The sequence below is a fragment of the Nocardia sp. CNS-044 genome, assembly GCF_059570515.1.
Genome location: NZ_JCANSX010000013.1, coordinates 113265 through 169804 on the forward strand (window position 1 = coordinate 113265; position 56540 = coordinate 169804).

Here is a 56540-nt window from a genome sequence, read left to right on the forward strand (position 1 = left end):
AGTCCGGCGCGCCACAGCTTCGCGGCCATGCGAAAACGCTCCACCGTGGCCGCGACCTACTGGGTACCGGCGACCGCCAGCTGAGCTCGTTCCACGACAATGGCCCAGCCGCTCGGCTGGGCCATTCGCGTGCACCGAGCCGGGCTCAGAGCTCGGCGCCCTCCACGACGGCGGTGAACTCGCGCACCTCGGCGCGGAAGCGGGCGAGGCCCTCCCGGTCGAGGCCGGTGGCGCCGGCGATCTTCCGCGGAACCTCCCTGGCCCGTTCGCGCAGCGCCACCCCGGCCTCGGTCGGCCGCACCAGCACCGAGCGCTCGTCCTCCGCCGAACGCACCCTGCTGATCAGCCCGGTGGTCTCCAGCCGCTTCAACAACGGCGACAGGGTCCCCGAGTCGAGGTCGAGCGCCTCGCCCAGTTCTTTCACCGTCACGGTTTCGCGCTCCCACAGCACCAACATCACCAGGTACTGCGGATAGGTCAGCCCGAGGTCGTCCAACATCGGCCGGTAGAGCCGCGTGAGCGCCCGCGAGGCGGCGTACAGCGCGAAGCACACCTGGTTGTCGAGCTGGAGCTCGCTCGTCTGTGTCATGGTCACCACCTCTTTCTCGAAGGTAGTAGCCGATTGAGTGGCCCGCAATTCACCCGGCGCGATCCGGCGTTGGCGAAAGTGCGATCTTCGCATTGCGACCTGGGCGTTCGCTGGCTGCCGCCGCCTCGGCCGCGTGATCGAGCGGGTGCACCGCCGCGATGGTCAGCCGCAGTTCGCCGCCGGCGGCGAGCTCGACCAGTTCGCGCAGCACCCTGGTGCGCTCGGCGGCGCCGATCTCCTGGGCCCGCTGGGCGCCCCAGAAGCCTTTCACCACAGCCTGTTTGAAGATGAGGGTGCCGGGCGAGATGGTCCACGGCTGACCGGACAGCGCGCCGAAAGAGATCAGCTCACCGTTCGGCGCGAGCAACTCGAGCAGGTCGGCACCCGCCGGACCACCTACCTGATCCACGGCGCGCACGATCGGCGCACCGCCGGTGGCCGCGGCGGCCTGGGCGAGCCAGCCGTCGGTCTCGGTGTCGACGACCGGTTCGTAGCCGAGTTCGCGCAGCGCGCGCACCGACGCCTGGCCGCGCACCAGATTCAGCACGCGTACGCCGCGGCGACGCGCCAGCAGATTCAGCAGTCGCCCCACCGCGCCGTTCGCGGCGTTGATCACCACCCAGTCGCCCTCTCGGACGCGCAGGTCGTTCAGCAGCACCGCGGCGCTGAAGGGCATCGCGAGCAACTGGGCGGCCGTCTCGTCGTCGATCGAGTCGGGCACCGGCAGTGCCTGCGCCGCCTTGGCGACGAAGTACTCGGCCCACACCGCCGTGGCGCCGGAGACCGCCACCCGCTGACCCACGGACCGGTCGGTCACGCCCTCGCCCACCGCGTCGATCCGCCCGACGCCTTCGGTGCCGGGGATCGCGGGCAACGGCGGCCGGTAGCCGTAGACGCCGCGGATGATCGCGAGGTCGTGGTTGTGGATCGGCGCGAGATCCAGCGCGATCCGCACCTCGCCGGGACCCGGCTCGGGCAGCGGCCGATCCGCCGTGGCCAGCACATCCTTCGGCTCCCCGAATTCTTCGATGACAACGGCTCGCACGTCCGCCTCCTTCGCTAGTGGTTCGCGATACCGGATCCAGGGTAGACCACAATTAAATTGCGCCCAATGCAATAGCCGAGTGGATCGTGTCACCCTGAGGGCCGCGGTACCCGGTCGGAGTCGGTCCACACCCTCGTCACTCGAAGCGACCAGGTGACGAGGCGGGCACAGAGTCAGTCCACCGGCGAATCTCCCGACGCCCGGCGCGCCGACCACGCGTCGATCACACCGTTCAGCTGGGCGACCACCGTCGCCAGCCCCGACAGATCGCCGCCGATCTGATACGAGCGCAGCTCGGCGGGCGCGGGCAGTTTCGCGACGATTTCGGGCAGGTTGGCGACCAGGGTGGCCTGGATGTTGGCGTCGTTCTGCGCGTTGGCGGTGGCGACGCGTTCCCGCTCGCGCTGCACGACCAGCAGCTCGCCCTCGTGTTCGGCGCGCTGCCGCGCCGTCGTCAGCGCCAGCTCGCCGTCCACTTCCATGCGGCGTAGCTCTTGGCGCAGGCGCAGGTTCTCGAGCTGCTCGGCGTGCTGTTCGCGTTCCAGCCGCACGGCGTGCAGCGCGGTCTGCTGCGCGAGTTCGGCGACCGCGCGCTGGTCGTCGTGTTCGCGGGTGGTGCGCCGCATCCGTTCCGCGGTCTCGCGGTCGAAGCGCGCCGCCTCGTTGCGGTCGCGCAGCTGCGCGAGTTCGCGCTCGTTCTCGATGCGCCGTTCCTCGCCCGCCCGCTGCGCGGCCGCCTCCCTGGCCGAAATCGCCTCCTGCGCGGCGAGTTCCGCCAGGCGAGCGACCTGATTCTGTTCGGTGCGGTAGGGCTTCTGCAGGTTCTCCCACAGCGTCGAGGAACTGACCACCGCCTCCTTGATCTGCACGGTGACGATCCGCAGTCCGAGTCCGCGATCACCGCCGCCGGTCTGCGCGTCCCCGCTGCCTTCGGCGACCGCGCGCAACCGGGCGGTGAGCTCTTCGATGATGGGCTGCTTGTCGCTGAGGACGTCGCGCACGCCCATAGTGGACACCTTGTCCTTGATGGCGGCCTCGGCTTGCTCGCGCAACTGAATGTTGACCAGCCGCATGGGATCCTCGGCGTCGGAGAAGTCGAGCTTGCGGTACGCGGTGCCGAAATCCTCGATGATCCACTGCACGTAGCCCTGCACCAGCACGCCCTGTAGTTCCCGGCAGATGCAGTAGGCGTTGATCAGGATGGTCTGCATCGCGCCCGGCACCACGAGATAGGAGTCGGTGGCCGGGTTGTAGCGGAACGACACACCCAGCCCGATGTGCAGCGGTTCGGCGCGCCCGCGCCTGGTGTGCACGACGAACGCGTTGGGCGGCACCAGCACCGTGCGCCACCGCCAGACGCCGGTGACCCGGACCTCGACCGGTCCCGCGCCCTGCCCCTGGGCGCCGTGTCCCTGAGCGCCCAGGCCGACTCGGTCGGCCCGTTTCGCCAGCGCGCCGCGCGGCAGCATCGGAGCGCCAGGCGCTTGCGGCGCGGGCGCTCCCACGGCAGCGGGCTTGCGCGTGCGCAGATCGGTTTCCAGCGCCGCCTGCTGCGCGACGACCTGATCGAGATAGGTGTTCTTGCCCGGATTGCTCCCCATGGCCCGGCACACTACCGGCGAATCCGCCTGCTCCCAACAGTTTTCGTGCGGCGCACGACGCGGAACTCACCTTGCCGCGGACAGCTTGCTCACCGCGAACATGACGTCCGTCACAGCTGGTAGTCACTTGCAGAAAACGGGAACCCCAACCTAGGCTGACCGAGAAACCTGATAGTGACTATCAGGTACCTGACAGGAGGGGCCATGTCGCTACCGACCCTGACCAAGGAGCCCGGCCAACGACCCGTCCCGCCGCCGCGGCTGCGCGCGCTCGGACGCTGGGGCGCAGCCATGGCCCGGCACCGCCGAATCGTCCTCGCCGTCTGGCTGCTGCTCGTGGTGCTCGGCGGCGCCGCCTATCCGCTGCTGCACGATCGGCTCGGCGCGCCCGACTACACGGTGCCGGGTTCGGCGTCCAGCGAAGTGGATCGCCTTGCGGCACAACACTTCGCGCAGTTCGGCGCGGAACAGGACCTGCTCGTCTTCCACTCGGAGCGGTTCACCGCCGACGCTCCCGAATTCCGTGCCGCGGTCGACCGCGCGCTCGTCGCCGCGCGCGAGACCGCGGGCGTCACCGGCGCGCTCGGACCGTTCCAGGGCAACGCCGCCGCGCAGATCTCCGCCGACCGGCACACCGCCCTCGGCATCGTCGGCCTGCAGGGCGACATGTCCGAGCGGGTCGCGGTCGCCAGCCGGTTGCAGTCGGCCGTCACCGCGATCTCCGACGCCGACATCCGCGTGGCGATCACCGGTTACGGCCCGGCCCAAGCCGATCTGATGGAGATCGAGACCGCCGACATGCAGCGCGCCGAGACCATCGGACTGCCCGTCGCGGCCGCCGTGCTCGTCCTCGCGCTCGGCGCGCTGGCCGCCGCGACGCTGCCGATCACGGTGACCGCCGCGGGCATCGCCGCGGCGGTGGGCGCGCTGTTCGGCCTGACCACCTTCCTGACCTTCGACTCGCTGGTGCTCTCGGTCGCGACCATGATCGCCACCGGCACCGCGATCGACTACGCCATGTTCATCGTCAGCCGGTTCAACGAGGAACTGACCAGGCGCGGGGTCCGCGACCGCTCGGCGCGCGCGGAGATCGACCGCGCGGTCGCCGTCGCGCTCGACACCACCGGACGGACGGTGCTCGCCTCCGGTCTCATCGTGCTGATCTCGCTCTGTTCGCTGGCCGTGGTCGGCCTGCCGATGCTCGACGGCGTCGCGATCGGCGTGGTGACGGCCGTGCTGGCCACGTTGTCGGCGGCCGTCACGCTGCTGCCCGCGCTGCTGGCGACGCTCGGACCCGCCGTGAACCGGGGAGCGCTACCCGCGCGGTTGCGTCCCGCGGAGACCCGCTCGACGACGGCGTCGACTGCCTGGGCGCGCTGGGCGCACACCGTCATGCGCAGACCGGTGGTGTTCGGCCTGCTCGGCGTAGCCGTCTTGGCGGTGGCGGCCGCGCCGATCACCGGCATTCGCTACGGCATCGACATGGGTCTCGATTCGCTCGGCGACCGCCCGAGCAGCCAGGCGACCCGGCTGGTGCGAGACAACTTCGGCCCCGGACTGCTCGCCCCGGTCTCGGTGCTCGCGACCGGACCCGACGACGGGCCGCTGCTGAGTGCGGCGCAATCGCAAGTGCACGAGTTCGCCGACGAACTGTCCCGCGATCCGCGCGTGGCCACGGTGCTGCCCCAGCAATCGGAGGGACGGATCATGGTCACGGTGGTGCCGCGGGAGTCCTTCGACTCCACCGCCGTCGCCGAACTCACCGACGACATCCGTTCCCGCGCCGTGGAAGTCGAGGGCGCGCAGTTGCGCGTCGGCGGCACGCCCGCGACCTTCGCCGAAGTGTCCGAACGGATCACCGCCCGCTTCCCGTGGGTGATCGCCCTGGTGCTGACGGTCTCGCTGGCCTTCCTGATCTTGGCGTTCCGCAGTATCGTGCTCGCGGTCAAGGCCATTCTGCTGAACCTGCTGGCCACCGGCGCGGCGCTCGGCATCACGGTGGCCGTATTCCAGTACGGCGTCGGTGAATCCGTGCTCGGCTTCCAGGGCACCGGGTTTCTCCAGGTGTATCTGCCGATGCTGGTGTTCGCGGTGCTCTTCGGTCTCTCGATGGACTACGAGGTCTTCCTGATCCGGCGGATGAAGGAGGCGTGGGACCGCGGCAACGACAACGCCGCCGCGGTCGCCGAGGGATTGCAGCGCACCGCACGTCCGATCACCGCCGCCGCGGCCATCATGGTCGCCGTGTTCGCCAGCTTCGTGACCGCGGACGTGCTGGAGATCAAGCAGATCGGATTCGCGCTCGCGGTCGCCATCACCATCGACGCGCTCGTCGTGCGCCTGATCCTGGTGCCCGCGTTCATGCGGCTGTTCGGCCGCTGGAACTGGTGGCTGCCGCGGTGGCCGAGCAAGGTGGAAGCCGCCACCGTCAGCGAACGATCAGTTCCAGCGCATCGATGATGGATTCCACCGCCGCGGTGTAGACCACGCTCAGCGGCTCGGCGAAATCCTGTCCGGCCCAGTGATCCAGCGCCGCCACGCCGCCCCAGATGGCGGTGGAGGCGGCCATCCGGACCTTCAGGTCGTTGGGGTCGCGCCCGCAGCGTTCGGCGAACAGCTGACGGAACTGTTCCTCCAGTTCACGCATCTGCCTGGTCTGGCCGTCCCTGACCTCGGGGAAGGCGCGCACGTAGCGCAGCCTGCGCGCGATGCGGTGTTCGGAGTCCGCGGTGATCAGGGTCGCGATCATCACCGGCACCAGCGGACGCGCCACCGCGAGAAGCGCTGCGGGATCGAGGGTTTCGCCGTCGCCTGCGGTGCGCAGCACCTCCAGCAGCTGCGGATCCGCCTCGTCGTAGAGGACCAGCATCTCCTTGGTGCCGAAGTAGCGGTAGATCGAACTGGGTGAGACGCCCGCTTCGGCCGCCACCCGCTCGACGGTCACCTCGCGATATCCGTACGCGTCGAACAGATCCAGCGCGACCCGCTGAATCCGGCTCATCGACTCGACCTTCCTGCGCTCCCAGAGGGTGGCGGGAAACCTGCGGTGCGTCGCCGTCACAGCCCCACCGCCCGCACCAGATCGAGCATCTCGATGTGGAAAAGCTTTGCGGGATCCTGCGATTGGGGGCGCAGGTGACCGTACACCTCGAGCGCGATCGGGCCGTGCATGCGGCCCCACATGCGCAGCGCCAGCGCCAGCGCGGCCGGGGGCAGATCGGGAAAGTCGGCGCGCACGTGCTCGACAAGTGCCGGGTCGAAATCCGACCACGTCGAGTCGCCGAGAGATTGGGTCGCGGCGGCGCGCGGCCAGGCGGCCGCGGCCAGTCCGACGAGCCCGTCGCAGGCACGCAGCTCCGCCGCGCGCGCCGGGCCCTCCGGCGGCGGCTGATATCCGGACACCGGGTCGCCGTAGATCAACCGGAACCCTTCCGGATTCGAGACGGCCCAGTCCCGCACGGCCTCGCCCCAGGCGATGATGCGGCCGCCGGGGTCGTCCTCGGGAACGGCGTCCCTCGCGGCCTCCAGCCGGTCCACGAGTCCGGTGTAGACGTCGGAGATGAGGGTGGTGATCAGCTCGTCGCGGGTGGCGAAGTAGCCGTACAGCGCGCCCGCGGTCATGCCCATCTCACGCGCGATGGCGCGCAGCGAGATCGCGTCCGGACCGCCCTCGGCGAGGAGGCGCCGGGCGATGGCCTTGATCTCCTCCGTCGCTTCCGCGCGCAAACGTTCCCTGCGACTCTGCACCTCGACCACGGTTGACACTCTACAGCGTGCGACTACTATCACCCGTGTCGTTACTGAACGGCGTGTAGTAAACGAACAGTGTTTAGAGGATGGGCATCGTGAAGATCGGAATTTTTGGCGCGAGCGGCGTCATCGGCGGGCGAGTGGTCGAGGAGGCGCGCATGCGCGGACACGACGTGACTGCCTTCGCGCGCGACTCGGCGCGCTTCCCCGCCGACCCGGGCGAGGTGCGCTGGCGAGTGGCGGACTGGCTGGACACCGACAGCATCGGCGCGGCCATCGCGGGCCTGGACGTGGTGATCAGCGCGGTGAATGCCGGGCACGGCATCGCCGAAACCATCGCCAACGCGAGCGCCTTCGTCACCGGCGCGCACGCCATGGTGGGCGCGCTGGAGCGGCACCCGGACATCCGGCTCATCGCCGTCGGCGGCGCGGGCAGCCTGGAGGTCGCGCCGGGACGCCAACTCGTCGACACCGGAACGGAATTCACGCGCATCCTCACCGAGGACCTCGGCGTGCCCGCCGAATACCGCGACGTCGTGCTGGCGCTGCGGGACGCGCTGAACGTCTACCGTCTCTCCAACCGCAACTGGACCTACCTGTCCCCGTCGTCGGGCTTGGTCGAGTCCGGCGCCCGCACCGGCCGCTACCGCGTCGGCGGCGACCAGCTCCTGATCGCCGACACCGACATCTCCGCCGAGGACGTGGCGGTCGCCCTCCTCGACGAAGCCGAGAACCCCCGCTTCCCCCAGCGCCGCTTCACCGTCGCCGCCGCCTGACCCACCCCACTTCAATCCCCGAGCGATGCGCTCGGGGAACCACTCCCGCAGCAGATCGGCCGCGGTCTTCCCGCCGCGGCCGAACCCCTCCCCCTCGTAATCGGCCTCGACCGCGCTTACCCCGAACAGGGCGAAGGCCCCGGTCCGTGCGGACCGGGGCCTTCGCGTGTGCTCTACCCGAATCAGGCGTTGCCGGAGAGCTTCTCCCGCAGAGCCGCCAGCTGGGCGTCGCTGGCCAGCGAACCGCCGGCGGGCTCGGCCTGGCTGGAGGAGGACTGCGCACCGCTCTCGGAGGAGTAGTTCGACGCGCCGCCGCCGTTCGCGGCCTCGGCCGCGGCGTCGGCCGCCATCTTCTCCATCTGCGCGGTGTGCATCTTGTGGCGACGCTCCGCCTCGGCGTAGCGGCCTTCCCACTCCTCGCGCTGCTTGTCGAAGCCCTCGAGCCATTCGTTGGTCTCGGGGTCGAAGCCCTCGGGGAAGATGTAGTTGCCCTGCTCGTCGTAGCTGTCGGCCATGCCGTACTTCGACGGGTCGAACTCGGCGTGGTAGTCCTCGTTCGCCTGCTTCAGCGACAGCGAGATCCGGCGACGCTCCAGGTCGATGTCGATGACCTTGACCATCGCGTCGTCGCCGACCGCCACGACCTGGTCCGGCACCTCGACGTGGCGCTCGGCCAGCTCGGAGATGTGCACCAGGCCCTCGATGCCCTCTTCGACGCGCACGAACGCACCGAACGGAACCAGCTTGGTGACCTTGCCCGGCACGATCTGGCCGATCGCGTGGGTGCGGGCGAACTGACGCCACGGGTCTTCCTGGGTCGCTTTGAGCGACAGCGAGACGCGCTCGCGGTCCAGGTCGACGTCGAGAACCTCGACGGTGACCTCGTTGCCGACCTCGACGACCTCGGACGGGTGGTCGATGTGCTTCCAGGACAGCTCGGAGACGTGCACCAGACCGTCCACGCCGCCAAGGTCGACGAAGGCGCCGAAGTTGACGATCGAGGAGACCACACCCTTGCGGACCTGGCCCTTCTGCAGCTGGTGCAGGAACTCGGAGCGCACCTCGGACTGTGTCTGCTCCAGCCAAGCGCGGCGGGACAGGACCACGTTGTTGCGGTTCTTGTCCAGCTCGATGATCTTGGCCTCGATCTCCTTGCCGACGTACGGCTGGAGGTCGCGGACGCGACGCATCTCGACGAGCGAGGCGGGCAGGAAGCCGCGCAGGCCGATGTCGAGGATCAGGCCGCCCTTGACGACCTCGATGACGGTGCCCTTGACGGCCTCGTCCTTCTCCTTGAGCTCCTCGATGGTGCCCCACGCACGCTCGTACTGCGCCCGCTTCTTCGACAGGATCAGGCGGCCTTCCTTGTCCTCCTTGGTGAGAACGAGGGCCTCGACCTCATCGCCCACGGAAACGACCTCGTTCGGGTCGACATCGTGCTTGATGGAGAGTTCGCGGGAGGGGATGACGCCTTCGGTCTTGTAACCGATGTCGAGCAGAACCTCGTCGCGGTCGACCTTGACGATGGTTCCTTCGACGATGTCGCCGTCGTTGAAGTACTTGATCGTGGCGTCGATGGCGGCGAGGAAGTCCTCGGCGGAGCCGATGTCGTTGACGGCTACCTGCGGCGAGGTGACGGTGGTGGGCATGTGTCGGTTTGCTCCGGACGGATTGTGGTCGGTTGCGGACATTGGAACTTTCGGTACGCTGCGAAATCACCGCGACGATGCGACGACGGACACAGAGGAACGTACCGCACTCATCCACTTGTGAAACTCAGCACGGGCGCTCTGTTATTTCAGTGCGCTGATACGTCGGTAGATCGTTACTTCGGTACAGTCACACGTCTGTACAACAGACACTCGCGCGGTTCAGCGTACGCGACCTTGGTCCGCACGGGCAAACCGGTCTGCACGCCACGCCGGAGCGCTTCCGGCGCGCCGCGATCGTTAAGCTCACGCGCGTGTCGGAAGATCGCCATGCCCAAGCGAACGCGCTGCTCGGAACCACCGGAACCGCACGAACCAAACTGAGTTCGGCCGACAGCGAACGCGCGAGCAGGCGCTGGTGGGACGCCGACGCCGACCAGTATCACCAGACGCACGCCGATTTCCTCGGCGTCGACTCCCCCGGCGGCGAGTTCGTGTGGTGCCCCGAGGGGCTGCACGAGGGCGATATGCACTTCCTCGGCGAGGATCTGGCGGGCAAGCGCGTCCTGGAGATCGGCTGCGGCTCGGCGCCGTGCGCGCGCTGGCTGGCCGGACAGGGCGCGCTGCCGGTCGGTCTCGATCTGTCGATGGGCATGCTGGAGCGCGGGCTGGCCGCGATGGCGCGCGGCGGTCCGCGGGTTCCGCTGGTGCAGGCGGGGGCCGAGGCGCTGCCGTTCGCGGACGAGTCCTTCGACCTGGCCTGCTCGGCGTTCGGCGCGGTGCCGTTCGTCGCCGATTCCGCGCTGCTGATGCGCGAGGTGGCCAGGGTGCTGCGGCCCGGCGGGCGCTGGGTGTTCTCGGTGAACCACCCGATGCGCTGGATCTTCCCCGACGATCCCGGCCCGGCCGGTCTCACCGCGTCCATTCCCTATTTCGATCGCACCCCTTATGTAGAGGTCGACGCCGACGGCGCGGCGACCTACGTCGAGCACCACCGCACCATCGGTGATCGGGTCCGCGAGATCGTCGCCGCGGGATTGGCGCTGCGCGACATCGTCGAACCGGACTGGCCGGAATGGCTGGACCGGGAATGGGGTCAGTGGAGCCCGCTGCGCGGCGAGCTCTTCCCCGGCACGGCCATCTTCGTCACGGAGAAACCCGGACCCTGACGGCGCGGATCCCCGGTCGACACGCCGCCTCGACGGAACCATCCTCTTTCCCGCGGCTCGCCTTCCTATCCTCGCAGCCATGTCCAAGAGCCTTCGCGACCACACCTACGACGCCGCCGTGCGGCTTCTGTCCCCGCTCGAACAGCTGGTGGCTCGTACGTCCCTAGTCAGCACGGAGCCGTTCCTGGACCCCCGTGAGTTCTCCTGGACGGGCCCGATGGAGGAGAACTGGCAGACCATCCGACCCGAGATGGACAGTGTGCTGGTCCACTGCGACGACCTGCCCGCTTTTCACGAGAGCTCCTTCGATGTGGCCGCGACCTCCGACGAGCGCAGACGCACCTTCTTCTTCTGCGGCTACGGCGTCCGATCGGAGGCCAACCGGGCCCGCTGCCCCGAGACCGCGGCGCTGCTCGATCAGGTGCCGGGGCTCGTCACCGCGATGTTCTCCATCCTGCGGCCAGGCGAGCGCGTCCTGCCGCGCCGCGGGCTGTGGAACGGGGTGCTTCGCTACCACTTGGGCTTGCGCATCGCCGATCCGCGGCGGTGCGGCATCCAAGTCGGCGGGCTGACGCGGCATTGGCACGAGGGCGAGAGCCTGCTGTTCGACGACTCCTACCGGCACCGCGCATGGAACGACTCCGCGAGCGCCCGCGTGGTGCTGTCCCTCGACGTGCTGCGTCCCTGCCGCTTCCCAGGCTCGTGGGTCAACCACGCGTTCGTAGGCGCGGCGTCGCGGTCACCGTTCCCGGACTCCGGGCGCAAGCACCGCGCATGGGAACGCGGCTTGTCCGCCGAGGTCGGCAACCCGAACTGAGGTTCCGGCTCGCCGACACGCCCCGGAGCCAGGGGATTTCGCCCTAGACTTGGCCGGTGCCCAGTGCGCGGGATCTCCTCGATCGCGTCGAGCGCCACAGCCGGGCCGAGCAGACGGCGAAGCGGCTGCGCGAAGTGGTGCTCGCCGATCTCCGCGCGGCCGTCTCCTTCGACGGGCACGTCTTCATGCTCACCGATCCGGCCACCAGGGTGGGGACGTCGCCGCTGGCCGACCTGCTCGGTCTGCCCTGGGCACGGCTGCCGGAGTTGATCCGGCTGCGGTACCTGACCGAGTTCACCCGCTGGAGCGATCTACTCGATCGGAGCACGGCGGCGACGTCCTTGCGCACCGCCACCGGCGGCGATCCCGCGCGCTCGCGGGTCTGGCGCGAGGTGCTGCGCGATCTCGGGGTTTTCGACACCGCCACAGTGGTCTTCGGCGACCGCTACGGATGCTGGGGCTTCCTCGAACTGCTGCGCAAGACCCCACGCGCCTTCGACCCCAGCCAGCTCACCACCTTGGCCGCGCTGGCGGCACCGATCACCCGAGGGCTGCGCGCCGCGCTCGGCCGCACCTTTGTCGCGGAGGCGGGCGGACTCGTCCCTGCCGAACCCGCGGCCGTCGCGCTCGGGCCCGACCTGCGGATGCGTGGCCAGACTCCGGCCGCCGCGGCAGCGCTGCTGCGGCTCAATCCACCGCAGGAGGCCATGCCGCCGATCCCGAACGCGGTCTACAACGCGGGCGCCGCGCTGCTGGCCGCCGAGCACGGCACACCCGTCGGCCCGTCGCGGTCGCGCGTCCATCTGGGCGGTGCCCGCTGGCTGACGGTGCGGGCGGACCGGCTCGGCGCCGAGGACATCACGGTCTCGATGGCGCCGAGCACCCCCGCCGAGCGCCTGGATCTGTTCGGGCGGGCGCACGCGCTCACTCCCCGCGAGAACGAGGTGCTCGCCCTGCTCGCCACCGACCGCGAATCCCCCCGTCCCGCAAGCGTTTCGGGACTGCCCGAGCACGCGATCAACGATCACGTGAAGGCGATACTGGCCAAGTGCGGTGTGCACACGCGGCAGGGGCTGTTGTCGCGGGCGCTCGGCATCTCCTAGGAAGCGAGCATGCGTGGCGGGCAGTCTCGGTCCACCGTGCCGGGGGGCGATGAGGCTTCGGCGCGGCTGCTCGCGCTACCGTACGACGAACGAACCAGGCTGCTGGAAACCCTCGAAACCTGGTTCGGCGCGGGCGGTTCCGCCGCGGCTACTTGCGAGCGGCGGAACCGCCCGCGAACTTGGTCCGGTATCGCTTGCGGCGGATCGAAGAACTCACCGGCCGGCCTCTCGCGGATCCGGCGGCCGTTCGCGACCTCGGCGCAGCGCTCGAAGCGCTGCCGATGCTCACCTCCCGCACGCGCGCCCGAGACGCCGCCGAGTAACGCGCCGCGAGCCGAAACGCGAACGGCCGGTCGGGCAGTCGCGGCCATCGGATCAGCCTCGAGCGGCGCCGAGTTCGGCGACCAGCGCGGTGCGCGCCGCCGTGACGTGGTCGGCGAGCTCGCCTCCGCTGCGCAGCCAGATCTCGAAGCCCGCGAAGAAGCAGGACATGCCGACCTTGGCCCACAGCAGCGGGCGCACGTCGGCGGCCGAGTCGACGCCCATCTGATGGGCGAGGTGGGCGGTGAGCAGGGCTTCGATGGCGCTGCGCTTGGCTAGGTCGCGGGCTTGCAGCGCGGGATTGGCGGCGATCAGCGCGTCGCGGGTGCGCAACTCGTCGAGCCGGTCCGCGAAGTGCGCCACCATCGGTCCGATGACGGCGGCCAACGTCGTCTCCGGATCCTCGCCCACGGGGCGCTCGGCGAGCAGCCGGGCTAGTTCGGCGCGGTACTCGTCGTCCTCGGCGAAGAGCAGCTCGTCCTTGCCGCTGTAGTACCGGTGCAGAGTCCGGGTGCCCACCTCGGCCGCGGCGGCGATGTCGGCGATGGTCACCGCGTCGAACCCACGCTCGGCGAACAGCCGCAGCGCCGCGTCGGCGATCGCGCGCCGGGTGCGTTCCTTCTTCCGATCACGCAACGACATGGAAGCATTGTCACGCATGGCGGAAAGTGGCACACTGTGCCATATGACAACGAGCGACAGAACCGTGGTGATCACCGGCGGCACCAGCGGACTCGGCCGCGAATGCGCCAGGGCGCTGGCCGCCGACCCGCACTGGACCGTGGTGGTGACCGGCCGAGACCCGGCGCGCGCCGCGCGGGAGGCGGCCGAGCTCGGAGCCCGCGGCATGGCCTTGGATCTGGGCTCGCTGGCGTCGGTGCGCGAGTTCGCGGACGAACTGCGCGCGGCCGAACTTCCTCCGCTGCGCGGATTGGTCTGCAACGCCGGGCTGCAATTCACCCGCCGCACCTACACCGCCGACGGCGTGGAGGCCACCTTCGGCGTCAATCACCTCGGCCACCTCGCGCTGGTGCACGCGCTGCGCGACGATCTGGTCGCGCCCGCGCGGATCGTCTTGGTGACCTCGGGAACACACGACCCGCGCCGGTTCACCGGCATGCCGCATCCGCTGACCGCCTCGGCGCGCGAACTCGCCCACCCGCCCGCCGCGACCGAAGCCGCGCATCGCGACGGCCGCCGCCGCTACAGCACCTCGAAGCTGGCCAACTTGCAGACCGCCTACGAGCTGGCGCGCAGGCTCGGCAATCAGGGCGTCACGGTGAACGCCTTCGACCCCGGATTGATGCCGGGCACCGGATTGGCCAGGGACGCAAGCCGGTTCGCGCGAACGCTGTGGGACACAGTGGCCAAGGCCCTCGTGCTGTTGCCCGGCGTCCACACACCCACCCGCTCCGGCGCCGATCTCGCCCGGTTGATGACCGACCCGGCGCTGGCCGCCACCACCGGCCGCCATTTCGTCGGGCGCGCCGAGCGTCCGTCCTCCGCGGCCTCCTACGATCGCGAAGCGCAGCGGGCGCTCTACGACGACAGCGTGACTCTGATCGCGGAGCTCGCTCGCTGACCGACCCGCGAAACGCCGGAGCAGCGCCTCCCGACGGGGAAGGCGCTACGTCCGTTCGGTTTTCGGCGTCCAACTAGTCGTCCGTGGCGTTTCCGGTTCCCTTGGACTTCGGTTTGCGGCCCGCCTGTTCGAGCGCAAGGCGCAGGGCGTATTCGATCTGTGCGTTGATGCTGCGCAGGTCGTCGGCCGCCCATTTGGCCAAGGCTTCATGGACGGCCGGGTCGAGGCGCAGCAACAGTTTCTTGCGTTCGACCATGGGCCCGGCTCAGCTGTAGAGCGATCCGGCGTTGACCACGGGCTGGGTCGCGCGATCGCCGCACAGCACCACGAGCAGGTTGGACACCATCGCGGCCCGGCGTTCCTCGTCGAGCTCGACGACGCCCTGCGCGGTGAGGCGATCCAGTGCCAGACTCACCATCCCGACCGCTCCCTCCACGATGTGCGTGCGCGCGGCCACCACCTGCGCGGCCTGCTGGCGAACCAGCATGGCCTGAGCGATCTCCGGCGCGTAGGCGAGGTGGGTGATCCTGGCCTCGAGCACCTCGATGCCCGCCATCTCGGTGCGGTCCCGCAGTTCGACGGTCAGTTCCTCGGCCACCTCGGCGCCGTCGCGCAGGCTGGTGCGTTCGGCGTCGTGCGCGTCGTAGGGGTGCGTGGTGGCCAGGTGCCGGACCGCGGCCTCGGACTGGGTCTCCACGTACTCCTCGTAGTCGTCGACGGCGAACGCGGCCTTGAAGCTGTCCACCACGCGGTAGACGACCACCGCCGCGATCTCCACCGGATTGCCGTCGGCGTCGTTGACCTTCAGCTTCTGCGTCTCGAAGTTGCGCACCCGCAGCGAGATGATCTTGTGGTCGGTCAGCGGCACCACCGAGAAGAAGCCGGGCTCGCTCACCGAGCCGATGTAGCGGCCGAAGAACTGCACCACTTTCGCCTCGTTCGGGTTGACGATCACCAACCCGGTGGCGAGCAGTGCGAGCACCACCACGACCACGGTGGCCGCGATCGCCGCGATCAGCGCCGGTGTGTTCCCGTCCTTGACCGCCGCGACGTACCCCAAAGCGGCCGCGCCGCCGAAGAGAAGGGTCAGCACCAACCAGGCCGACAGCACCAGAAAGCCGTTGACGTGGAATGCGGGCCTGAGCTTCATGACATCCTCCCGGTATCAAAGTGATATCACCAAGATAGCACGCGGCCGCCGAGCGGCCAATGGGCGATCAGCCGCCGAGCGGCCAATCGCCGCCGGGCGCACCGGTTGCTCAGAGCGCGGGCCGGATGTTGCGGTTGAACCGGAACATGTTGCGCGGGTCGTACTTCGCCTTCAGCGCCGCGAGCCGCGCGTAGGTGTCCGGCGCGTAGCCCGCCCGGGTCTGCGCGTCGTCGGCGCCGTCGCCCGCGCCGTAGAGGAAGGCCAGGCTGTGGCCGATCGTCCACGGCGCGAGCACCTTTCGGATCGCACCGTGCTCGTCGGGCACGGCGGCGCCCGCGTCGGGCGCGGGCATGGTGATCACCCGGACCACGTACGCGGCCTCGCGCCGGTCGACGGCGACACTCGCGGAGCCCGGCTCGGCCAGCGCGCCGCCGAGGTGACGGATGTCGACCACCGCATCGATCGCACCGCCGGGACCGGTCGCGGCGGTCAGCGCGGCCAGCGCTTCCTCGGGGAGTTCGCCGAGCACGGCGTTGGTCGCGGCGTAGGCGTGCGGATGATCCGGATCGCTGTGGATGGTGTGCGATTCGGTGTAGGGCAGCTCGCGCAGATCGTCGCGCAGTCGCGCCCCGACCGCCCGCAGCGGCGCGACCAGGCGCTCTCCCTCGGCGGCCGGTCCGTCGAACGCGATCCGGATCGAGGCGACGTAGCGGCCGCGCAGCGACTCGGGCACCTGCGGGATATCGGGGTAGGTCAGCGTGGCGACGGTCGAGGTCAGCTGGTCGGGCACCGTCGCGGTCCACTGCCGCCAGGTTTCCAGTGCGGCCGCGGCCAGGGGCGTGTCGAACACCAGCTGCCCGCCGTAGACCGTCCGCACCGGAACCAGGTCGATCTCCAGCGCCGTGACCACGCCGAAATTGCCGCCGCTGCCCAGCACCGCGCCGAACAGTTCGTCACCGGGGCGCAGCGTGCGCATCCGGCCGTCCGCGGTGACCAGTTCGATCATTCGCACGTGGTCGGCGGCGTAGCCGAATTCCCTGGCCAGCAAGCCGACTCCGCCGCCGAGCGTGTAGCCGACCACGCCGACCGACGGCGAGGAACCGTTCAGCGGGGCGAGCCCGAACTCCGCCGCCGCCTCGACCAGCGCGCCGGCCCGCACGCCCGCGGCGACCCGCGCGGTCTTCGCCTCGGGATCGATGCGGAGACCGGTCATCCGCGCGGTAGTGATCAGCACCCCGCCCTCGGCGGCCACCGACAGCCCGTGCCCGGTCGCCTGCACGGCGACCGGAAGCTGCTGGCGCGCCGCGTATTCCACCGCGGCCCGGACGTCCTCGGCATGCGCCGCTGCCACCACGAGCGCGGGCCGGTGGGTGTAGGCGGTCTGGAATCCGGCGACCTCCGCCTGGTAACCGGGCTCGCCCGGCCGGAACACCTGGCCGGTGAAGAGGGGGAAATCGGTGGTCTGCGTCGCGTTGTCTGTCATGGCTTCGACGATGCTCGTCCGCGAACGAGAAGTACAACAGATGGTTTCTATCGTTTCTAGAATCGACAGTTATGGAACTGCGCCACCTGCGCTACTTCGTCGCCGTCGCCGAGGAAGCCAACTTCACCCGCGCCGCCGCGCGCCTGCACCTGGCTCAGCCCGGCCTGAGCGCCCAGATCCGGCAATTCGAGCGGGAACTCGGGCAGCCGCTGCTGGACCGCGGCGGGCGCACGGTGACGCTCACCGAAGTCGGCGCGGCCGTATTGCCGCACGCCAAGGCGGCTTTGGCCGCGGCGCAGCGCATCGCCGACACGGTGGACGAGTTCACCGGCCTGTTGCGCGGTCATGTGCGGGTCGGACTCATCTCCGGCGCCGCCCCCGAGGAATTCGATGTCGCGGCGGTGCTCGCCGATTTCCATCACGACCACCCTCGGGTCGCCATCAGCCTCACCGAGGACACCTCCGAGCGCATGCTCGCCGCGCTCGGCCGCGGTGAACTGGACATCGCCCTGGTCGGCCTGAGCGGCGCGGATCTCGGCCCCGGGCTCGGCAAGCAGGTCGTGCTGGACACCGCGGTGGTCGCCGCCGTCGCCGCCGACGACCGCGACCACGGCGCGACCATCCCGCTCGCCGCGCTGCGCGACCAGCCGGTGATCTGCCTGCCCGCGGGCACCGGCGTGCGCGGCGTGTTCGAACGTGCCTGCGCCGCGGCCGGATTCGAGCCGCACGTGGCGTTCGAAGCGGCCGCGCCGCCCCTGCTGCTACGACTGGCCGCGCGCGGACTCGGCGTGGCGGTGGTGCCCGCGCTCACCGCGGCGGAGGCCGCCGCGCACGGGGTGCGGACGCTGCCGATCGTCGAGCCGGAGCTGCGCGGACGACTCGCCCTCGTCTGGCGCACCGACCATCCCGCCGCGCCCGCCACCAAAGTTCTCCTTGGTCAACTTCGCATCGCGCTCGGCGATAGTCCCGGCACCCGCCGACAACCGCGTCCGGAAAATTCGGAGAATACTGGCGAGTAATTTCCACTGAGCCGATCGCCACCTACCCGAGTGGCGAACTCGCCGATCATCCGGCACCATCGACGGCACTGCCCGCTCCAGTCGACGCTTCCATTGACACTGGTCAACGCACTTGTCAGGGCAAGTTGAATCTCTAATTGCACGAATTACCCGTCAGCGGAAAACGAACCCGAAATTCGCGTCGAATGCGCTGATAGCCCCCTGGACACAAAGTGATTCAAAGGGGCATCATATTCCTTATCCGGTGCCGTTCGTCGGGGGAACGTCAAAGGAAATCGGCAAGGATGATTGGAGTCCAATGTTTATCAAGAAATTGGTGGCAACCGCGTTCATGGCCATCGCGGCTACCGGTATAGCCACCGCTACCGGACACGGGGAGGCAGGTCTGGCGGACGTCAGCTTCAGCGGCACGGACGGCGCTGTCGGCTACACGACGACACTGGCGGCCGATCACTCGAGCGCCTCGGTGAATCTCGCTTCCGGCAAGTTCGCCATCACGCCCGACGCGGTCACAGTTCTAGCCGATGACGGCGCGGTCGTCGGCTCCATCCCGACGACGTTCGGGCAGTTCGCCGTCTCACCCGTGGTCAACGCCGCAGGCACCCAGCTGTCGCTGACACCGATCGGCGGACCGACGACCGAGGCGGTCAACTCGCAAGACCTGCCCGGCGTGCAGCAGGCCTGGGGACCGATCTCGATCGCAGTCGGCGCAGCCATCGGCTGCGCGGTCGGCGTCGCGATCGGCATCTGGTTCTTCCTGGTCGGAGCCATCCCCGGATGCGCCATCGGCGCAGCGGTCGGCGCCACCCTCGGCTTCTTCTCACCGTTCCCGTGACAGGTAGCCGAGCGGAATAACCGATGACAACGACAAGCGGGCCGGGCGTGACGCCCGGCCCACTGCTGTCGGCACCCGATGGAACCGCGAATGAACACCCCGCGGTGGAACCGCGAAAAAGGACTCAGAGCAACCGCGACAGGAACGCCTTGGTCCGTTCGTGTTTCGGATCGCTGAGCACCTCGCGCGGCGCTCCCGCTTCCACCACCACGCCGCCGTCCATGAACACCAGCTGGTCGGCAACCTCCCGGGCGAAGCCCATCTCGTGCGTCACCACCACCATGGTCATGCCGCTCTCGGCCAGTTCGCGCATCACCTGCAGCACCTCGCCGACCAGCTCCGGATCCAGCGCCGAGGTCGGCTCGTCGAACAGCATCAGCTTCGGATCCATGGCCAGCGCCCTGGCGATCGCCACCCGCTGCTGCTGACCGCCGGACAGCTGGGCCGGATAGGCATTGGCCTTGTCGCCCATGCCCACCCGATCGAGCAGCTCGTGGGCGCGGGCCACGGCGTCGGCCTTGCGCACCTTCTTCACCTGCGTCGGCGCCTCGATGATGTTTTCCAGCGCCGTCCGGTGCGGGAACAGGTTGAAGTGCTGGAACACCATGCCGATGTCGCGGCGCTGTTTGGCCGCCTCGCGCGGGTGCAGTTCGTAGAGCTTGTCGCCCTTCTGCCGGTAGCCGACGAGCTCGCCGTCCACGTACAGCCTGCCCGCGTTCACCTGCTCGAGGTGGTTGATGCAGCGCAGGAAGGTGGACTTACCGGAACCGGACGGTCCGATCAGACACAGCACCTCACCGCGCGCCACCTCCAACGAGATGCCCTTGAGCACCTGCAGCGCGCCGAAGTTCTTGCAGACCCGGTCGGCGACGATCATCCGCGGGGCCGAGTCCTTGTCCATGGAGACCGTCATTTCGCCTTCACCACACTCTGCGCGTCGGCCAGTTCCTGCAACTGCTTGGCGGTCAGCTGCCGGGACGCGCCGCGCGAGTAGTACCGCTCCAGATAGAACTGGCCGACCATCAGCACGCTGGTGATGGCCAGATACCAGGTCGCGGTGACCAGCAGCAGCGGAATCGGCTGGAAGTTCACGCCGTAGATGTCGCGGGCCCGCCCGAACAGGTCGGTGCTGAGCGGGATCGCGGTCACCAGCGAGGTGGTCTTCAGCATGCCGATGAGCTCGTTGCCGGTCGGGGGGATGATCACCCGCATGGCCTGCGGCAGCACGGTGCGCCGCATGGTCTGGGTCCAGGACATGCCCAGCGCGACCGACGCCTCACGCTGACCCTCGCCAACGGAATTGATGCCCGCGCGGACGATCTCGGCCATGTAGGCGGCCTCGTTGAGACCGAGTCCGATCACCGCGAAGGTGAACGCGGCCTGCAACTCCTGCACGTCGAGTTCGAAGAACTGCGGCCCGAACGGCACGCCGAGATGGATCTGCTGATACAGCGAGGGCACCAGGCCCCAGAACACCAGCTGCACGAAGATCGGTGTGCCGCGGAAGATCCAGAGATACACCCAGGCCGTGGAGCGCAGCACCGGATTCGGCGACAGGCGCATCACCGCGAGCACCGTGCCGAGGACGATCGCGATGGCCATCGCCAGCACGGTCAGCTCGAGGGTGACGACCGCGCCCGCGACGATGCGACTGTCGAACAGGTACTTCCAGTAGGTGCCCCACTGGTAGGCGTCATTGGTGGCGGCGCCGTAGACGAACAGTCCGAGCAGCACCAGGATGACGGCGGCGGCGATCCAGCGCCCCGGCCTGCGCAGCGGAACCGCTTTGATCGGTTCGGGTTCGGACGGCGCCGGGACGCCGCCGGGCCCGGGATCACCGGGCACGACGGTGGTGTCGGTGTCGGACATCCGTCAGCTCACGGCCCCGTTGATCACCGACTCGGTGATCGCGCCGTCCTGCACGCCCCAGTTCTCGGTGATCTGCTTGTACTGGCCGCTCTTGATCAGGTGGTTGACCGCGGCCTGCAGGACCTTGGCCAGCGGCGAGCCCTTCGGCACCGCCCAGCCGTAGGGGGCGGAGTCGAACACCGGGCCGGCGGTCTCGATCTTGCCGTTGCTCTGCTTGATGGCGTACGCGGTCACCGGGGAGTCGGCCGACATCGCGTCGACCTGGCCGAGCACCAGCGCGTTGGTCGCGGCGCTCTGCTCGTCGAACGGCTTGATATCGATGGCGGGCTTGCCCTCGGCGACGCACTTGGCGCTCTTGGCGGGCACCTCGTCGGTGTGCTCGACGGTGGTGGCCTGCACCGCGACCTTCTTGCCGCAGGCGTTGTTCGGGTCGATCGGCTTACCGGTCTGCTGGGCCCACTGGATGCCCGCGCTGAAGTAGGTGGTGAAGTCGACCTGCTGCTCGCGTTCCTTCGAGTCGGTGATCGAGGACATGCCGACGTCGTAGGTACCGGCCTGGATCGCCGGAATGATCTTCTCGAAGGCCGACTCCACGTACTCCGCCTCGATACCCAGCACCGAGGTGACGGCGTCCATCAGGTCGACGTCGAAGCCGACGATCTTGCCGCTGGCGTCCTTGTACTCGTTGGGCTGGTAGGGCACGTTCACGCCGATGACCAGCTTGCCGGACTGCTTGATCTTGTCGGGCAGTTGATCGGCGATTTCGGTGACCTTGTCCACCTGCACCTTGGAGACCGCCGGTCCGGTGTCTTCGGTGTTGGTGGTACAGCCCGCGAGCACGAGTGCGGCGCCGGTGAGCGCGCACATCGCCCGCAGGGCCCGCCTGCCAGGCTTGGATCGATCAGACACAGCAGCCCTCCACATTTCGGTTACGAGAAACCCGGGTGTTACCACCCGTTTGGCAATCTAAGCGACCGAGACGTTTCGTGCTGGACAGTAATGGAATTCCACATCGGGTCGTTGCGGACTCCACCCGGTACCGGCTGCCGGTGCGCCGACCGGACACCATACTCCGGAGCCTCACAAACGGCCCGTGTGGGTAGCCACATAATTGCCCGTCCGGCGAAAGACTTATGTGCTGGTGGCTTCCGCGCGTCACATCGGCACGCGGCCGGGTATCGAAACCTTGGTTCAGGAATCGAGTTCGACCGCGAAGGCCGCGGGGCCGCCCGTGGTGGCGGGAACGGAGGCGTCGACCGGGGCGGACCCGGTCGTCGTCGGCGCGGTGGACGGATCGGCGCCCGGAGCCACCCGCACCAGGTTCGCCGCCGCGGTCTTGAACAGGGGCTGTTTGGACGAGGGGTCCCAGTCGGTGGGGGTGAGTTCGTTCGCGGCCCGGTCGTGGGCGCCGTCCCCGTGATCCCAGTAGCCGTAGTGGAACGGCAGGAACAACACGCCGGGGCGGATGCGGCCGATGCGGGCGCGGGCCCGCACCGATCCACGTCGCGTCGTCACCGCCACCAGGTCGCCCTCGCCGATCCCCGCGCGTTCGGCGTCGGTGCGCGAGATCTCGACCCAGACCTCCGGCGCTGCCGCCTCCAGCTGCGGTGCGCGGGCGGTCTTCGTCCTGGTGTGGAAGTGGTACAACGTTCGTCCGGTGACCAGCGCGAACGGATGGTCCTCGGTGGGCGTCTCGCGCGCGTGCACGTAGTCGGCCGATTTGATGATCGCCTTGCCGTCCGGGTTCAGCGCCCGGTACTCGGCGGGCTCCACGGGCTTCCCGGAGAGCAGGTCCTTGCCATAGGACTCGCACTCGTCGGGCGCGCTCCAGAACCGCCCGTCGGTATAGAGCCGCTCGGTGCCGTCCGGATGCGTGCTGTCGCAGGGCCATTGGATGCCCGAGCCCGCCCGCAACCTCGCGTACGTCAGGCCGCTGTAGTCGCACGGACGTCCGGCCGTGCACGCCTTCCACGCCTCGAACGCCGACTCCGGATCGTGCCAGTGGATCAGCGGGCCGCCGTCCCGGTCGCGAAAGTCCATGCGGCGGGCGTAGTCCAGGAAGATGTCGAGATCGGACTTCGCCTCTCCCGGCGGGTCGACGGCCCGCTCCGAGAGGTGCACGGTGCGGTCGGCGTTGGTGAACGCGCCGGTCTTCTCGCCCCACGCCGCGGCGGGCAGCACCACATCGGCCATCGCCGCGGTCTCGGTCGGGAAGATGTCCTGCACCACGAGAAACAGGTCCTCGCGCGCGAGGACCGACCGGACGCGCGCCAGCTCCGGCAGGGACACCGCCGGGTTGGTGGCGCTCACCCACAGCATCCGGATATCGCCCTGCTCGGCGTACCGGATCATCCGCATGACGTGGGTCGGCGGTCCGGAGTGCGGGATCCGATCCGGATCGACCCGCCACCGCTCGGCCAGCTCGGCGACGTGCGCGTCGTTGGCCCAGTTGCGAAAGCCCGCCATGTCACCGTCGGCGCCGCATTCGCGGGTGTTCTGCGCCGTCGGCTGACCGTTCATCTGCAATACGCCGCAGCCGGGCCGCCCGAGCATCCCCCGGATCAGGTGGATGTTGTTGACCTGCACCGCCGCCGCGGTCGCCTGATGGGATTGGTAGAAACCCTGGAGCACCGTGGACAGCAGCCGCGGCGCGGTACCGAGCAGGCGGGCCGTTTCGCGGATGTGCCCGGCCGGAACACCACAGGTCCGTGCCGCCCGCTCCGGGAAGCATTCGCTCACCCGGGTGCGCAATTCGTCGAAGCCGACGGTGTGCTCGCGGATGTACTCGTGATCCACCCACCCGTTGGCGATGATCTCGTGTAGCAGGGCGTTCATCAGCGCGACGTTGGTGCCGGGCAGGGGCGCGAGGTGGACTGCGGCGTGCTCAGCGACCGGGGTGTAGCGCGGGTCGACGCACACGATCGCGGGCGGGTTCGGTCCGGCGAGCCGGTCGAGGATCCGCGCCCACAGCACCGTCTGCGTCTCGGCGACGTTGTGCCCGAACAGCGCGATGACGTCGGCGTGGTCGACGTCGGTGTACGAGCCGGGCTGGCCGTCGCAGCCGAAGGACTGCTTCAGCGCCTCCGCGGCCGTCGCCGTGCAGAGCCGGGTGTTCCCGTCGACGTGGTTGGTGCCGATGCCCGCGTGGGCGAGCACGCTCAGCGTGTAGTACTCCTCCAGGAACAGCTGGCCGGAGGTGTAGAAGCCGATCGCCGAGGGCCCGTGCCGCTCGAGCAGGCTCTCGCTGTGCCGCACGATGCGGTCCATGGCCGTGTCCCAATCGGTCTCGACCAGTTCGCCGTCGCGGCGGACGAGCGGGCGGGTCAGGCGATCGGGCGACGCATTGGCCTGCCAGGCGAACAGATCCTTCGGTCCGAGCCTGCCGCGGTTGACCCGGTCGACCGCACGGCCGCGCACCCCGACCATCCGGCCGTCCAAGACCGCGATGTCGAGCGCGTCGCCGTTGGAGCTCATGACCGAGGCGGACGGCACCCACCGCTGCACGGCCTCGGGTTCCACGCCGTCGGCCAGATACATGTCGACCCGTTCGGGCCACTGCTGTCCGGCGGCGTAGGCGAACCTTCGCCCCCAGGGGTCGGCGATTCGATCTCGGGTCTCCATACCGCGCGCGTACCCGCCGAGGGACGCGGCACGCCTGAACTGCGGCGACATCTCGCACGGTGGTTTGAACCGACCGCCGCGTGGTACTGCGGCCCACGTCCGACATCTCCGGTGGTGAGGAGTGGCCATGCGCGTCGTCGTGGTGGGTGCTACGGGCAATATCGGCACCTCGGTGGTCTCGGCGTTGGCGGCCGAACCGGTGGTGACCTCGATCGTGGGGGTGGCGCGTCGCGCGCCGTCGACCCTGCCGTCCGGGATGGAATTCGCCGGCGCCGATGTGCGCATGGACGATCTCGGCCGGGTCTTCCGCAACGCCGACGCCGTCGTGCAGCTGGCGTGGCTGTTCCAGCCGACGCACCGGCCGGAGGTCACCTGGCGCGCCAACGTCATCGGGACCCAGCGGGTGCTCGCCGCCGCGGTGGCCGAAGGCGTACCCGCCGTGGTCTGCGCCTCATCGATCGGCGCGTACTCCCCCGCGCGCGACGACGATCCGGTCGACGAGTCGTGGCCCACCGACGGCTGGCCACTCGCGGCGTACACGAGGGAGAAGGCCTACGTCGAGCGCGTGCTCGACGCGTTCGAAACCGAGCATCCCGAGACACGGGTGGTGCGCATGCGGCCGTCGTTCGTCTTCCAGCGCGCCTCGGCCAGCGAGCAGCGCCGCCTGTTCGCCGGGCCACTGCTGCCGCACCCGCTGGTCCGCCCGGGAACTCTTCCGATCCTTCCGGTGCCGCGCGGCTTGCGCATGCAGGCGCTGCACAGCCACGACGCGGGCCGCGCCTTCGCCCGCGCCGCCGTCACCGACGCCCGCGGCGCGTTCAACATCGCCGCGGACCCGGTGCTCGACCGTGCGCGCCTCGGCGAACTCTTCGACGCAAGGACCGTGGAAGTGCCGGCGAGCACGGTCCGCGCGGCCCTCTCGACAGCATGGCGGCTGCGCCTCGCGCCCACACCGCCCGGCCTCTTCGACGCGCTGCTGCGACTGCCGATCATGGACACCGGCCGCGCGCGGACCGAACTGGACTGGACACCGCGCCACACCGCCGTCGAAACGCTGCGCGAGGTGCTGGACGGGTTCCGCGCCAACGCGGGCGGCGACACTCCCCCGCTCGCGTCGGACGCGGGCGGACGGTTCCGCATCAAGGAATTCGCGTCGGGAGTGGGCGGTCGCGATCCGGTCGACGTGTGGGGCGTGCCCGCGCACTAGGATCAACGCCGTCTCGCGATCGCGCGACGTGGCAGGCGACCAGCGAGCCTCGATCTCGCAGGTTCATGCAATCAGGAACGTAGCGTCGTCACGAAAGCAGCGCACGCGATCCCCCGCCAGCAAATCGTCGTCAGCGATGCCCGGCCAACGTGGTGATCACCGGATCGGGCTCGGGCTCCTGGGCCAGGGCGAACGGCGTGAGCGGCAGGATGTCGTCGGTGTCGACCAGCGTCGCGATATGTTGCAGCACAACGCCTTCGCGCAGCGCCCACGGGCTCACCTCGAGGCGTTCGATGTTCAGCGCCGCCATCGTGGCTTCGGCGACCATGGCCCCCGCGAGGATCTGGCGGGCCCGCGGCTGGGAGACGCCGCGCAGCTGGGCGCGTTGGCGCGCGGAGAGCTTCGCGAGGCGGCGCGTGATCCGGCGGGCTTGGGCCTGGCGCAGCTCGCGGGTGGCGAACGGCGACACTCCTCTATGTGTTCGCGCAACAGGCCGACCTCGTGTAGATCGGGCGGATCGCCGCGCAGGTACGCGCGGGTCAGTCGTCCGGCGCCGAGCGGTAGCGAGAGCGCGAGCTCCGGTTCGTCGTCGCGGCCTAGGGCCAGTTCCATCGAGCCGCCGCCGATGTCGAGCACCAGCAGCGGCCCGGCCCGCCACCCGTACCACCGGCGCACTGCCAGATAGGTCAGTCGCGCTTCCTGGGCGCCGGTGAGAAACTGCGGGCGGATACCCGCGGCCCGCTCGACGCCGTCGAGCACCGACTCCCGGTTCGGCGCGTCCCGGATCGCGGCGGTGACGAACGCGTAGAAACTCTCGATCTCGTAGCGCCGCGCCGCCTGCAGGATGCGGGACACCGCGGTCGCGGTCCGCTCGATCCCGGCGTCGCCGATCTCCCCGTCCGCGTCGATGTCCTCCGCCAGCACCACCGGTTCCTTCAGCGCCCGGATGGGCAGCGGCGGCGCGCCGGGCGACGCGTCCACGACCAGAAATTGCGCCGAGTTCGACCCCAGATCCAGAACACCGAGCCTCACCCGGAGGCACTACCCGGTCCCCGCTCGTTTACACCGCTCCGACCGGCGCGCATGCGCCGACACAGGGCGCAGCCACCGCTCCCCACGGCGCGCGACACCCTCGACGACCAGCTCTCCCTCGGCCCGCTGTGGCGCGGCGGCAGCGAAACAACGCGGGCACGCCGGTGGGCGCCACGCACGAGCGCGGGTTGCCCGCGGTGGCGTCGCATGCGACGCGCCGGAGATGTCCGGTTTTCCCTCTACACTGGGCGCGTGCGTGTTCGACGGCTGATCGCCCTGTCCTTCGTGGCCCTGCTCGCCCCACTCGGCGCTGCCGCCTGCACCGTGGAGGGGCCCGGCACCAAGTCCGAGTGCAATGTCGGCGGGTGCACCGTGACCTTCACCCGCGGCGTGGACGCCAAAGCCAATATCCTCGGCATCGACGCGGAACTCGTCGCGGTGAACGGCAACACGGTCACCCTGAAGATCGGCGGCCAGCAGGTCGACGTCCCGGTCGGTGAGACCCAGCCCGCCGAAGGCATGAACGTCACGGTCCAAGAGGTGACCGACGAGAAGGTGGTCGTCAAGATCGCCTCGGGGCTGAACAGCGGCAACTGAGGCCGCCCGCCGGGTTCAGCGGCGGTGCACCCGCGCGCACACCTGCTCGGTGAACTCCGCCGTCGAGGCCTGACCACCCAGATCCGCGGTCGCGATGCCCGCCGCGAAGGTGGCGGCGACCGCCCGTTCGATGCGGTCGGCGGCGTCGCTCGCCGCGGCGTCCGCGTCGCGAGTTCCCAACCAGCGCAGCAACATCGCCGCGGACAGCTGTAGCGCCACCGGGTTGGCGCGGTTGTGTCCGGCCAGCGTCGGCGCGGCGCCGTGCACCGCCTGCGCCATCGCGCGGGTGGCCGAACAATTCAGCGAGGCGGCCATGCCGAGCGAACCGCTCAGCTCGCCCGCCAGATCGGACAGGATGTCGCCGAACAGATTCTCGGTGACCAGCACGTCGAAATCGCCCGCGGCGCGGACCAGATGCGCGGCCGTGGCGTCCACGTGCTCGTCGTCCACCTCGACGCCGGGGTAGGCGCGCGCCACCTCGTAGCAGACGTCGCGGAACAGTCCCATGGTCATCGGCAGCACGTTCGCCTTGTGCACGATGGTCACCCGCTTGCGGCGGGCCGAGGCCAGGCGGAAGGCCTCGTGCGCGATCAGCTCGCAGGCCCGCCGGGTCACCACGCCGACGGCCATGGCCATGTCGCGGGTCGGCTGGAACTCGCCCGACCCGGCGAACATATTGCGGTCGGCGTAGAACCCCTCGCTGTTCTCGCGCACGATCACCAGGTCGATATCCGGCGCCGCCGACCGCACACCGGGAAAGGCGCGGGCCGGGCGGATGTTGGCGAACAGGCCGAACTGCTTGCGGATCGCGCCGCCCGGCGCCACCGCGCCGCGATGCTCGGCCGGATAGGACGCGTTGTCGTGCGGTCCGAGGACCCACGCGTCGAGTTCCTCGAGCCCGCGCAGCGTGTGTTCCGGCAGCGCGGCGCCGAACTCCTCGATGGCGCGGTGACCCATCGGCAACTCCACCCACTCCACCGCGGGCGCGCCGGCCGCCGCCAGCGCCTCGTCCACGACCACCCTGGTCGCGCGCACCACCTCGGGACCGATCCCGTCGCCCTCGATCAATCCCAGTCGCACCGCTGTCCTCGCTAGCTTCACCGGGCAATCCTCTCGCCGACGCCTCGCCGCACCGGAACCGGCCCGCGGCACCGGCCGCGCGGCTACGTTGGAAAGATCATGGTGCAGTCGGTCGAATTGCTGGTGGACGACGCGGCCGAGGCGGAGATTCGGCGGCAGTGGGCGCTGCTCGCGGAGGCCGGACTGCCGAGTGTCACGGCGAAGGCGATCGAGACCCATCGCCCGCACATCACGATCGCCGTGGCCAGACAGATCTGGCCGCGCATCGACCACGCACTCGACCAGCTGATCTTCCGGCCATTCCCGGTACGGCTCGGCGGGGTGCTGGTGTTCGGGGCGCGGCACCCGATTCTCGTTCGGCTGGTGGTTCCCTCCGAGCAACTGCTCACGCTGCAAAGGCGGGTCTACGACGTCGTGTCGCCGTGTCCCGGCGCGCCCGCGAACCTGCGACCGGACGCGTGGACGCCGCATATCACGCTGGCCAGGCGGGTATCGGTCCGGCAGCTCGGCACTGCGGTACACGCCGTAGCCGCCGACCGTGATTTCCCCGCGACCATCGTGGGTATCCGGCGATGGGACGGCGACCAACGGCGGGAGTGGCCGGTGGCCCGTGGAAGATAAGAGACGAGCCCGGCGTTACAGCTGGCAACATTCGAACGAGAGGACGTCATGGCCACCCAGACGCTGACCCAGCAGAACTTCGATGAGGTAGTCACCGGAAACGACGTGGTACTCGTCGATTTCTGGGCCGAGTGGTGCGGTCCGTGCAAGAGCTTCGCGCCGACTTTCGAGGCCTCCTCGACCAAGCACCCGGACGTCGTCCACGGCAAGGTCGACACCGAATCCGAGCAGGGCCTCGCGGCCGCCGCGAACATCCGCTCCATTCCGACCATCATGGCGTTCCGCGAGGGTGTGCTGGTGTTCGCACAGCCGGGCGCGCTGCCCCCGGCCGCGCTCGAGGATCTGGTCACCCAGGTGAAGGCCCTCGACATGGACGAGGTCCGCAAGCAGCTCGCCGAGCAGCAGTCCGCTTCCGAATAGGCCGAGCCGACGGATCGGGCCGGGCACCCCCAGCGGGGCGCCCGGCCCGTCGTGCTTTCAGGAACCGAGTCGGTTGATACCGGAAATCATCGCGCGGACAATGGATTCGGCGCCGTCGTCGGCGACCGCCGCGCCCCACCCGCGCTTGCCGTCGAGTTCGCACCGGACGAAGGTCGCGGTGCCGCCCGCGGTGCGGCGCTGGTGGAACTGCAAGATCTCCACGGGGTAGCCCTCCTCGTAGAGAGCCGAGGTGAGGGCGGCGACCGGGCTGCCGGTGGTGGCCACCGTGCGCAGGTGGTCGGCGAACTCGAGCGTCGCGGTGCACTCCGCGTTGCGGTGACCGCCGGCGAATTCACTGAGCCGGACCGGACCGGTGTGCCCGCAGTAGCGGTCGTAGAACTCCGTCGGCGTCATCCCGGCGGCTTCCGCCCGCAGCCCCTTGGGCGCGGCGGCGATGAAAGTCTGCGTATCAAGAGTGAGCATGGTCATTGTGAGGTAGGTCTTCCCGAAGAATGTCGGCGGAGGGGACCAGCGTCAACACATCAATAGCCCGCAGCGAGGGGGCCGGTCCGAATCAGACCCCGCTACGGCGGGTTACTACGAGAAGTCGCGCGTGCGCCACCACCGCGGTAAGCGGAATTAGCGCAACGCGGTCGCGGTCTGCGACTCGGAGCGCTGCGCTGTGGCGGTCGGCGGGATTCGGCACGGCATCGAGGATAGGCACTGCGAAGCCCGATAGCAACCTTTTCGTACCCCCGTTTCCTCTACTCACGAGTATCATCACCGCAGCTCACACGGCACGCGGCGCGGGTACCTTTGTGGCATGGGTCTCGTCGCCATGACCATCCCCGGTCTCGCCATCCTGCTCGTCGCGCTCGCCTGCACCGAGGTCCTCTGGAATCGCCTCACCGGCAGCCGTCTGCTTCCCTGGACCAAACGCCGCACCGGCCACCCGCTTTCCGCCACCGGCTTCGAAGAGGTGACCGCGGTCTTCCAAGGCTCCAAGCACTACGAGTTCGAACAGCGCCAGACCACCCTCATGCACCGCGAGACCATGTCCGATGGCGCGCCGCCTCGCGACGAGGTGGATCTGAGCACCGGCGCGGCGCGATTGGTCCGCCGGTAGTCGTAGCGCGTCCTCGGCACGCCGGTCGCGCCCCGTGGGAACGTCCTTCAGCCACGCCTACAAGGGACGCTGGCACGCACCAAGTACGCACCGGCACAGCGTGATTCGTCGTGGAGAGCGGCCGCGGACAGTTCGAGATCCGCGGCCGCTCTCGCCCGGTAGGACTCACACCGCCGTGACGGGGATCGCGACCGGCGCCGGATCCGATGCGGCGGCGCGGTCCAGGCCGCGGCGATCGTAGAGGTGGGTGGCGAGGACGCCGAGGACGAGGCCGATGGCCAATCCGAGCACGGTCATCCAAAGGCCTTGGCCGAGACCGGCTTCGGCATGCGCATCGAAGAAGAGGATCGCGCGCACGGCCAGGTAGATCTGGTGCATGGGTTCGAAGGCGGCCAGATTCGAGATGTAGGACGGCGTGGCCTCCAGCGGGACGGTGGCGGCCGAGGAGGGCAGTCCGAGCACCACGAACAGGACCAGGTTCACCAGCAGGCCCGCGGTACCGAAGGCCGCGAGCACCGCGAGCGCGGTGACGCCGACGGCGATGATGGCCAGGGTGCCGTACAGCCACAGCAGCGGCCCGTTGCCGAGTGGGACGCCCACTACCGTTGCGACGCCGAGGAATACCGCCGACAGAATGGGCGCCGCGGTGGCGATGACGCCCCACTTGACCAGCAGGGTGCGCAGCCGTGAGACGCCGGTGGCGGGCGGATGCACGAACCAGGGGCCGAACTCGGTCGGCGTGAAGCCGAGCACCGAATCGACGAGCGTGTGAATGATCATGGCGCCGGTGAATCCGGCGAGCAGCAGGATCAGTGTGTAGAAGAACGCGACCAGACCCTGCCCGGCGCCGTCGTCCATTGGCCGGTAGGGAGCCGTGATCACCTGCACCGGATCGGAGAGCGAAAGCCTTGCCGCGCCGCTCATCTCGACGGGGGTTCCGTTCGCGAGCGCGGCGTTCACCTGGTCGGTGAGGTTCTTGCCGACGGCCTCGTTCACCCTGACCAGCGCGCGGTCGGCGATCCGCTGCATGATGCCGGTCGTGTAGGGCCCGACGCGGGGATTGGTCTGCACGGTGATGACCGGTCGCTCGATCTCGCCAGGTACCACCGCGCCAGCGCCGAGAATGGCGAGTCGCTTGGTGAAGTCCGAGGGGATGACGATGGCGCCGTACACCTCGGCGTTCTGCAACTGGTTGCGCGCCTCGGCGATGCCGACGACGCGCAGATCGACCGTCTCCGAGGGGATCTCGGCAACCAGTCCGTCGGTGACCTGGGCGCCGAAGTTCGCGGGCTTGCCGTCGATCGTGTCTCCGACGTCCTGGTTCACCAGCGCGACGGGAAAGTCGTGCAGGTTCGTCTCGGTATTGCTGGCGTAGCCGAGGTACATGGTGGCGAGCAACGCCGCGAACACCATCAACACGGCGATCGGGGCGGTGAAGGTCCGAACCGTCATACCGGAAAATGTAGGCAGTGCCTACAAAGTAGTCAACGACTACATGTTGTTATCCTGCATACACCATGTCGATCACCCGAGGCCGCGCCTATCACCACGGCGACCTGCGCGCCGAGCTGCTCCAGCGCGCCGAGGCCACGCTGCGGGAATCCGGTGTCGACGGCTTGTCCCTGCGACAGCTTGCCCGCGACGTCGGGGTCAGCCACGCGGCACCGACCCGGCATTTCAAGGACAAGCAGGCATTGCTCGACGCCCTCGCGGTGTCCGGATTCCAGCAGCTGGGCGCCGCGCTCGAGCGGACCGCGCCGAGCGACTCGTTCGGCGGACGCATCCGCGAGATGGCGCGAACCTACCTGCGCTTCGCGACGGAGAACTCGGCGCTGCTCGCGCTGATGTTCGCGCGCAGGCACAGCCCGGCCGCGGGCGACACGATGTCAGAGGCCGTCGACCGCGCCTTCGCGGCGCCGGTCGCACTGATCGCGGACGCGCAGGCGCGCGGGGAGGTCACCGCGGGCGAACCACGGCGCATCGCCCTTTCGGCTGTCGCCGCACTCCAGGGCCTGGCCACCTTCGTCAGTTCCGGCGTGATCGCCGGCGAAGCCGCCGAAGAGCTCCTGGACGAGATGACCACCCACATGATGGACGGCCTGCGCCCACGCCGGCAAACCTAGACCCGACCCTGGCATACCCCTCGCCCCGAGCCCCCGCGCGGGGCCCGTACGCGAATCCCGCCTTCCCACACATCCCGCACACGCCGCACAGAGGCAGCGCTGTTGTGAGGCGTACGCCAGATGTGTGGGGCCGGAAGCTCAGTGCGCGGCGGAATCCCAGCTTCGCCCCGTGCCGACCGACACGTCCAGCGGCACGGACAGGTCGATCGCGGCCGACATCTGTTCGCACGCGAGCTGTTCCAGTGTTTCCCGCTCGCCCTCGGCGACCTCGAAGACGAGTTCGTCGTGGATCTGCAGCAGCATCCGCGAGCGCAAGTCCGCCTCGCGAATCGCCTTGTGCACGTTGATCATCGCGACCTTGATGATGTCGGCGGCGGTGCCCTGGATGGGCGCGTTGAGCGCCATCCGCTCGGCGGCCTCGCGGCGCTGCCGGTTGCTGGAATCCAGGTCGGGCAGGTAGCGGCGGCGGCCGAACAGCGTCTCGGTGTAGCCGACCTTGCGCGCCTGCTCGACCACCTCGTACAGGTAGTCGCGGATGCGGCCGAAGCGGGAGAAGTAGATGTCCATCTGCTCCTTGGCCTCGGTGGTGCTGATCTTCAGCTGCGCCGAGAGGCCGTAGGAGCTCAGGCCGTAAGCCAGGCCGTACGACATCGCCTTGATCCGCCTGCGCAGTTCCGGGCTCACCTCGGAGATCGGGATGTCGAAGGCCTTGGACGCGACGAAGCTGTGCAGGTCCTCGCCGGAATTGAACGCCTCGATCAGGCCTTCGTCGCCGGACAGGTGCGCCATGATCCGCATCTCGATCTGGCTGTAGTCGGCGGTCATCAGTTCCGTGTACCCGGCGCCGACCACGAAGGTATCGCGGATCATGCGTCCGGTATCGGTACGGATGGGAATGTTCTGCAGGTTCGGCTCGGTCGAGGAGAGCCGTCCGGTGGCCGCGATCGTCTGGTTGAACGTGGTGTGGATGCGGCCGTCCTCGGCGACGGACTTCAGCAGGCCGTCCACCGTCACCTTGAGCCGGGTCGCGTCGCGGTGCGCGAGCAGGTGCTCGAGGAACGGGTGCTGGGTCTTCTCGAACAGCGATTCCAGCGCGTCGGCGTCGGTGGTGTAGCCGGTCTTGGTGCGCTTGGTCTTCGGCATGTCGAGCTCGTCGAACAGCACCACCTGCAGCTGCTTGGGCGAGCCGAGGTTGATCTGCTTGCCGATCACGCCGTAGGCCGCCTCGGCCGCCTCGCTCACTTTGTCGGCGAACTGGCGTTGCAGCGACTCCAACTGCGGGACGTCGACCGCGATGCCCGCGTCCTCCAGGGTGGACAGCACGCCGAGCAGCGGCAGTTCCATGTCGGTGAGCAGCGCGGTGGACTCGATCTGCTCGAGTTCCTCGTCCAGCGCGGCGGCCAGGTCGAGCACCGCGCGGGCGCGCAGCATCTCGGCCTGGGCCAGCTCCGCGTCGACGGTGTCCTCGTCGTCGAGCAGCGAGAGCTGGGGCGCCACGTCGGTCTCGGCGCGCAGCTCGCGGCGCAGGTAGCGCAGCGAGAGGTCGTCGAGATTGAAACTGCGCTGGCCGGGCCGGACCAGATAGGCCGCGAGCGCGGTGTCGCTGGTCAGCCCCGCGATGCGCCAGCCGCGGCCGCGCAGCGCGTGCCCAGCCGACTTGGCCTCGTGCAGCGCCTTGAACACCGCGGCGTCGGCGAGCCAGGCGCCGAGCGCCGCCTCGTCCTCCGGGGCGAGCACGGTGACGTCGATGTAGCCGCTCTCACCGTCGGCGGCCGCGATCGCGATCGCCTTCACGTCCCCGTTGCCCGGCGAGCCCGTGCCGACCACCGAGACACCATGGCGGACACCGGCTTTCGCGTGCGCGGCGAGCCACTCGGCGACCGCGCCGACGGCGAGCGCGCCCCCGGAGATCTCGAAACCGGACTCGGCCTCCGGCTCCGGCGGCGCCAGGGTCTCGAACAGCCGGTCGCGCAGCACGCGGAATTCGAGATCGTCGAAGAGCTGGTGGATCTGCTCGCGGTTCCACGGCGCCTGCGCCAACTGATCAGGGGTGTAGGGCAGCGGCACGTCCTTGACCATCTCGGTGAGCTGCCGGTTGAGCACCACGCTGCTGAGGTTGGCCCGCAGCGCGTCGCCGACCTTGCCCTTCACCTGGTCCACCTTCTCCACCAGGGTGGCCAGATCGCCGTACTCGCGGATCCACTTGGCGGCGGTCTTCTCCCCTACGCCGGGGATGCCGGGCAGGTTGTCGCTCGGGTCGCCGCGCAGCGCCGCGTAGTCCGGGTACTGGTTCGGGGTGAGGCCGTACTTGGCCATCACCTCGTCGGGCGTGAACCTGGTCAGGTCGCTGACGCCCTTACGCGGGTACAGCACCGTGACCTCGTCGTTGACCAGCTGGATCGAGTCGCGGTCGCCGGTGACGATCAGGATGCGGAAGCCCTCGGCCTGCGCCTGGGTGGTGATGGTCGCGATCACGTCGTCGGCCTCGAAACCGTCGATCGCCATCACCGGGATGCCGAGCGCGCCTAGCACGTCCTTGGTGAGCTCCACCTGGCCGCGGAACTCGTCCGGCGTCTGGCTGCGGTTGGCCTTGTACTCCGGGTACGCCTCGGTGCGGAAGGTCTTGCGCGACACGTCGAAGGCCGCCGCGACGTGGGTCGGCTTCTCGTCGCGCAGCAGGTTGATGAGCATCGCCGTGAACCCGTACACCGCGTTCGTGGTCTGTCCGGTGACCGTCTTGAAGTTCTCCGCGGGTAGCGCGAAGAAAGCGCGGTAGGCGAGCGAATGCCCGTCCAGCAACAGCAGTGTCGGCCGGTCGCCGGAAGCGGTGGCGGTCGCGGAAGCGGGACGCGAGGCAGTCGAAGGTGAGCTCACGCCCCAGAGTCTAGGGACCGGCACCGACAAGCCGATACGCCGATACCGGGACTCGCGCCGAACCGGCTCGGGCGGCGGCTCTACTCGACGTTCTCCTGGTCGGCGTACCAGGTGTTGCACTCCCAGGTGTCGCCCTTGTCGGAGCCCCACTTCCACCAGCCCCACACGTTGTGGTCCGCGCCGTGCAGGCGGGGTGCGCCGGGCCGGTCGGCCACGGCGCGCGCCCGGTCGGCGGCCTCGTCCCAGGTCCGCTGGTCGATGTCGCCGCGACTGTGGTTGATGCCGAAGAACATGCCCGCGAAACAACCGGCCTGCAGCTCGAGCCGTCTGCTCTGTTCCTGGCCCGCCGCGGTCTGCCAGCCCACTTGGGTGCGGCGCTCGGTGTAGGCGCGCAGCACTCCGACCACGTGCTGGATGTGGTGACCGTATTCCTGGGCGAGCAGCGCCAGTTGCGCGCCGCGGCGCGAATCGGCGGTGACGTCGCGCGCGGCGGCGTACGGGATGACGATCGTCTCGTCCGACTCGCAGTACGACGCGGGTCGTCCGTCCTGCGGGCAGGCGCTGCGCACCGCGTCGGCCGCGGCGGGCGCGTCCAGTCGAGGTGGCCGGAACGGCAGGCCGGCGCCGCGCAACGTCGGCTCCCACGCCGCGTTGAGACAGCCGAGCGCGGCGCGATAGAACACCCGCGCGGCCTCGGGTTCGTCGCGCCATTCGGGCAACTCGCAGTCGACCCGGCCCAACCCGATGTGCTGGGCGAACAGCGGATGGTCCCGCAGCGCGTACACCGGGCGGGCCGACGAGGCGTGCGGCGATCCGGCCAGCGGGAGCCCGGCCAGCGGCGCGGGCGCGATCGGCGGGGCGGCGTCGCGCGCGGGATCGGTCGCGTTGCCGACCGATCCGGCGAAGCCGGGTCCGGTCGCGGCCGTGAGTCCTCCGGTCCGGAGGGCGCCCGCGTCCGCGGGCGGCCCGCTCAGCGCGGCGATGCTCGCCGCCGCGCCCAGCGCCACCGCACCGCAGAGCAGCGCGATGAGGATTCGTCTTCGGACGTGGGTTGCCAACAGCCGGTTCATCGTCCCCCCTGACCGTGCTTCGTCAACGCACCTTCATGGAACCCGACGCGGCGTCCGCCCGCAACTCGGCCGTTCGAAGCGCGGACCTCACAGGGTGGCGACCAACTCCCTGAGCACCGGCAGGCTCACCGTGCCCGAGCCGAGCACGACATCGTGGAAAGCCTTGATGTCGAAGCGCTCCCCAAGCCGCTCGGTGGCCAGCGCTCGCTGCTTCCGAATCTCCAGCTGCCCCACCTTGTAGGACACCGCCTGGCCGGGAATCGCGATGTAGCGGTCGATCTCGACGGTGATCTCGGTCAGCCCGACCGGCGCATTGGCCACCATGAAGTCGATGGCCCGCTGCCTGCTCCACCCCTTCGCGTGGATGCCGGTGTCCACCACCAGGCGGCAGGAGCGCCAGGAATCGCCCGCGAGCATGCCGAGCCGGTCGAGATCGTCGGCGTACAAGCCCATCTCGTCGGCCAGCCGCTCGGTGTAGAGCGCCCAGCCCTCCACGAAGGCGGTGTTGGCGAAGGACTGGCGCTGGAAGCGCGGCAAGTGCTCGAGCTCGTTGGCGATGGTGAGTTGCAGGTGGTGGCCGGGGATCGCCTCGTGGAAGGCCACGGCCGCGGTCTCGAACCGGCCGCGGCCCTGCGGCTCGTACTGATTCACGAAATACGTTCCCGGACGGGAGCCGTCGGCGGCGGGCGGGAAGTAGTAGGCCGTCGGGGCGTCGGCGGCCAGGAAGTCCGGCACCGGCACGATGTCGCAGGTTTCCCGGGGCAACCTGCCGAACCAGTTCCCCATCTCGGCCGTCGCGGCGTCGAGGCAGCGTTTGGCGTCGACCATGATCTGCTCGCCGTCGCGATAACACAGCTCGGGATCGTCGCGCAGCTTGCCGAAGATCTCCGCGAGATCCGACGTGCCCCACAGCCGAGTGCCGATCCGCGCGTATTCCTCACGCAGCAAAGCCAACTCGGAAAGACCCAGCTCGTGGATCTCCTCCGCGCCCAGATCGGGCAGGGTGGTGTGGTGGCGCAGCAGGCTGCGGTAGATCTCGGCGCCGTCGTCGCCGAGCCAGCACAGACCGCTTCGCTCGTCGGGCCTGCCCGCGGGCAGCAGTTCGTCGGCGAGCGCGCCGCGGTACCGCTGGAACGCGGGACGGATCACGTCCGCCGCGACCCGCGCCAGCTCGGCGCGCCATTCGGCCTCGCCGTCCCAGTCCTGCGGTCCGGCGAAGGTGACGAACGGATCGGTCGACGGGTCCGAGGCCAGATACCCGTCGAGCTGGTTGAGCGAACGCTCGATGGTGATCCGAGCCGGGGCGCGGCCCGCGGCGAGACCGTCGCGGAAACGGTCCACCGCCGTGCTGAGCATGTCGCCGAGCTGTTCGTGCCGCCGCACCAGGGCCCGCGCGTGCTCGGGCCGCGGCGCGTTCATCTGCGGCGCCGCGGTGAGCAGCGCCGCGTGGACGCCGTCCATCTGATCGGAGGCCATTTCCAGCGGCCGCCAGGCCAAATGGTCCACCGCCGTGGCCAATTCCGCGCGCAGCAGGGCGCGGGTCACCCGATCGGCGGGCGAGAGACGGGCCGGGTCGAGCGCGTCGACCCGGCCGAGCAGATCGCGCGAGGACTCGAGCCGACGCTGTTCGGCGTCGAGCGAGAGATCCTCGATGCGATCGTCGAAGCGGTGGTCGCCGAGCAGGGTTGCCAGGCTCGGCGACGCCGCCAACGTCTCGTCCCAGTACCGGTCCGCCAGTTCGAGCAGCTCCTCGTCCATGCTGGCGAGGCTACTCTCACCCCACGCCGAGGTAGGCCGACTTCACCGCGGGATCGGTGAGCAGCTGGCTGCCGCTACCGGTCTTGGTGACGCCGCCGGTCTCCAGGATGTAGGCGCGGTCGCTGCGGGCCAGCGCCTGCTGGGCGTTCTGCTCGACGAGCAGCACCGTGGTGCCCTGCCGGTTGATCTCCCCGATGATGCGGAAGATCTGCTGGATCACCATGGGCGCCAAGCCCATCGACGGCTCGTCGAGCAGCAGCAGGCGCGGGCGCGCCATCAGCGAGCGGCCGATGGCGAGCATCTGCTGTTCGCCGCCGGAGAGTGTGCCGCCGACCTGTTTGCGCCGCTCCAGTAGCCGGGGGAACAGCTCGAACACCCAGTCCAACGTTCGCTGGTACTCGGCCTTCTGCGCGAAAGTCCGCCCGTAGCAGCCCATGTCGAGGTTTTCCTGCACCGTCATGCCGGGGAACACGCCCCGGCCTTCCGGCGCCTGGATCAACCCGCCGACGACCCGTTCGTGCGCCTTCATCGTGGTGATGTCGCGGCCCTCGAACTTGATCCGCCCGCGCGCCAGCGGCAGCAGCCCGGACAGCGCGCGCATGGTGGTGGTCTTGCCCGCGCCGTTCGCGCCGAGCAGGGTGACCAGCTCGCCCTCCGCGACCCGCAGCGAAACACCGTGCAATGCCTGGATTCTGCCGTAGTTGACGACCATGTCGTCGACCTCGAGCAGCGCGGGCGCGTCGCTGAAGTCGCGCGGCGCGGCGGAGTCCTTGTCCGGTCCCGGCTCCTTCCGAACACTCACCTGGGCGCCACCGGCCGGAGGGGTCGGCGGCTTCCCCGTCGATTCCCCCGCGCCGGAATCGGATTCGTCGCCCTCGGCGGACGAAGACGGGCCGGTTTCACCCCCGGTCGCCGAGGTTCCGGATTCACCTTCCGCCGCGGAAGACCTGGCATCGGATTCACCTTCGGATCCCGAAGACTCGGGATCCGATCCGGATTCGCTCGCAGACGCCGACCCGGATTCACCTTCGGTGGAAGCCCCTGCGGCAGAACCGCTTTCGACATCCGAATCCGGCACGCCGAGATACGCCGCGATGACCCCCGGATCCTCCCGAATCTCACGGGGCAGACCGTCGGCGATCTTACGGCCGAACTCCAGCACCACGATCCGATCGGTCACGCCCATGACAAGTCGCATGTCGTGCTCGATCAACAGCACGGTGAACCCGTCGTCGCGGATCTTGCGAATAAGGTCCATCAGCGCCGACTTCTCGCTGGGATTGAACCCGGCGGCGGGCTCGTCCAGGCACAGCAGTTTCGGCTCGGTGGCCAGGGCGCGCGCGATCTCCAAACGGCGCTGATCGCCGTAGGAGAGGTTGCGCGCCTTCTCCACCGCGCGCGGCGCGATGCCCACGAATTCGAGCAGCGCCATCCCGCGTTCGATGGCGTCGCGCTCCTCGCGCCGGTGCCGCGGACTGCGGAACACCGCGCCGGGCACCGAGGTCTTGTGCCTGGCGTCGGTGCCGACCACCACGTTCTCCAGCGCGGTCATCTCGCCGAAGAGCCGCACGTTCTGGAAGGTGCGGGCGATGCCGAGCCGGGTGATGGCGTTGCGCTTGGTCTTGGTCAGCGGCTTGCCGTCGAAATACACCAGCCCGGAGGCGGGCTTGTACACGCCGGTGATCGCATTGAAGCAGGTGGTCTTGCCCGCGCCGTTGGGACCGATGAGCCCGAGGATCTCGCCGCGGCGGATCTCGAAACTGACGTTGTCCAGCGCGGTGAGACCGCCGAACTTGACGGTGAGTCCCTCGGTCTTCAGCAGCGGGGCGCCGACCTCGGTCTCGATCTCCCGATGCGGGGCGACGACTTCGGCGACCGCTTCTTCGTCGCCGAATTCCGGAAGCACCGCGGTGACGTCGACCTCGCCCGCGCTCTTCTCCTCCGCGGGCGGTGCGGCGTAGCCCGCGGCCATGTCCTCGTTGTCGAACAGCGCGTCGCCCGCGCCGGGCCCGGTCATTTCCCCGCTCCGATCGGCTCGCCCACCGTGGGTCTGCGCACCGCTTGGTACACCTGCCTGCCGTAGGTGAGCAGCTTCTGCCGGGCCGGGAACAGACCCTGCGGCCGCAGAATCATCATCACCACCAACGCGATTCCGAAATACAGATACTTGAGGTCGCCGAGCGACTGGGCGCCGCCCTTGCGGAACAGCAGCACGCTGCCGAGCAGCAGCGCGGCCATGACGCCGGTGAACACCATGCCGGTGATCAATCCGCGGCGCGGCCAGATGCCGAATTCGCGGCCCTTGTACCGCCAGAGCACCAGCAGGCCGACGAACAGCACCACGTCGACGATCAGCAGCACGTAGCCGGTCGACTCGTTGTCCACCAGCTGCACCGAGGTCAGCCGCTTGGGCAGGTAGGCGATGATGAACGCGCCGAAGATGACACCGAGCTTGTTGCCCTGGCCGCCGATCACCACCGCGCAGAGGAACAGCATCGAGTTGATGATGTTGAACCCGGTCGGATTGATGAACTGCACCTGGCCCGCGTACATCGCGCCGGACAGACCACCCACCGCGGCGCCGATCAGGAACGCCCACAGCTTGAACTTGAAGGTCGGCACGCCCATGATCTCGGCGGCGTCCTCGTCCTCGCGGATGGCGACCCAGGCGCGGCCGACCCGGCTGCGTTCCAGGTTGCCGACGATCAGCAGCACGACGATCACCAGCACCATGCCGAGCCAGAACCAGTAGGTGCCGTAGCTGGCTCGGTCCAGCAGGTTGGCGCTGTCCGGATCGCCGGTGTTGCCCGCGGAGAACACGCCGTTCGGCTTCTCCTCCGATTCGCCCACGTGCGGGTACGCCACCCCTGACAGCCCGAGGCTGCCGTTGGTCAGCTCGTGCAGGTTGTCGGCGAGCAGTCGCACGATCTCGCCGAAGCCGAGCGTGACGATCGCGAGGTAGTCGCCGCGCAGTCGCAGCGTCGGCGAGCCGAGGATCAGACCCGAGAGCGCGGTCACCGCGACCGCGATCGGCAGACACGCCAGCCATGCCCACTCCGGGTCGAGCCAGCCGCCGTCGGTCTGGTTCCACGGACTGTTCGGGCTGGTGAGCAGGCCCACCGTGTAGGCGCCGATGGCGTAGAAGCCGACATAGCCGAGGTCGAGCAGACCCGCCTGTCCGACAACAACATTCAGGCCGATGGCGATCAGCGCGAACATAGCGACCTCGGCCATGACGAGGCCGAAGTTGTAGGCGGGGGTGTCCAGGATCGGGGGCGGAAAGAGCGGAAGCAGCGCGAGCGCGGCGATCGCGGGCACGCCGACGGCCCACTGGGCTGGGCGGGACAGGCCCTCCCACCAGGTGCGCAGCGCGTCGCCGACGCCCTGGCGCGGCGGGGTCTTGGTCGAGTCGATCATGCGCGGGCCCTCCCGAGACTTTCACCGAGGATGCCGGTCGGGCGGACCATCAGCACCACGACGAGCACGACGAAGGCGACCACGTCGCGCCATTCGATACCGAACAGGATCTGCCCGTACTGCTCCACGACCCCGAGGATCAGTCCGCCGAGCAGCGCGCCGCGCAGATTGCCGATGCCGCCGAGCACCGCGGCGCTGAACGCCTTGATGCCGAGGATGAAACCGCCGGAGTAGATGATCGCGGGCGGGATCTTGATCGCGTACAGCGTCGCCGCCGCACCCGCGAGCACACCGCCGATGAGGAAGGTCAGCATGATGACCCGCTCGCGCGAGACGCCCATGAGCGTCGCGGTGTCCGGGTCCTGCGCCACGGCGCGGATGCCGCGGCCGAATTTCGTTCTGTTGATCAGCATTTCGGTGGCGATCGCGAGGACCACCGCGGCGACCACGATGAGGATCGCGATATTCGTGACATCGGCGCCGCTGAAGCTGAACTGCACCGTCGGCTCGACGAGCTGGATCGGCTGCTGGGCATTGGTGCCGCCGAGATCGGGATTGATCTTCGGCAGGATGAAGTGCACGAACTCCTGGATCACGAACGACATGCCGATCGCGGTGATCAGGAAGGCCAGCGGTTTGGCCCCGCGTTTACGCAGCGGGCGATAGGCGACCCGCTCCAATCCGACCGCCGCGCCGCCGGAGACCAGCATGCCGACGATCATCGCCAAACCGATGTACACGACCGTCAGCAGCACGCCCTGGTTGTAGACATCGGGGCTGGCGGCGAAACCGAACAGCATCAGTCCGATCAACTGACCGAACATGCCCAACATGAATATTTCCGAATGGGCGAAATTGATGAGCCGAAGTACGCCGTAGACCAGGGTATAGCCCACCGCTACCAAGGCGTAGATGGAACCGTAGGTAACTCCGTCGACGGTCAGTCGCCAGAATTGATCGATCACTCCCTGATAGTCGAAGTCGATCGAGCCGTCGGCGAGGTATGCCACGCCGGCCAGTGCTGATGCTGTCATTCGAAAAACGCCTTCACCAATGCCCCTCATGAAACAGCACGTACGGGGGCGTCACGGGCACCCCCGTACGTGCTGGGTTCGCGGTACTTACTTGACCTCGTAGATCCAGATCTGCGCGTTGGCCAATTCGCCGTTCGGGCTCCACTTGTAGTTACGGGCCAGACCCGGTCCGTCGTAGGAGCGCACGAATGCGAGCAGATCGGGGCGGGTGACCTTACCGCCGTCGATGCCCTTGGCCAGGATCGTGGTCAGGTCGTAGGCCTCCACCGAGTACACGCCGGGCGCCTGCCCGTTGAGCGCCTCGTAATCCTTGGCGAACTTCTCCGGAGCCGGGCCACAGGGGCAGGTGAGGTTCGCGCCCTTGGCCGCGCTGCCCGCCTGCGAGATGAACTGCGGGTCGTTGACGCCGTCCGGGCCGACGAACACGGCCTTCACGCCACCGGACTTCAGCTGCTGCGCCAGCGGCGCGCCCTCGGCGTAGTAGCCGGAGAAGAAGACCGCGTCCGGCGCCGCCGCCGCGATCTTGGTGACGGTGGCCGAGAAGTCCTTGTCACCCTTCTTGATGCTGGCCGCGCACGCCGGATCGGCGGCGGCGCCCAAGCCCTCGGTGACGCTCTTGGCCAGGCCGACACCGTAATCGGTGTTGTCCTGCACCACGCACACCTTCTTGTAGTTCGCGGTGCCGACCAGGTACTTCGCCACCGAAGGGCCCTGCACGTCGTCGTTGGCCAGGCCGCGGAAGAAGGTGGTCCAGCCGTTCTGGGTCAGCGTCGCGTTGGTCGCCGAGGACGTCACCGCCACCAGGCCCGCGTCGCTCAGAATCTGGCCGGTCGCCTTGGTCTCGCCGGAGAACGCCGGACCGACCAGGCCGATGATCGACTTGTCGTTGACGATCTGCGGGATCACCTGGGTCGCCTTCTGCGGATCGCCCTCGGTGTCGAACTGCTTCAGCTCGATCTTGCAGCCCGGATTCGCCTTGTTGTGCTGATCGAGCGCCAGCTTCACACCGTTGACGATGTTGATGCCGAGCGCCGCGTCCGGGCCGGTCAGCGCGCCCGCCATGGCGACGGCGGTACCGGGAGCACAGGTGGCCTTGCCGTCACCCGCGGGATCGGCCGCCTTCGCGGGATCCGTCTTCGGCACTTCCTTGCCCGCGGTGTCCACCTGCATGACCGGCTGAATGGACAGGCCTCCCGTACCGGCACCGGTCGCGCCCGAGCCGCTGTCGGTGGATTTGTCGCTGCAACCGGTCAGTGCGAGCGCCGCGGCGGCACCGATGACCAACACACCCCGCGTCGAACGACTGCGCCATGTCGAACTAAGCACGTCTCACCTCTACGTCCTGTGCTCCCCCGGCAATCCGAGGAGGCCGACCACGTCAGCCCGGTCAGAACATAGCGTCGGTACGTTAGATCCGCATCACATTCGCATCATGCGGACGACATCGTGTCGAATTCTTTTTGGCGATCGCGTTTCCGGGGAGTAAATCTTTCCAGCCCAGACCGCCCCGAGGGGTGGCGCATCACTTCGGCGCCAGGTTCTCCAGCACCACCTCGGCGACCGCCTTCATCGTAGTCCGGCGATCCATCGCGGTCCGCTGAATCCACTTGAAAGCCTGCGGCTCGGACAGACCCTGCGTCTGCATCAGCACACCCTTGGCCCGCTCCACCAGCTTGCGCGTCTCCAGCCGATCGGCCAGATTCGCGACCTCGCCCTCCAGCGCGGTGATCTCGTGGAAGCGGCTCGCCGCCAACTCGATCGCGGGCACCAGATCCGACTTGGTGAACGGCTTCACCAGATACGCCATCGCACCGGCGTCGCGCGCCCGCTCGACTAGATCGCGCTGACTGAAGGCGGTCAGAATCACCACCGGCGCAACACGTTTCGACGCGATCTCGGCGGCGGCATCGATACCGTCGCGGCGCGGCATCTTCACATCCATGATCACCAGATCGGGCCGGTGCTCCACCGCGAGATCCACCGCCTGCTGGCCGTCGCCCGCCTCGCCGACCACCTGATAGCCCTCTTCGGTCAGCATCTCGACCAGATCCATCCGGATGAGCGCCTCGTCTTCGGCGACGACGACCCGCTTCGCCCCGGCGTCCTTCTTCGTGCCGGCGCCCCCTGCTGCAGTAGTGCTCATAGGTATGCCCCTCTGGTTCCGATGCCTGTCCCGACACACGCGAATGGGCCGAGACCCACACCAACCGGTCTCGCCCCACCCTGCACGCTGTCGAGTGATGTAGAGAGTACCTTTCAGTTCGGCTCACAACGCATATACCCTGCGCAAAGAGGAAACTGTGGCGTACACGGCAACCCGTTTCCGAAAAGCGCCCCCGACCCGCTATAGTTCAGACCCGGTGCGCCGGGTTGGCGGAACTGGCAGACGCGACGGTCTCAAAAACCGTTGTCCGAAAGGACGTGTGGGTTCGAGTCCCACACTCGGCACCAATGCTGGGGTTGCCCTGCTTGCGCGCTTCGCGGCTGCGCCGGGGCATTGGTGTTCGTGTTCATCTGGGGGTGCAACCCCCAGACCCCGCCCGGCGGGGCTTCGCCCCCCGGACCCCCTTCCAGTGGCTGGCTTTGGCTGCATCGCTCGCGCTGGTCCTTCGGCAGCGTTTCAGGACTGCATGGGAAGACTACGCGGCGATTCAGTGGCGAATCGCTTACCGGCAGTCTCGCTGCCTGCCGGATGACGGCTCGGCCTCCATCACCTCGTCGGCGGTGTCGGCGCGAACCTCGCCGCCGCGTGCGGCGAGCATCCGGATGAACCGACGTGGCGGCTCGCACGTACCTCGTAGGGTGGGGCGTAGGAGTGCGCGCCGTTGCGGAGGTTGCGGTATGCGGGTGAGCAGGATGACCGTGGATCTGTCCGGGTATCCGGATCTGGTCGTCGTCTACCTCGGGATGCGGGTGCGGCGGCCGCGGGGGATGCTGCGGCTGCTGGGGCTGGGGCCGAAGCTCTATCGGTCGCATCGGGACCGGCCGGACGGGCTGCTGCTGCACGAGGACGTCGTGTGGGGGTTGTTCCCGCCGCACTGGGGTGCGCGGCAGTACTGGCGCGATCTGGACAGCCTCGAGCGGTGGACGCGGTCGGAGCCGCACCGGGAATGGTGGGCGAGATTCCTGAAGGACTCGGGTGGGACGGGGTTCTGGCACGAGGCCTACTTCGCGCGCGGCGGCATCGACGCGATGTACGACGACATGGCGCCCGCGACGGGGATGGCTCGGTTCGCCCCGGTGGTCGCCTCCCGCGGGCCGATGTTCTCGACGCGCGGGCGAGTACACGGCGAAAAGGCGAAAGTCGCGCCGGTGATCGCCGAAAAGGCTTATTACCGAGATGAATACGAGTGAGTGAGCGCACAACGCCGCGATGACGGGTCGATGATTGAAGGTCGAATCGTCTGGGTAAGTACAGCGATAAGCCCGGCGCTCGATCGTGACGCGCATCGAGAATCCGCCTGAATACCCGGGTGAGCTTTGTGTACGGCACGCGACACCGAGATGAATATGTGTCTGCGCACCTGTGATTCGAACTCGCGCGCCTTCTGGTCGGCGACAGCCCGAATTACCGTATTCCCATGCACGTCCTGTTCGTCTGCAACGGCAATGTCTGCCGTTCGGTGATCGCCGAGCGGCTCACCCGCGCTCTCGCCGTCGAACACGACCTCGCCGGTCTCACCGCGGAAAGCGCGGGCACCCGCGCGCTGGTCGGATTCCCCATCGAACCGCTCACCGCGCAAACCATTTCCGGTCTCGGTGCGGATCCGGAGGGTTTCCGCGCGCGCAAACTCAAGCCGGAAATGATCGACCGCGCCGATCTCGTGCTCGCGATGACCGAACAAATCCGAGATCAAGCCGCCGACATGGCATTCGGCGCCGCCGCACGCACTTTCACGCTGCTGGAAGCGCACCGGATCGCCAAGGTCACCGGCGCGCGCACGGTCGCCGACCTGAATCTGGCCCGCAACGATCTGTCCTTGGTCGGCAGGGAGAACATCGCCGACCCGGTCGGTCTTTCCGAGGCCGCCTATTGCGAAGTCGGCGACCGCATCGCCGAAGCGCTTGTGCCGTTGATGCTGGCGCTGGCGCCGCACGCACAAACCCGGCCCGAAGACGACGACCGCACCGGACTAGTGCTGCAACCGGGCGCCGCGCCCGCGCCGCTCTCGGCTTTCCTGGCGGCGCATCGCATCCGGTGACGCGGCTCATCCCGTGACACAACGCAATCCGGTGGTTCAGCGCAATCCGCTGGCACCGGGCAACTCGATGACACAGCGCAACCCGGTGACGCAGCGCAATCCGGCCGGACTCGGCGTCCGGCAAACACCGCGAAATCGGAACGCGCGCCCGAAATCGCGCCCGGCTGTGTCGCGCGAGAGCACCGAGGCATTAAACTCCCGGCGGACAGCATCAGTCATTGGTGGTCCGACACACGACAGGAACCAGACATGCCGAGAATCTCGGATGTTTCGCTTCATGTTTATGTGACGCCAGAGATCCTCGAACAAGTCGTCGAGAGGGTTCGCGCGGTGGTGGACGACCACCTGCACGACCGCGACGTCTTCGCCTGGCGTTTCACATTGCCCGTCGAACCCGACAACCCCACGCACGTGGTGCTCGAAACCCAATGGCGCGGAAGCCATCCGGGCAGCGATCCGGACCCGCGCCGCACCTACGAGATCGCGCTCAGCCTGGTCGGCGCACCGCGCGATCTGACCGCCCCGAGCCTGGCCGCGCTGGAACGGCGGCTGATGATCGAAACATCCTGCGGCACCGCCGATCCCGATGTGCCGCGGACGATAAGCACGCAGCGCAGGGACAGCTTCGATTTCGAGACCGAGCGGGAAATCCTCTAGGCCCTGCCTCGAAGTCCGGCTAGCCTCCGAGACAGTGCCTAGCGCTTCCGGTCACCGACGCGACGGGAAGTGGCGGATCAGACCTTCCTGCACCGTGGTGGCCAGGAGCTCACCGCTGCGCGAGTAGAACCGGCCGGTGGCCAGGCCGCGCGAGCCCGCCGCGACCGGGGACTCGGTGGAGTACAGGGCCCAGTCGTCGAAGCGGAACGGGCGGTGGAACCAGATGGAGTGGTTCACGGTGGCCGCGACGATCCGGTCCAGTCCCCAGGACAGGCCGTGCGTGGTGATGATCGAGTCGAGCACCGTGGTGTCGGACGAATAACCGAGCGTGGCGACGTGGATCAGCGGATCGTCGGGCAGCGTGCCGTCGGCGCGCATCCAGACGCGGTTGTGGTTGAGCCGCTCCCCCGTGCCTTTCAGAATCCAGGCCGGGTCGTTGGTGTAGCGCATGTCGATCGGGTGCGGCGCGTTGACGAACATCTCCAGCTTGTCCTCCAAGCCTTCGAAGCTCTCCTCGACGCGCGGCAACTGCTCGGGATCCGGCACCTCGGGGTGGGGATGGGCGTGCTCCAGCCCCTTGCCCCAGTCCTGGAAGGCGGCCAGCATGACGAACAGCTCCTGATCGTCCTGCACCGCGGTGACCGTGCGGTTGGCGAAGGAGCGGCCGTCCCGGTGCCGGTCCACCCGGTACTCGATCGGCTGCTTCGGATCGCCGCCCCGCACGAAGTGCGCGTTCACGGCGTGCACGGGCCGGTCGCCCACGGTGCGACCGGCCGCCATGATCGCCTGGGCGACCAGCTGTCCGCCGAAGGTCCGGCTCCAGACCTTCTCCGGATGGTGACCGACGAAGACGTCGGTGTCCATCTGCTCGAGATCGAGCAGACCGAGCAACACATCCAGATCGGACCGCGTCGTCGGGTCTTGGGTGCCGACGTGGCCGCCTAGCGAAGCACTCACTCTAATGGTCCTCCTCACCGATACGGTGCACGTGGATCAGGTTGGTGGAACCGACAGTACCGGGCGGGGAGCCCGCCACGATGACCACCAGGTCACCCTTCTTGTATCGGTCCATCGACAGCAACGCCTGGTCCACCTGGTGGATCATCGCGTCGGTGGTCTTCACCGTCGGCACGATGAACGTCTCGGTGCCCCAGGTCAACGCGAGCTGGCTGCGCACCTCGGGCAGCGGGGTGAAGGCGAGCAGCGGCAGCGGGGTGTGCAGGCGGGCCAGGCGGCGCACGGTGTCGCCGGACTGGGTGAACGCCACCAGCGCCTTGGCGTTGAGCCGCTCGCCGATGTCGCGCGCGGCGTAGGAGATGACGCCGCGCTTGGTGCGCGGCACGTGGGTCAGCGGCGGCACCCGGGTGGAGGACTCTGCCTCGACCGCGTGCACGATTCGCGCCATGGTGCGCACCGTCTCGATCGGGTACGTGCCGACCGAGGTCTCACCGGAGAGCATGACCGCGTCCGCGCCGTCCAGCACCGCGTTGGCCACGTCCGAGGCCTCGGCGCGGGTCGGGCGCGAGTTCTCGATCATCGACTCCAGCATCTGGGTCGCGACGATGACCGGCTTGGCGTTCTCCCTGGCCATCTGGATGGCCTTCTTCTGTACCAGCGGCACCTGCTCCAGCGGCAGCTCGACGCCGAGGTCGCCACGCGCGACCATGATCGCGTCGAAGGCGAGCACGATCGCCTCGAGGTTGTCGATGGCCTCGGGCTTCTCCAGCTTGCCGATCACCGGGACGCGCCTGCCGACCCGGTCCATCACGTCGTGCACCAGCTCCACGTCGGAGGGCGAGCGCACGAACGAGAGCGCGATGAAGTCGACGCCGAGCTTCAGCGCGAATTCCAGGTCCTCGATGTCCTTCTCGGACAGCGCGGGCACCGAGACGTCCATGCCGGGCAGCGAGACGCCCTTGTTGTTGGAGACCGGTCCGCCCTCGGTCACCCGGCACACCACGTCGTTGCCGTCGACAGCGGTCACCGTCAGGCCGACCTTGCCGTCGTCGACGAGCAGGCGGTCGCCGGGCTTGGCGTCCTTGGCCAGCTCCTTGTAGGTGGTCGAGACGCGGCTGTGGCTACCGTCCACGTCGTCTACGGTGATGCGCACTTCCTCGCCGGTCGCCCACACCGTACGGCCCTCGGTGAACCGGCCGAGCCGGATCTTGGGGCCCTGTAGATCGGCGAGGATGCCGACCGCTCTGCCGACGTGGTCCGACGCCTGCCGCACCTTCTTGTAGTTCTCGGCGTGGTCCGCGTGCTCGCCGTGGCTGAAGTTCAGCCGCGCAACGTCCATCCCGCTCTCGACGAGTTCGCGGATACGGTCCTCGGTGGCAGTGGCCGGGCCGAGCGTGCACACAATCTTCGTCCGTCGCATCACGAGTAGAGCCTAGTCCTGCCGGGTGGCGTGGGCCCGTCGTGGCCTCGGTGAAGAATTGGTGAACTGGTCCTCACCTGGCGACGTGCCGGGACAGGCGGGTCTCCAGGCGAGTCTGACCGAAGCCGAGGATCAGGCAGATGACCCAGTAGTACAGCGCGGCCACCCCGTAGAGGGCGAAGAAGTCGAAGGTCGGCGCGGCCGCCAGCTGGGCGGTGCGCAGCAGTTCGGTGACCAGGATGGTCGAGGCCAGCGAGGTGTCCTTGACCAGCGAGATGAGCGTGTTCGACAGCGGCGGCACCGCGATGCGCGCGGCCTGCGGCAGGATGATCAGCCGCAGCATCATCGGATACGACATGCCGAGCGCCTGCGCCGCCTCCCACTGGCCGTGCGCGACCGACAGGATCGCGGCGCGCACCACCTCGGCCGCGTAGCCACCGACATTCAGGCTGAACGCGATCACCGCCGCCGGGAACGGATCGATGACGATGTCGAACTGCGGCAGCGCGTAGAACACGATGAACAGCTGCACCAGCAGCGGCGTGCCGCGGATGATCGAGATGTAGAAGCGCGCGGGCGCGGACAGCAGCCAGGTCGGCGACATCCGCGCCAGCGCGACGAACAGCGCGAGCGCCAAACCGATCACGAAGCTGATCGCGGTGAGCGGAATGGTCTTGGTGACGGTGGCCTCGAGCATCGGCCACAGGTTGCGCCAGATCAGCTCCCGGGTCGCGGCGTCCACTGGCGGTTATTCGCTGACGTCGACGCCGAAGTACTTCTCCGAGATCTGCGCCAGTCTGCCTTCGGCGCGCAGCTCGTCCAGCGCGCGGTTCACCTCGGCGATCAACGGGTCGCCCTTGCGGGCGGCGAAGCCCATGGTGCTGGTCTCGCCGGTCTGCGCGGCGATCTTCACCGACTTGTCGCCGGAGGTCTTGGTGTACTCGTTGAACACCAGGTTGTCGTTGACGGTGCAGTCGACGCGACCGTTCTTCAGCAGCTGGATGGCCTGCACCCAGCCCTCGACGGCCTCCACCTTCGCGCCGGCGCCCGCGGCGACGGCACTCCAGTTGCTGGTGGCGGACTGCGCGGAGGTCTTGCCCGCGAGATCGGCGAGCGAGGTGATGGCGTTGTTGTCGGCGCGGGTGACGATCACGCCCTCGGAGGTCGTGTACGGCTGGGAGAGCTCGTACTTGTTCTTGCGCTCCTCGGTGATCGAGACCTGGTTGGCGACCAGATCGAAGCGCTTGGACTCCATGCCCGCGAAGATCGCGTCCCACGGCGTCTGCACGAACTCGACCTTGCGGCCGAGTTTGTCGGCGACGGCGCGAACCACGTCGACGTCGTAGCCGGTGAGCGCGCCGTCGGAGCCCTGGTAGCTGAACGGCGAGTAGGTGCCCTCGGTGCCGACCTTCAGCACGTTCGGGTCGTCGCCGCTACCGCAGGCGGTGAGGCCGGTGGCGGCGACGATGGCGAGCATGGCGGCGGCGAACAGCTTGCGACGCACGAAATCCCTCTCTCCGGTGCGTGGACGGCCCCACACACGACACACAGATCCGGCCCAAGTTACGCCCGTCGCGGGCCGTTGCACAGTATTTCGATCAACGTGCGCGAAAGGTCGCGTCGCGGAAACACGAAGGGCGCCGCCTTGTCGGCGGCGCCCTTCGGCTGGCGATCAGTCCCGCAGGGGTCGCCCGTTGGCGTCGGGCACCTTGCCGGTGAGGATCATGATCCCGTCGATGAGCGCCCAGATTCCGCAACCACCGCAGGTGACGATCTGCAGGATGCCGATGGTCGTGTACCCCAGGTAGAAGCGACCGATACCCAGGGTGCCGACCAGCAGCTGCAGAATGCCCGCGATCATCTTCTGCTTGTCGGACAGCGGCACGCCGAACGCGTCACGGCCGTACGGCGCCTCCGGATCGGCCGGGTTGTAGCCCTGCGGCTGACCGTACGGCGCGGCAGGCGGGTAACCACCCGGCTGCTGGCCGAACTGCTGCTGACCGTACGGGTCGGCGGGCTGGCCGTACTGCTGGCCCGAAGCGTCCTTGTTCAGGTCCGGTCCCGTACCGGGCGGACCGTACTGCGGGCCGCCGAAGCCCTGGTTGTTCTGGTAAGGGTCGGTCACTCATGTCCTCCTCATCAAGTGGGCACCCATTGCTGGCCCCCGGTTCGACGATCGCCTCGACGGGCACGCCCGCGACGATCACCGGTCATTCTCGCCGGAATCGATCGATTTTGTCGCATCAGCGCCCATAGGGCACGGGGTCCGAGGAATTGGATTCCTCGGACCCCGTGTGGTTTATCGCGCCCTGTGGTGAATGTGTTGCCTACGCCCGCCGTCGATTTCGCGGTCGCGAGCTACTCGCCCTTGTCGGCGGTGAACTTCTCGCCCACTCCGGCAGCGGACTTCGCGTCCTCGATGGACTCGTCCGCTTCCGGGGAGGCACCCGTCTCCGCGACCGCGGCGGACTTCTCGGCCGCAGTGGACTTCTCGCCTCCGTGCGGCGACTTCGCCGAGTTCGCTGCCGTAGCCTCGGTGGACTTCTCCGCGCTCATAGTCGCCGACTCACCGCTGTCGGAGTTCTCCGACATCGCCTCGCCGGGATCATCCAACCGGCCCGATTCCGAGTCCGATTCGCCCGCGTCGTCTTTCGCGGACTCCTTGGTCAGCGCCACGCCGCCCCCGGCCGTCGCCGCCGATACGCCCGCGGCACGCAACGCGCCGATCTGCCACGGCCACGGTCGGTTCATCGCGCCGGGTTGCAATTGATCCGCGGTCTCGCGTCCCTTCGTGGCGAACACGAAATAGGCGATGGCCGCGAGGAAGACGAGCGCCGAGGTGAACGAGTTGACGCGGATGCCCGCGATCATGGTGGCCTCGTCGTCGCGCATCAGCTCCACGCAGAACCGGCCGAAGCTGTATCCCGCGACGTAGAGCGCGAACAGCCGACCATGGCCGATCCGCCAGCGCTTGTCGATCTGCACCAGCAGCACCACGATCAGCACGTTCCAGAGCAACTCGTAGAGGAACGTCGGGTGCACGATCTTCTCGACCACGTCGTTGGAGACACCGTTCATCGGGTCGGGATCGCCGTTGGCGTCGAACCTCGGGTAGATCTCCAGGCCCCAGGGCACGGTGGTCTCGCGGCCGTAGAGTTCCTGGTTGAACCAGTTGCCGAGGCGGCCGATGGCCTGGGCCAGCAGGATCGGCGGCGCGATGGCGTCGCCGAAAGCGGGCAACGGGATGCGGTACACCCGGCAGCCGATCCAGGCGCCGACGCCGCCGAGGAACACCGCGCCCCAGATGCCGAGCCCGCCCTGCCAGATGTAGAGCGCCTCGATCGGGTTGCCGCCCGCGCCGAAGTACTTCTGCCAGTCCGTGGCCACGTGGTAGAGGCGCCCGCCGACCAGGCCGAACGGCACCGCGAACATGGCGACGTCCAGCACCGTGCCCTGCTGACCGCCGCGCTCCTGCCAGCGCCGCTCGCCCCACCAGATGGCGACGACGATGCCGAGGATGATGCACAGGGCATAGGCCCGCAACGGGATCGGCCCGAGTTGCCACACGCCTTGCGGGGGGCTGGGGATATAGGCCAGCACATCGCTTCGTAACGTCACGGGGCCACCGTAGCCGAGGACCGGCGAAGCGCACGATCCGGCGGGCCTCCCGCCGCCTCTCGCCCCGGCCGTACGCGGGACTTCGACGGCCTCCACTCGGCACTACCGGCCGGGCGTGCCTCCGCGTTCGCCGCGGCCGTGCGCGCTCTGGACGGACTCCGCCCGAGGACAGGTCCTACGAGGCGACGGTCGCCGAGCGTACGCCGTCGGCGAGTTCGCGGGTCAGCGCGCGCACCGCGTCCAGCCCGCCGGCCGCCGCCGTGACCAGCGCCGAACCCACGATCACGCCGTCGGCGTAGCTGGCGATCTCGGCGGCCTGTGCGCCGTTGCGGACGCCGAGGCCGACGCCGATCGGGATGTCGGAGTGCGAGCGGACGCGAGCGCACAGTGCGGGCGCCGCGGAGGACACCACGTCGCGTGCGCCGGTGACGCCCATGGTCGAGGACGCGTAGATGAAACCGCGGCTCGCCTCGAGCGTCTTCACCAGTCGCTCCTCGGTGGAGGACGGCGCGACGAGGAAGATGCGGTCCAGATCGTGCGCGGCCGAGGCGACGAACCAGTCGTCGGCCTCTTCCGGGATGAGATTCGGCGTGATGAGGCCCGCGCCGCCCGCCGCGGCGAGATCGCGCGCGAAACGGTCGACGCCGTACTTGAGCACCGGGTTCCAGTAGGTCATCACCACGGCCTTGCCGCCCGCCTCGGCGATCGACTCGACCACCGTGAACACGTCGCGCACCCGCACACCGCCGCGCAGCGCCTGCTCGGCGGCGGCCTGGATGGTCGGGCCGTCCATCACCGGGTCGGAGTAGGCGACGCCGACTTCGATGATGTCGCAACCGGATTCGACCATCGCGCGGCAGACATCGATGGAACCGGCCAGGTCCGGGTAGCCCGCGGGCAGGTAGCCGATGAGAGCGGCCCGGTTCTCCGCGCGCGCCGCGGCGAAGGTGTTGGCGAGACGGGACTGCTGACTCACGACTCGGTCTCCTGCGGTGCGTCGAACAGCCCGAACCAGCGGGCCGCGGTGTCCATGTCCTTGTCGCCGCGGCCGGACAGGTTGACCAGGATGATCGCGCCGGGGCCGAGTTCCTCGCCGAGCTTCAGCGCGCCCGCCACGGCGTGCGCGGACTCGATCGCCGGGATGATGCCCTCGGCGCGGCTGAGCAGCAGCAGCGCGTCCATCGCCTCGGTGTCGGTGATGGGCAGGTACTCGGCGCGGCCGATGTCCTTGAGGTAGGCGTGCTCGGGGCCGACGCCCGGGTAGTCCAATCCCGCGGAGATGGAATGGGATTCGATGGTCTGACCGTCCTCGTCCTGCAGCAGGTACGAGTAGGCGCCCTGGAACGCGCCCGGCGTGCCGCCGGTGAAGGTCGCGGCGTGCCTGCCGGTGTCGACGCCGTCGCCCGCCGCCTCGTAGCCGATCAGCCGGACGGCCGGATCGTCGAGGAAGGCGTGGAAGATGCCGATCGCGTTGGAGCCGCCGCCGACGCACGCGGTCACCGCGTCGGGCAGCCTGCCGGTCAGGTCCTGCACCTGCTGGCGCGCCTCGAGGCCGACGATGCGCTGGAGGTCGCGCACCATGAGCGGGAACGGGTGCGGGCCCGCGGCCGTGCCGAAGCAGTAGTAGGTCTGTTCGGCGTTGGTGACCCAGTCGCGCAGCGCCTCGTTGATGGCGTCCTTGAGCGTCTGCGAGCCGGTGGTCACCGAGATGACCTCGGCGCCGAGCAGCCGCATCCGCGCCACGTTCAGCGCCTGGCGGGCGGTGTCGACCGCGCCCATGTAGATGACGCAGTCCAAGCCGAGCAGCGCGCACGCGGTGGCGGTGGCGACGCCGTGCTGGCCCGCGCCGGTCTCCGCGATGACACGGGTCTTGCCCATCCGCTTGGCCAGCAGCGCCTGGCCGAGCACGTTGTTGATCTTGTGCGAGCCGGTGTGGTTCAGGTCCTCGCGCTTGAGCAGGATGCGCGCACCGCCGGCGTGCTCGGCGAGCCGCTTGCACTCGAACACCGGCGAAGGACGTCCGGTGTAGTCGCGCTGCAGGCGGTCCAGTTCGTCCAGGAAGGTGTGGTCGGCGCGGCACTTCTCGTACTCGGCGGTGACCTCCTCGATCACCGCCATCAGCGCCTCGGGCACATGCCTGCCGCCGTAGACGCCGAAGTGGCCGCCGAGATCCGGTTCGTGCGAACTCGGATGGGCGACGCCCGCGCTGGCCTGGGGTAGTCCGTGCACCGCCATCACCGGCCCCGCCGGGCCGGCTTGGGGCAGGACGGGTGGGTGCCCGCGGTCACCAGCTCCGACACTGCCGCGCGCGGATCGCCGCTGGTCACCAGACCCTCGCCGACGAGCACGGCGTCCGCGCCCGCACCGGCATAGGCCAGCAGGTCGGCGGTGCCGCGGATGCCGGACTCGGCGATCCGGATGACCTCGGTGGGCAGCCCGGGAGCGATGCGTGCGAACACGTCGCGGTCCACCTCGAGCGTCTTGAGGTTGCGGGCGTTCACGCCGATCACCGACGCGCCCGCGGAGAGCGCGCGGTCGGCCTCTTCCTCGGTGTGCACCTCGACCAGCGCGGTCATGCCGAGCGATTCGGTGCGATCGATGAGCGAGGAGAGCACGTCCTGCTCGAGCGCCGCGACGATCAGCAGGATGACGTCGGCGCCGTGCGCGCGTGCCTCGTGGATCTGGTAGGGACCGACCACGAAATCCTTGCGCAGGATCGGGATGTTCACGGTGGCGCGCACCGCGTCCAGGTCGTCGAGCGAGCCGCCGAAACGGCGTCCCTCGGTGAGCACGCTGATGATGCGGGCGCCGCCGTCCTCGTAGGCCTTGGCCAGGCTCGCGGGATCCGGGATGTCGGCCAGCGGTCCCTTGGACGGGCTCGCCCGCTTGACCTCGGCGATGACGCCGATGCCGTCTTCCAGGAGTGCGGCGCGCGCGTCCAGCGGGGC

The 56540-nt window shown here is 68.9% G+C and carries 54 protein-coding genes, 1 tRNA gene and 2 pseudogenes (2 of these 57 cut by a window edge); 20 read left to right on the forward strand and 37 right to left on the reverse strand.

The window, feature by feature from the left end; translation table 11 throughout:
- A protein-coding gene (locus tag T333_RS32820; protein ID WP_355004170.1) for a hypothetical protein crosses the window boundary here: on the forward strand, nucleotides 1-84 show its 3' portion. 129 nt of this gene lie to the left of the window's left edge; the window shows 84 of its 213 coding nt (coding positions 130-213); its start codon lies beyond the left edge, outside the window; it ends in the stop codon at nucleotides 82-84.
- Between the two features lie 61 nt (nucleotides 85-145).
- Here the strand turns inward: T333_RS32820 and T333_RS32825 are convergent, their stop codons facing one another.
- The 3 genes from T333_RS32825 to T333_RS32835 all read right to left on the reverse strand — a co-directional run bounded on the left by T333_RS32825 (nucleotide 146) and on the right by T333_RS32835 (nucleotide 3235).
- Nucleotides 146-589: a MarR family winged helix-turn-helix transcriptional regulator gene (locus T333_RS32825; protein ID WP_355004072.1), complete on the reverse strand. Its 444-nt coding sequence runs from the start codon at nucleotides 587-589 to the stop codon at nucleotides 146-148.
- 49 nt (nucleotides 590-638) lie between these two features.
- Complete coding sequence (locus T333_RS32830; RefSeq protein ID WP_496426915.1) at nucleotides 639-1634, reverse strand: zinc-binding dehydrogenase; 996 nt, start codon at nucleotides 1632-1634, stop codon at nucleotides 639-641.
- Between the two features lie 173 nt (nucleotides 1635-1807).
- Nucleotides 1808-3235 carry an SPFH domain-containing protein gene (locus T333_RS32835; RefSeq protein WP_355004074.1) on the reverse strand — a complete coding sequence of 476 codons (1428 nt, stop codon included), beginning with the start codon at nucleotides 3233-3235 and terminating at the stop codon, nucleotides 1808-1810.
- A gap of 204 nt (nucleotides 3236-3439) precedes the next feature.
- On the opposite strand from T333_RS32835, the gene T333_RS32840 reads away from it, so the two are divergent.
- Nucleotides 3440-5695, forward strand: a complete 2256-nt coding sequence (locus T333_RS32840; RefSeq protein ID WP_496426916.1) for an MMPL family transporter — start codon at nucleotides 3440-3442, stop codon at nucleotides 5693-5695.
- On the opposite strand, the gene T333_RS32845 is transcribed toward T333_RS32840, so the two are convergent.
- Nucleotides 5664-6296: a TetR/AcrR family transcriptional regulator gene (locus T333_RS32845; RefSeq protein WP_496426917.1), complete on the reverse strand. Its 633-nt coding sequence runs from the start codon at nucleotides 6294-6296 to the stop codon at nucleotides 5664-5666. The two genes, T333_RS32840 and T333_RS32845, sit on opposite strands and share 32 nt — an antisense overlap.
- Nucleotides 6293-6991 carry a TetR/AcrR family transcriptional regulator gene (locus tag T333_RS32850; protein ID WP_355004077.1) on the reverse strand — a complete coding sequence of 233 codons (699 nt, stop codon included), beginning with the start codon at nucleotides 6989-6991 and terminating at the stop codon, nucleotides 6293-6295. The genes T333_RS32845 and T333_RS32850 overlap by 4 nt, the downstream gene beginning before the upstream one ends.
- An 89-nt stretch (nucleotides 6992-7080) precedes the next feature.
- Here T333_RS32850 and T333_RS32855 point away from each other — a divergent pair, with 89 nt between their 5' ends.
- Nucleotides 7081-7761 carry an NAD(P)-dependent oxidoreductase gene (locus T333_RS32855; protein WP_496426918.1) on the forward strand — a complete coding sequence of 227 codons (681 nt, stop codon included), beginning with the start codon at nucleotides 7081-7083 and terminating at the stop codon, nucleotides 7759-7761.
- Between the two features lie 182 nt (nucleotides 7762-7943).
- Here the strand turns inward: T333_RS32855 and rpsA are convergent, their stop codons facing one another.
- Entirely contained in the window at nucleotides 7944-9410 is a 1467-nt protein-coding gene (rpsA, locus tag T333_RS32860) for a 30S ribosomal protein S1 (protein ID WP_067793196.1), read from the reverse strand.
- A 314-nt stretch (nucleotides 9411-9724) separates the two neighbouring features.
- On the opposite strand from rpsA, the gene T333_RS32865 reads away from it, so the two are divergent.
- The 4 genes from T333_RS32865 (at nucleotide 9725) to T333_RS32880 (ending at nucleotide 12822) form a co-directional block, all read left to right on the forward strand.
- Complete coding sequence (locus T333_RS32865; RefSeq protein ID WP_357256053.1) at nucleotides 9725-10579, forward strand: class I SAM-dependent methyltransferase; 855 nt, start codon at nucleotides 9725-9727, stop codon at nucleotides 10577-10579.
- A gap of 79 nt (nucleotides 10580-10658) precedes the next feature.
- Nucleotides 10659-11396, forward strand: a complete 738-nt coding sequence (locus T333_RS32870) for an aspartyl/asparaginyl beta-hydroxylase domain-containing protein (RefSeq protein WP_355004080.1) — start codon at nucleotides 10659-10661, stop codon at nucleotides 11394-11396.
- A gap of 56 nt (nucleotides 11397-11452) precedes the next feature.
- Complete coding sequence (locus T333_RS32875; RefSeq protein WP_357256057.1) at nucleotides 11453-12499, forward strand: helix-turn-helix transcriptional regulator; 1047 nt, start codon at nucleotides 11453-11455, stop codon at nucleotides 12497-12499.
- A 194-nt stretch (nucleotides 12500-12693) separates the two neighbouring features.
- The gene (locus T333_RS32880; RefSeq protein WP_496426919.1) at nucleotides 12694-12822 is read left to right on the forward strand and encodes a helix-turn-helix domain-containing protein; all 129 of its coding nucleotides are present in this window, start codon (nucleotides 12694-12696) and stop codon (nucleotides 12820-12822) included.
- Nucleotides 12823-12874: 52 nt separating this feature from the next.
- On the opposite strand, the gene T333_RS32885 is transcribed toward T333_RS32880, so the two are convergent.
- Nucleotides 12875-13462, reverse strand: coding sequence for a TetR family transcriptional regulator (locus T333_RS32885; RefSeq protein ID WP_355004083.1), 588 nt, complete (start codon nucleotides 13460-13462; stop codon nucleotides 12875-12877).
- A 43-nt stretch (nucleotides 13463-13505) separates the two neighbouring features.
- On the opposite strand from T333_RS32885, the gene T333_RS32890 reads away from it, so the two are divergent.
- Complete coding sequence (locus tag T333_RS32890; protein WP_496426920.1) at nucleotides 13506-14402, forward strand: SDR family NAD(P)-dependent oxidoreductase; 897 nt, start codon at nucleotides 13506-13508, stop codon at nucleotides 14400-14402.
- Nucleotides 14403-14475: 73 nt separating this feature from the next.
- Here the strand turns inward: T333_RS32890 and T333_RS32895 are convergent, their stop codons facing one another.
- The 3 genes from T333_RS32895 to T333_RS32905 all read right to left on the reverse strand — a co-directional run bounded on the left by T333_RS32895 (nucleotide 14476) and on the right by T333_RS32905 (nucleotide 17035).
- A complete protein-coding gene (locus tag T333_RS32895; RefSeq protein WP_357256063.1) occupies nucleotides 14476-14658 on the reverse strand; it encodes a type II toxin-antitoxin system antitoxin in 183 nt (60 codons plus the stop codon).
- Nucleotides 14659-14667: 9 nt separating this feature from the next.
- Entirely contained in the window at nucleotides 14668-15552 is an 885-nt protein-coding gene (locus tag T333_RS32900; protein ID WP_355004086.1) for an SPFH domain-containing protein, read from the reverse strand.
- Between the two features lie 109 nt (nucleotides 15553-15661).
- On the reverse strand, nucleotides 15662-17035 hold the full coding sequence (locus T333_RS32905; protein WP_355004087.1) for an FAD-binding oxidoreductase: 1374 nt from the start codon (nucleotides 17033-17035) through the stop codon (nucleotides 15662-15664).
- Nucleotides 17036-17106: 71 nt separating this feature from the next.
- Here T333_RS32905 and T333_RS32910 point away from each other — a divergent pair, with 71 nt between their 5' ends.
- Nucleotides 17107-18054, forward strand: a complete 948-nt coding sequence (locus T333_RS32910; RefSeq protein ID WP_355004088.1) for a LysR family transcriptional regulator — start codon at nucleotides 17107-17109, stop codon at nucleotides 18052-18054.
- A 244-nt stretch (nucleotides 18055-18298) separates the two neighbouring features.
- Nucleotides 18299-18889, forward strand: coding sequence for a DUF8020 domain-containing protein (locus T333_RS32915; RefSeq protein WP_355004089.1), 591 nt, complete (start codon nucleotides 18299-18301; stop codon nucleotides 18887-18889).
- Between the two features lie 124 nt (nucleotides 18890-19013).
- Here the strand turns inward: T333_RS32915 and T333_RS32920 are convergent, their stop codons facing one another.
- The 4 genes from T333_RS32920 to T333_RS32935 all read right to left on the reverse strand — a co-directional run bounded on the left by T333_RS32920 (nucleotide 19014) and on the right by T333_RS32935 (nucleotide 24379).
- Complete coding sequence (locus tag T333_RS32920; protein ID WP_355004164.1) at nucleotides 19014-19766, reverse strand: amino acid ABC transporter ATP-binding protein; 753 nt, start codon at nucleotides 19764-19766, stop codon at nucleotides 19014-19016.
- Between the two features lie 32 nt (nucleotides 19767-19798).
- On the reverse strand, nucleotides 19799-20758 hold the full coding sequence (locus tag T333_RS32925; RefSeq protein WP_355004090.1) for an amino acid ABC transporter permease: 960 nt from the start codon (nucleotides 20756-20758) through the stop codon (nucleotides 19799-19801).
- 3 nt (nucleotides 20759-20761) lie between these two features.
- Nucleotides 20762-21682, reverse strand: coding sequence for an ABC transporter substrate-binding protein (locus T333_RS32930; RefSeq protein WP_496426921.1), 921 nt, complete (start codon nucleotides 21680-21682; stop codon nucleotides 20762-20764).
- Between the two features lie 267 nt (nucleotides 21683-21949).
- Nucleotides 21950-24379 carry a molybdopterin oxidoreductase family protein gene (locus T333_RS32935; RefSeq protein WP_496426922.1) on the reverse strand — a complete coding sequence of 810 codons (2430 nt, stop codon included), beginning with the start codon at nucleotides 24377-24379 and terminating at the stop codon, nucleotides 21950-21952.
- A gap of 127 nt (nucleotides 24380-24506) precedes the next feature.
- On the opposite strand from T333_RS32935, the gene T333_RS32940 reads away from it, so the two are divergent.
- Nucleotides 24507-25586 (forward strand): NAD-dependent epimerase/dehydratase family protein, encoded by a 1080-nt coding sequence (locus tag T333_RS32940; protein ID WP_496426923.1) that lies wholly within the window; start codon nucleotides 24507-24509, stop codon nucleotides 25584-25586.
- A 130-nt stretch (nucleotides 25587-25716) separates the two neighbouring features.
- On the opposite strand, the gene T333_RS32945 is transcribed toward T333_RS32940, so the two are convergent.
- Complete coding sequence (locus tag T333_RS32945) at nucleotides 25717-26055, reverse strand: Ppx/GppA phosphatase family protein (RefSeq protein ID WP_355004093.1); 339 nt, start codon at nucleotides 26053-26055, stop codon at nucleotides 25717-25719.
- Nucleotides 26056-26111: 56 nt separating this feature from the next.
- Nucleotides 26112-26618: pseudogene (locus T333_RS32950) on the reverse strand (Ppx/GppA phosphatase family protein); the annotation flags it as partial.
- Nucleotides 26619-26870: 252 nt separating this feature from the next.
- Here T333_RS32950 and T333_RS32955 point away from each other — a divergent pair.
- On the forward strand, nucleotides 26871-27215 hold the full coding sequence (locus T333_RS32955) for a hypothetical protein (RefSeq protein ID WP_355004094.1): 345 nt from the start codon (nucleotides 26871-26873) through the stop codon (nucleotides 27213-27215).
- 15 nt (nucleotides 27216-27230) lie between these two features.
- On the opposite strand, the gene T333_RS32960 is transcribed toward T333_RS32955, so the two are convergent.
- The gene (locus tag T333_RS32960) at nucleotides 27231-28316 is read right to left on the reverse strand and encodes an isocitrate/isopropylmalate dehydrogenase family protein (RefSeq protein WP_355004095.1); all 1086 of its coding nucleotides are present in this window, start codon (nucleotides 28314-28316) and stop codon (nucleotides 27231-27233) included.
- A 78-nt stretch (nucleotides 28317-28394) separates the two neighbouring features.
- Between T333_RS32960 and T333_RS32965 the strand changes: the two genes are divergently transcribed.
- Both T333_RS32965 and trxA read left to right on the forward strand, forming a co-directional pair.
- On the forward strand, nucleotides 28395-28916 hold the full coding sequence (locus T333_RS32965) for a 2'-5' RNA ligase family protein (protein ID WP_355004096.1): 522 nt from the start codon (nucleotides 28395-28397) through the stop codon (nucleotides 28914-28916).
- Nucleotides 28917-28964: 48 nt separating this feature from the next.
- Entirely contained in the window at nucleotides 28965-29336 is a 372-nt protein-coding gene (gene trxA / locus T333_RS32970; RefSeq protein WP_355004097.1) for a thioredoxin, read from the forward strand.
- A gap of 57 nt (nucleotides 29337-29393) precedes the next feature.
- Here trxA and T333_RS32975 read toward each other — a convergent pair whose 3' ends face one another.
- Nucleotides 29394-29819 (reverse strand): 2-isopropylmalate synthase, encoded by a 426-nt coding sequence (locus T333_RS32975; RefSeq protein ID WP_357256073.1) that lies wholly within the window; start codon nucleotides 29817-29819, stop codon nucleotides 29394-29396.
- Between the two features lie 340 nt (nucleotides 29820-30159).
- Between T333_RS32975 and T333_RS32980 the strand changes: the two genes are divergently transcribed.
- The gene (locus T333_RS32980; RefSeq protein ID WP_355004099.1) at nucleotides 30160-30462 is read left to right on the forward strand and encodes a DUF6191 domain-containing protein; all 303 of its coding nucleotides are present in this window, start codon (nucleotides 30160-30162) and stop codon (nucleotides 30460-30462) included.
- A gap of 165 nt (nucleotides 30463-30627) precedes the next feature.
- Here T333_RS32980 and T333_RS32985 read toward each other — a convergent pair whose 3' ends face one another.
- Nucleotides 30628-31914: a YhgE/Pip domain-containing protein gene (locus T333_RS32985; protein ID WP_496426924.1), complete on the reverse strand. Its 1287-nt coding sequence runs from the start codon at nucleotides 31912-31914 to the stop codon at nucleotides 30628-30630.
- A gap of 65 nt (nucleotides 31915-31979) precedes the next feature.
- On the opposite strand from T333_RS32985, the gene T333_RS32990 reads away from it, so the two are divergent.
- Complete coding sequence (locus tag T333_RS32990; RefSeq protein ID WP_496426925.1) at nucleotides 31980-32585, forward strand: TetR/AcrR family transcriptional regulator; 606 nt, start codon at nucleotides 31980-31982, stop codon at nucleotides 32583-32585.
- Nucleotides 32586-32723: 138 nt separating this feature from the next.
- Here T333_RS32990 and polA read toward each other — a convergent pair whose 3' ends face one another.
- The 9 genes and pseudogenes from polA to T333_RS33035 form a co-directional block, all read right to left on the reverse strand.
- Nucleotides 32724-35459, reverse strand: a complete 2736-nt coding sequence (polA, locus tag T333_RS32995) for a DNA polymerase I (RefSeq protein WP_496426926.1) — start codon at nucleotides 35457-35459, stop codon at nucleotides 32724-32726.
- An 80-nt stretch (nucleotides 35460-35539) separates the two neighbouring features.
- Nucleotides 35540-36529: a neutral zinc metallopeptidase gene (locus tag T333_RS33000; RefSeq protein WP_355004103.1), complete on the reverse strand. Its 990-nt coding sequence runs from the start codon at nucleotides 36527-36529 to the stop codon at nucleotides 35540-35542.
- An 87-nt stretch (nucleotides 36530-36616) separates the two neighbouring features.
- The gene (locus T333_RS33005) at nucleotides 36617-38287 is read right to left on the reverse strand and encodes a DUF885 domain-containing protein (RefSeq protein WP_496426927.1); all 1671 of its coding nucleotides are present in this window, start codon (nucleotides 38285-38287) and stop codon (nucleotides 36617-36619) included.
- Between the two features lie 16 nt (nucleotides 38288-38303).
- Complete coding sequence (locus T333_RS33010; protein WP_355004166.1) at nucleotides 38304-38999, reverse strand: ABC transporter ATP-binding protein; 696 nt, start codon at nucleotides 38997-38999, stop codon at nucleotides 38304-38306.
- A 348-nt stretch (nucleotides 39000-39347) separates the two neighbouring features.
- Nucleotides 39348-40304 (reverse strand): annotated as a pseudogene (locus T333_RS33015) (ABC transporter ATP-binding protein); the annotation flags it as partial.
- A complete protein-coding gene (locus tag T333_RS33020; RefSeq protein WP_355004105.1) occupies nucleotides 40301-41704 on the reverse strand; it encodes a branched-chain amino acid ABC transporter permease in 1404 nt (467 codons plus the stop codon). The gene T333_RS33020 and the pseudogene T333_RS33015, both read right to left, overlap by 4 nt.
- A complete protein-coding gene (locus T333_RS33025; protein ID WP_355004106.1) occupies nucleotides 41701-42738 on the reverse strand; it encodes a branched-chain amino acid ABC transporter permease in 1038 nt (345 codons plus the stop codon). The genes T333_RS33020 and T333_RS33025 overlap by 4 nt, the downstream gene beginning before the upstream one ends.
- A gap of 87 nt (nucleotides 42739-42825) precedes the next feature.
- Nucleotides 42826-44025, reverse strand: coding sequence for a branched-chain amino acid ABC transporter substrate-binding protein (locus tag T333_RS33030; RefSeq protein WP_355004107.1), 1200 nt, complete (start codon nucleotides 44023-44025; stop codon nucleotides 42826-42828).
- A 235-nt stretch (nucleotides 44026-44260) separates the two neighbouring features.
- Nucleotides 44261-44881, reverse strand: a complete 621-nt coding sequence (locus tag T333_RS33035; RefSeq protein WP_097248397.1) for an ANTAR domain-containing response regulator — start codon at nucleotides 44879-44881, stop codon at nucleotides 44261-44263.
- 221 nt (nucleotides 44882-45102) lie between these two features.
- Between T333_RS33035 and T333_RS33040 the strand changes: the two genes are divergently transcribed.
- The 4 genes from T333_RS33040 (at nucleotide 45103) to T333_RS33055 (ending at nucleotide 47597) form a co-directional block, all read left to right on the forward strand.
- A tRNA-Leu gene (locus T333_RS33040) sits at nucleotides 45103-45189 on the forward strand.
- Nucleotides 45190-45579: 390 nt separating this feature from the next.
- On the forward strand, nucleotides 45580-46092 hold the full coding sequence (locus T333_RS33045) for a monooxygenase family protein (protein WP_355004111.1): 513 nt from the start codon (nucleotides 45580-45582) through the stop codon (nucleotides 46090-46092).
- A gap of 227 nt (nucleotides 46093-46319) precedes the next feature.
- Complete coding sequence (locus T333_RS33050) at nucleotides 46320-46940, forward strand: arsenate reductase/protein-tyrosine-phosphatase family protein (RefSeq protein ID WP_355004112.1); 621 nt, start codon at nucleotides 46320-46322, stop codon at nucleotides 46938-46940.
- A 249-nt stretch (nucleotides 46941-47189) separates the two neighbouring features.
- Nucleotides 47190-47597, forward strand: coding sequence for a hypothetical protein (locus tag T333_RS33055; protein ID WP_496426928.1), 408 nt, complete (start codon nucleotides 47190-47192; stop codon nucleotides 47595-47597).
- A gap of 51 nt (nucleotides 47598-47648) precedes the next feature.
- On the opposite strand, the gene T333_RS33060 is transcribed toward T333_RS33055, so the two are convergent.
- From T333_RS33060 to trpC, 9 genes are all read right to left on the reverse strand, one after another.
- A complete protein-coding gene (locus T333_RS33060) occupies nucleotides 47649-48461 on the reverse strand; it encodes an acyl-CoA thioesterase (RefSeq protein ID WP_355004167.1) in 813 nt (270 codons plus the stop codon).
- A gap of 94 nt (nucleotides 48462-48555) precedes the next feature.
- Nucleotides 48556-49977 (reverse strand): pyruvate kinase, encoded by a 1422-nt coding sequence (pyk, locus tag T333_RS33065; RefSeq protein WP_355004115.1) that lies wholly within the window; start codon nucleotides 49975-49977, stop codon nucleotides 48556-48558.
- Between the two features lie 70 nt (nucleotides 49978-50047).
- Entirely contained in the window at nucleotides 50048-50716 is a 669-nt protein-coding gene (locus tag T333_RS33070) for an amino acid ABC transporter permease (RefSeq protein ID WP_308209788.1), read from the reverse strand.
- 6 nt (nucleotides 50717-50722) lie between these two features.
- Entirely contained in the window at nucleotides 50723-51478 is a 756-nt protein-coding gene (locus tag T333_RS33075) for an amino acid ABC transporter substrate-binding protein (RefSeq protein WP_496426929.1), read from the reverse strand.
- 168 nt (nucleotides 51479-51646) lie between these two features.
- Nucleotides 51647-52099, reverse strand: coding sequence for a TM2 domain-containing protein (locus T333_RS33080; protein WP_496426930.1), 453 nt, complete (start codon nucleotides 52097-52099; stop codon nucleotides 51647-51649).
- A 233-nt stretch (nucleotides 52100-52332) separates the two neighbouring features.
- Nucleotides 52333-53592, reverse strand: coding sequence for a prolipoprotein diacylglyceryl transferase (lgt, locus tag T333_RS33085; RefSeq protein ID WP_496426931.1), 1260 nt, complete (start codon nucleotides 53590-53592; stop codon nucleotides 52333-52335).
- A gap of 175 nt (nucleotides 53593-53767) precedes the next feature.
- Entirely contained in the window at nucleotides 53768-54568 is an 801-nt protein-coding gene (gene trpA / locus T333_RS33090) for a tryptophan synthase subunit alpha (RefSeq protein WP_496426932.1), read from the reverse strand.
- A complete protein-coding gene (trpB, locus tag T333_RS33095; protein ID WP_355004120.1) occupies nucleotides 54565-55827 on the reverse strand; it encodes a tryptophan synthase subunit beta in 1263 nt (420 codons plus the stop codon). The genes trpA and trpB overlap by 4 nt, the downstream gene beginning before the upstream one ends.
- A protein-coding gene (gene trpC / locus T333_RS33100) for an indole-3-glycerol phosphate synthase TrpC (protein ID WP_067846729.1) crosses the window boundary here: on the reverse strand, nucleotides 55827-56540 show its 3' portion. It continues 105 nt past the right edge of the window; the window shows 714 of its 819 coding nt (coding positions 106-819); its start codon lies off the right edge, out of view; its stop codon occupies nucleotides 55827-55829. Before trpC ends, trpB begins: the two co-directional genes overlap by 1 nt.

Bases quoted from the DNA above. Each gene is read 5' to 3' on its own strand.
- T333_RS33005 (WP_496426927.1), bottom strand. From the start codon at position 38,287: ATGGACGAGGAGCTGCTCGAACTGGCGGACCGGTACTGGGACGAGACG.
- T333_RS32930 (WP_496426921.1), bottom strand. From the start codon at position 21,682: ATGTGGAGGGCTGCTGTGTCTGATCGATCCAAGCCTGGCAGGCGGGCC.
- T333_RS32900 (WP_355004086.1), bottom strand. From the start codon at position 15,552: ATGAAGCTCAGGCCCGCATTCCACGTCAACGGCTTTCTGGTGCTGTCG.
- T333_RS32870 (WP_355004080.1), top strand. From the start codon at position 10,659: ATGTCCAAGAGCCTTCGCGACCACACCTACGACGCCGCCGTGCGGCTT.
- T333_RS33020 (WP_355004105.1), bottom strand. From the start codon at position 41,704: ATGATCGACTCGACCAAGACCCCGCCGCGCCAGGGCGTCGGCGACGCG.
- T333_RS32890 (WP_496426920.1), top strand. From the start codon at position 13,506: ATGACAACGAGCGACAGAACCGTGGTGATCACCGGCGGCACCAGCGGA.
- trxA (WP_355004097.1), top strand. From the start codon at position 28,965: ATGGCCACCCAGACGCTGACCCAGCAGAACTTCGATGAGGTAGTCACC.
- T333_RS33035 (WP_097248397.1), bottom strand. From the start codon at position 44,881: ATGAGCACTACTGCAGCAGGGGGCGCCGGCACGAAGAAGGACGCCGGG.
- T333_RS32935 (WP_496426922.1), bottom strand. From the start codon at position 24,379: ATGGAGACCCGAGATCGAATCGCCGACCCCTGGGGGCGAAGGTTCGCC.
- T333_RS33045 (WP_355004111.1), top strand. From the start codon at position 45,580: ATGCGGGTGAGCAGGATGACCGTGGATCTGTCCGGGTATCCGGATCTG.
- T333_RS32985 (WP_496426924.1), bottom strand. From the start codon at position 31,914: ATGACGGTTCGGACCTTCACCGCCCCGATCGCCGTGTTGATGGTGTTC.
- T333_RS32835 (WP_355004074.1), bottom strand. From the start codon at position 3,235: ATGGGGAGCAATCCGGGCAAGAACACCTATCTCGATCAGGTCGTCGCG.
- T333_RS32840 (WP_496426916.1), top strand. From the start codon at position 3,440: ATGTCGCTACCGACCCTGACCAAGGAGCCCGGCCAACGACCCGTCCCG.
- T333_RS32980 (WP_355004099.1), top strand. From the start codon at position 30,160: ATGGGTCTCGTCGCCATGACCATCCCCGGTCTCGCCATCCTGCTCGTC.
- rpsA (WP_067793196.1), bottom strand. From the start codon at position 9,410: ATGCCCACCACCGTCACCTCGCCGCAGGTAGCCGTCAACGACATCGGC.
- T333_RS32905 (WP_355004087.1), bottom strand. From the start codon at position 17,035: ATGACAGACAACGCGACGCAGACCACCGATTTCCCCCTCTTCACCGGC.
- T333_RS32965 (WP_355004096.1), top strand. From the start codon at position 28,395: ATGGTGCAGTCGGTCGAATTGCTGGTGGACGACGCGGCCGAGGCGGAG.
- T333_RS33055 (WP_496426928.1), top strand. From the start codon at position 47,190: ATGCCGAGAATCTCGGATGTTTCGCTTCATGTTTATGTGACGCCAGAG.
- T333_RS32885 (WP_355004083.1), bottom strand. From the start codon at position 13,462: ATGTCGTTGCGTGATCGGAAGAAGGAACGCACCCGGCGCGCGATCGCC.
- T333_RS33050 (WP_355004112.1), top strand. From the start codon at position 46,320: ATGCACGTCCTGTTCGTCTGCAACGGCAATGTCTGCCGTTCGGTGATC.
- T333_RS32940 (WP_496426923.1), top strand. From the start codon at position 24,507: ATGCGCGTCGTCGTGGTGGGTGCTACGGGCAATATCGGCACCTCGGTG.
- T333_RS33025 (WP_355004106.1), bottom strand. From the start codon at position 42,738: ATGACAGCATCAGCACTGGCCGGCGTGGCATACCTCGCCGACGGCTCG.
- T333_RS33000 (WP_355004103.1), bottom strand. From the start codon at position 36,529: ATGAACCGGCTGTTGGCAACCCACGTCCGAAGACGAATCCTCATCGCG.
- T333_RS33010 (WP_355004166.1), bottom strand. From the start codon at position 38,999: ATGGTCGTCAACTACGGCAGAATCCAGGCATTGCACGGTGTTTCGCTG.
- T333_RS32895 (WP_357256063.1), bottom strand. From the start codon at position 14,658: ATGGTCGAACGCAAGAAACTGTTGCTGCGCCTCGACCCGGCCGTCCAT.
- T333_RS32925 (WP_355004090.1), bottom strand. From the start codon at position 20,758: ATGTCCGACACCGACACCACCGTCGTGCCCGGTGATCCCGGGCCCGGC.
- T333_RS32910 (WP_355004088.1), top strand. From the start codon at position 17,107: ATGGAACTGCGCCACCTGCGCTACTTCGTCGCCGTCGCCGAGGAAGCC.
- T333_RS32825 (WP_355004072.1), bottom strand. From the start codon at position 589: ATGACACAGACGAGCGAGCTCCAGCTCGACAACCAGGTGTGCTTCGCG.
- T333_RS32975 (WP_357256073.1), bottom strand. From the start codon at position 29,819: ATGCTCACTCTTGATACGCAGACTTTCATCGCCGCCGCGCCCAAGGGG.
- T333_RS33060 (WP_355004167.1), bottom strand. From the start codon at position 48,461: ATGGACACCGACGTCTTCGTCGGTCACCATCCGGAGAAGGTCTGGAGC.
- T333_RS32990 (WP_496426925.1), top strand. From the start codon at position 31,980: ATGTCGATCACCCGAGGCCGCGCCTATCACCACGGCGACCTGCGCGCC.
- T333_RS32920 (WP_355004164.1), bottom strand. From the start codon at position 19,766: ATGATCGTCGCCGACCGGGTCTGCAAGAACTTCGGCGCGCTGCAGGTG.
- trpB (WP_355004120.1), bottom strand. From the start codon at position 55,827: ATGGCGGTGCACGGACTACCCCAGGCCAGCGCGGGCGTCGCCCATCCG.